The organism is Myceligenerans halotolerans, from assembly GCF_054782975.1.
In genome coordinates, this window is record NZ_BAAGRL010000008.1 from 30,477 (window position 1) to 88,147 (window position 57,671).

The following is a 57,671-nucleotide window of genomic DNA, read 5'->3' on the forward strand; positions in this document are numbered from 1 at the left end:
CCGTGGCACCTAGCCGCAGTCGACCGCGTCGTAGCTCGCCGTCGCGTCCGCGCCGGCACCGCCCGACACCGTCACGTCGCCGGCGGCCGCCGACGGCTGACGCGTCGCGAACGCCGCCGACGACGTCCCGCCCGGCTCGATCGCGCCGAGCCCCTTCTCGCCGAACCCGGTCGTCACGACCGCGTCGGCGGCCGAGTCGCCCGTGTTCGTGGCCGAGACCGTCACGACCGCGCGGCCCGCGACGCATCGCGTGGAGGCGGACACGTCCCACACGGACGCGTCCGGGTCCTCGCCGACGCCCGCGAAGTGGTACCTCACACGGTCGTACTCGCGCTGCGTGATCGGCAGGATCGTGCCGTGGCGCTTCCTGAGCTCACCGAAGTCGACGTCCGTGGCCTTGCTCCAGTCGGCCGCGTCCGTCGATCCGAGGTTCGTGGTACGGAACGGCAGGTAGCCCTGGCCCGCCGCGTACTGGTCCGCGATGAGCCCGTAGAGCTCCGCCGCCGCGCCCCGGTCGTCGTCGTTGTAGCGGAAGAACTCGGGACCCTCGAGACAGCCGCCCGAGTAGTTCCTCCCCGTGCCGCACGACTCGGTCGTCCCCCCGAGGATCGACTGGAGCGTGCCGACGAGCACCCACTCGTTCTCGGTGCCCGACGTCGGCGCACTCGCGGAGATCGTCGGGACGTCGATCGACCTCGACTTCTCGATCGTGATCTGGCCGTCGCCCGAAGCCCGGTAGTACCAGTCGCCGATCTTGAACATCGTCGTGTCGATGATGGAGTGGTCGCGGTCGATCCACACGTGCGGCGTCGAGAACGTCACGAAGTCGCGTGTCGTGGCGATGTACATGTTCACGGGGTCGCCGATCGTGTTCTCGGGTTCCGACCTCGTCGCCCAGTACACGTAGTACTGCCGCGTGTCCTCGTCCCAGAATGCCTCCGGGGCCCACATCATGCCCGCCTCAGGGATCGGTCCCGCGATGTCCGGCAGACGCGGCTCGCTCCAGCTGACAAGGTCCGTCGACTCCCAGACAGCGATCTTCGTGGATCCGGTCGTCGTCGCCTGCGCGTTGCCCCACCCGCCGCGGTGGTAGATGCTCAGGTCGGTCGCGATGAGGTAGAAGCGGTCACCCTCCGGCGAGCGCACCAGGAACGGATCGCGCACGCCACCGTCGCCCTGGTCCTCCTCGACCGACAGCACAGGTGAGCCGTGCGGCCGTGTGTCCGTGAAGGTGGCGCCGTCCCGGCTCGTCGCGAAGTAGACCTGCTCGTCGGTGTGGCTGTGCTCGGGCCCTGTGAAGTGGGCGAAGAGGTAGTCGGTCGTCTCGGGCATGTCGTACGCCTCGCGCACGAGCAGCTCGATCGTGCGTGTTGCCGTCGCGGTGCCGTTCGTGGCCGTCGCCGTGAGCGTCACGGTGGTGTCGGCGTCAGCTCGCGTCACGACGCCGGGCGCGACGCCGGCGCCCGGGGCGACGTCGATGATCTCCGGATGGTCGGACGCCCACGTCACCGCGGACGCATGTCGCGCACCCGTCTCGGGCAGCGTGATGTTGCCCCGGATGTCGTCGGCACCGGCGATGGAGATCGCGGCGAGGTCCTGCTGCGCCTTGTCCTCCTCGCTCGGCGCGCGCAGCACCGTGACGTCGACGGTGCGGGTGGCCACGTGCCCCCGCACGTCGACCGTCGCCGTGAGGGTCACGTCGGTGTCCGTGGCCGGCTGTGTGACGGATCCGTCGGGTGCGATGACGCCGGCGGGCTCGGCCGACCAGGTCACGCTGCCGGCCGTCGGCAGCACGATGCCAGTCTCGATGGCCGAGAGGTCCTGCTCGTTGACGGCTGCGAGGTCGATCGCGGCGGCCGTCTCGGCCGCCGCGGCAGGCGCGTCGGCGTCGGCGATGGCCTGGAGGTCGGTCGCGGTCAGCGCATTGTCGTAGACGCGGAAGGACGACACCGCGCCCTGGTAGAGCCGGTCCCCGGAGTAGGCGCTCTTTCCGAGGTAGTTCATCGTGTGCACCGCGAGGTCGTCGAGGTTCGTCGCCGAGTCGGTCTTCTCGGCCCAGAGCTCGCCGTCGACGTAGAGACGCAGTGACGACGTACCGCTCGCGTCGTCGCGCTCGATCGCGGCCGCGACGGACTGCCACTGTCCCTCGACGAGTTGCCGCGACGCTCGTGCGGTCTGCTCGCCGGACCAGTTCGTCGGGGATATCGACAGGCGGGGCACAACGGGCTGGATGAACATCTGCCCCGTCTCGTCGTTGCCGGATCCGCCGATGTTCCACAGGAACTGCGCGCCGCTGAGCGCCTCGGGGCTGGTCTCGACGACGACGGTCGCGGCGTCCTGGCCCGCGAGCAGGCCGTCGGGCAGGTTGACATGGTTGTCGCCCGTGAACCGCATGAACCCGTCGTTCCAGGCCTCACCGCCGGCGACGGATCCGTCGTTGCCCGCGCCCGACGCGTCGTGCACGACCGCGCCTGTCGTCTCGGCGAAGTCGTAGGCGACGAGCAGCCCGTCGACCGGGACGTCGGCCGCGGCGGGTGTGGTCACGAGCAGCGCACCCACCACGGCGGCGCTTGCCACCCCCGCACCCGCGCGGACGGCGCGGCGCCTCGTGCGACGGGGTGCCGCCGTCCCTGTTGATCCATGATCTCGCATTGTCACTTTCCTCTCGTCCCTCCGCGGCATCTCATGAGCCGCGGCCCTCGGGCGTCCGCCCGGCGCGGCCGGGGAGAGCGCCTCGCCGACCGATGCCGGCGGGCGCCCTCCCTCGTTCACCCGCAGGTGGCCGCCGGGTAGCCGGCGGCCACGGAGCCCTCCGCGGAGGTCGCGACGACCTCGCCCGCGGGAACCGTGGCCTCGCGGGTGTTCAGCACCGCCGACGCGGTCGCGCCGGCCGCGACCTCGCCCAGGTCCTTCGTGCCGTAGTCCGTCCCGACGACGACGTCGGCCGCCTCGTCGCCCGCGTTCCGCACGGAGACGACGACGCCGACCCGCCCGCCGACGCAGCGCGTCGCGACCGCCGGCTCGAGTCCGGACGCCGCCGTCCCGACCCCGAGCGCCGGGATCTTGAGGTAGGAGCCCGGCGTCCGGAACGTGATCCGCACCGCGGAGGCGACGACGGGATCGAACGCGATCGTCGTCGGGACACCGGTGGCGCTCGGCGCGACGTCCTGCGCCGTCGTCGGGTGCCAGCCGCCCTCGTCGTCGCGGTACTCGACCGTGAGCGCGGTGATCGTGCCCTCGATGCTCGTGAAGCCGACCTGGTCGACGACGTGGTTCCCGGCCGGTTCGACCGTGAACGAGACCTCGTCCTGCGGGTTCTCTCCCGACCAGGTGGACCACGACGTCGACGCGTCGCCGTCGCACGCGTTGCCGGCCGGCATGGTGTCCCACTCGGTCTGGTGGAACGTGGCCGAGACCGTCGTGCCCTCCGCGTGGCAGAGGTCGGCGACGCCGTCGGCGCCCCAGATCTGCACCTCGGAAACCGACTGCCAGGTGTCCGTGTCCGTCGTCAGCTGCAGGCGCAGCCCGTTCGTCGCGGGCAGGTGCGACACGTCGAGGATGGCGACGGGGGCGGGGGCGCCCGCGTCCTGCGCCAGGTCGACGCTCACGTCCGCCGGCACCCACGCGCCCGACCCGTCGAGGTACTCGGCGGCGATCGTGGACGGCCACGTCGCACCGGATCCGTCCTTGTAGGTGTGCACGACGACCTGCTCGGGCTCCTGCGCCAGGGGCCACGTGAACGACAGGGAGCTGCTCAGCGGATACCCGGACGACGACCAGTCGTCCCAGCCCTTGCCCGTGGTGTTCCCGTCGACGAGCCGGGACGCCAGGTCCTGGCGGCTCGACGCGACGACGGCCGACCGCGGCGCGAGGTTCGCGACGCCCTCCTGGTGCACCTCGATCGTGCGCGTCATGGTGCGGCCGGCGGTGAAGTTCGCGTCGGCCGCGAGCGTGCCCGTGATCGTCTGCGGGCCGAGGGCGTCGTAGCTCGTCGCATCCCAGGTCACGGCGACGTCGGTCGTCGCGCCGTCGACCTCGACGGGCACCGTCCCGGGGAGCCGGTCGCCGAAGTCCTCCCCCGGCGCCACCTGGTCCGGCAGCCCGTCGTCGACGACGCTCCAGATCCGCGTACCGAGCCCCTGGTCGTCCCAGTAGGTCTCGTCCCAGCCGTCGCCCCAGCGCTCGGGATCCTCCGCGGCCGGGTTGCGCATCATGGCGCGCCCGCCCTCCCCGATCGTGATCGGCAGCCACACGTAGGTGGAGTCGGCGGCGCCGGAGTTCCAGCGGTCGCCCATGTAGACGTGGCGGCCGCCGCCGAGATCGAGCACGTTGGTCGACTGCGACCCGAAGCTCGTGCGCCGCGCGTCGCCGACGGACAGCAGCCCGTCGCCGCCCTCGGGGATCGTGTCGTACCGCACGGTCTCGTGGACGTCGTCCGGCTCGACACCGCGGATCCAGGTGCCGAGGATGCTGTCGGCCGTGTAGTACGTCTGCGGGTTCGGGGCCCACCCCGTCGCGCCGGACGCGACGGCGTAGTACTTCCCGCCGTGCCGGAAGAGCGCGGGCGCCTCGAGATGGCCGCACTCCTTGACGATCTGGAAGTCCTCGCCCCGCACGGGCGCCTCCGCCGTGCCGTCCGCGAACAGGTAGGGGAACTCCCCGTCCTCCGAGTACTGTCCCGCGTCCGCCATGTCGGTGCCGGTCGTGTGCAGGACGTTCGTGTACTCGTCGTCGAGTCTCGCGATGTAGAGCGAGTAGTTCTCCTCGGACGAGTAGACGATGTAGGCGGAGCCGTCGTCGTCCTGGTGCACGGTCATGTCCCGCGCCTGCCCGGGGACCGCCGAGGACGTGCACGCCTGGTAGTCGTCGCGGTTCGGCATGCGGTACACGCCCGTCATGCGGAACGGACCGGCGGGGTTGTCCGACACCGCGACGCCGGCCATCGACCGTGCATACATGCTGCCGCCCGGCGTGGTCCGCCCGTCCGAGTGCCACCACAGCACCCACTGGCCGGTCTGCTCGTTGTAGAGCGCCTTCGGCCGCTCGAAGATCGTCGAGTAGTCGGCCGTCTCGCTCGTGTTGAGGTGGTAGTTCAGCTCGTCGATACGGTCCTGGCGCGGCTCGCCGGCGTCGTCCACCGTGTCGTAGAGGTCGTCGAAGTACGGGGACTCGAGCTCGGACGCCGCCGACACCGAGCGCAGGACGATCCCCTGGTCGATCCAGTTCCTCGTGTCGTACGACTTGTAGGCGTGGACGCCGGGGCTGCCGTAGTACCCGTTGCTGCGGTCCTCGCCGTACCAGTAGTAGACGGTCTCGCCGGCCTCCTCGCCCTCGACGACGGCGCCCGCGTCGACGCCCAGGTCCTCCGCGGACACCGGCACGATCTGCCCGCCGTGCGCCTGGATGTGGTGCCCGGTGTCGTCGAACCAGTAGGGCTGGAAGTAGTCGTCCGCCCCGGAACCGGGATCCAGGACGGGCCGGTACGAGTCGTAGGTCGTCGGGTCGCCCTGCGGGACGTCGGCGGCGGCCGGAACCGCCAGGGGCATGACCAGCGCGGCCGCCAGCATGCCGCCGGCCGCGATCTTCGTGCGTCTCACCATCTCACTCCTTCGTGACGGGGAGCCTGCTTCGGCGCCCCACGATGTTTGCGTGAACATGACCGGCGGCGACATGACCGGCGGCGGACCGCCGGCGAATCGCCGCGCGGTGTCAGGAACCGGACGCCTCCCGGCGGCCCTCGGCACGGGCCTCGTCCAGCAGCCGCGCGAGGCGGCGTCTCGACCGGACCCGTCCCCACACGGCCGAGCCGATGATCAGGGCCACGCCGGCCAGCGCGATCAGCTGCGGCCACGGGATCGCCCAGACCCCGGCGTCGACGCGTACCGCGTCCACGGGCGTCCCCTCCCCCGCGCCGACGGCGTCCGGGGTGACCTCGAGCGTGGCGGGCACGAAGAACCACGGCCACACGTCGCCCACCCGCACGGTGAACGTGCGGCGGTCGCCCGGCAGCAGCTCCTGGTCGATCTCGCCCTCGCCGGGGAACGCCACCTGCCGGCCGGCGGCATCGGCCGCCCCCGTGACCACGAGGCGCGTGTTGCCGGAGTTCTCGACCTCGAACGTCACCTCGGCGGCGCCGGGGGACACCGGGTTCCACGACACGTCGTACGACGACGCGACGTCCGTGACCGCGACGCCCGGCGACAGCTCGCCCGTCACGCGCGTCATCACGCGGAACCCGACACGGCTCTCGACGCCCACGGTCGCGCCGTCGTCACCGGTGCTGCGGGACAGGATCGACGCCGCGACCCCCGCGGCGTGATCACCCGGGGTCGCGTTCGCCGGCACCGTCGTCGTGAACGGCACGATCGCCGTCTCGCCCGCGCCGACCGCCACCTCGTCGTCCAGGTCGATCCACGTGCCCGCGCCGACGGACTCCTCGCCCGACTCGAGCATCGCGAACCGGCCGTTGTCGCGGAAGAGCCCGTCCGCGGCCGAGAGGCGGAACGTGACATCCACGTCGCTGAGGTTCGTCACGGCCATGTGCTCGCCTCTGCTGTCGCCCGGGTCGAGCGTCTGCTCCACCCACGACCTCCCGTCCGCCTCCGACTCGCCGGCCGGGCGCACCGACCAGGTGATCGCGTCGTCCGTGGACTCGCCCTCGTCCGCCGCGGCATCGACGGGAGTACCCGCCCACAGGATGCCGAGGGAGACGATCAGCGTCAGGACACCGCGATCCCAGCCCCACGCCCGGCCGGCGGCCATCACTCGAACAGCGACAGCGTCAGCGTCGAGGAGTACGAGCCGGCCTCGGTCTCCGACGGCACCTTCAGCGTCAGACCCGCCGTCGCCTCCCACGAGCCGATCGCCTCCTCGGAGGTCATCGCCATCTCCAGCAGCTCGCGTCCCTCGAGGCCGACGTTGTTCGGTCCCTCGTCCATCACGGTGTCCACGTCGCCGCCCACGGCCACGGCACCCGATCCGTCGTCCGCCACGCTCGGCTGCCACCCCAGGTGGCCCGCGGGGATGTCGGCCTGGCCCGCGTCGCCCGTGAACGCCGACGCCGTGCCCTCGACCCACCAGAACGCGCCGTCCGGGATCTCGTCCGCCGTCCGGGTGTCCGTCACGGTCACCGTCGGCAGCTGGCCCGTGAACTCACGCACCATCGGATCGCCCGACTCGGCCTCGGTCAGCGGTGCCGACGTGCCCGCGACGCTCATCGCCAGCACGCCCTGCGACGTGTCCTCGATCGTCACGTTCACGTCGACGTCGCTGCCCGCGCCGACCTGCTCCTCCGCGAACGCCGCTCCCGCGACGCCCGACACCAGGGCGCCACCAGCCACGCCCACTCCCACGCGTGTCCACATGCTCGTCTTCCGCACAGTCGTCACTCCTCCCGCCCGGCAACGTCGCCGGGCAACGCACCGGCAGACGACGATCGTCTGCCGGAGCCGGACGACACACGCCGTCCGGCAAACCCGAGGGACCACCCCCTCGTTCCAGACCTGCGCAGATAGGCGTGGTCGGTCGTTCTGCGTGTGGTCGGTCAATCACTTGACCGACCACACGCCAGTCCCCCGACCACACGTATGAGGCCATGCCTCCCGCGCGATCTCTCAGCCGCAGGTCACCTCCCCGTACTCCACGGTCGACGCCGCCGACGTGCCGGCGGAGTCCGTCGTGGTGACCTCCACGACGCCCGCCGCGATCTCGGCCTGACGCGTCCGGAACGCCACCGAGCGCGACTCGCCGGCGCCCAGCGCGTCGAAGGACCTCTCGCCGAAGGCCGTCGACACCGTCGCCGACACGTCCTCCTCGCCCTCGTTCGTCACGGACACCGTGAGGACGACGCCGCCCGCGATGCAGCGCGACCCGATCTCGGTGGCGACGTCGGCCCCCGCCGCGGGAACGGTCTGCGGGTCCACGCCCGTGAGCGTCGGGGTGACCGCCTGGAACAGGCCGTCCTCGCCGATCTCGAGGCGGTCGATCGTCGTCTCGCGGTGCGTGCCGTCGCCGCCGTCCAGCGCGTGCCGGTGGTAGACGATGTACCAGTCGTCGGTGCCGGGGACGTTGAGGATCGAGCTGTGTCCCGTGCCGCGGATCCCCAGTGAGGTGTCCTTCTGCAGGATCACGCCGTGGTAGGTCCACGGGCCGTCCATGCTCGTGGACGTCGCGTACCCGACCCGGTAGTTCTCGGACCGCGTGTCGTCGATCGAGTACGTCAGGTGATACAGCCCGTCGCGGTGGTTCAGGAACACGCCCTCGCGGAAGTCGGTCAGCCCCTCGATCCTCTGGAACGAGCCTGCCTTGATCGACACCATGTCGTCGCCCAGCTCCGCGAGCACGGGCCCGTTCAACGGCGTGCCGTTCCCCCACGCCAGGTAGTACTTCCCGGTGACGGGGTCATGGAAGGCGGCGGGGTCGATCGCCTGGACCGACGTGACCGCCTCGTTGTTGAGGATCATCGCCTCGGGCTGCGCGGTGAACGGCCCCTCGGGGCTGTCCGCGACCGCGACGCCGATCGTCTTGCGGTTGTAGGTGGGGTTGTGGCCGGAGAAGTAGAAGTAGTACTTCCCGTCCCGCTCGATGATCGTCGGCGCCCACGCGTTCCCGGTCGCCCACGGCACGTTGCCGTTCTCGCCGTCGAGGGTCAGGAACGGCTCGTCCGCACGCGTCCAGTCGACGAGGTTCGTCGACTTCCAGACGTAGAACTCCTTGCCGCCCCAGCCCGCGTAGCCGTCCGACGTCGCGTAGATGTAGTACGTGTCGCCGAACACCGCGATGTTCGGGTCGGCGTACAAGCCGTCGAGCACCGGCGTCGTGACCTCCTGTGCCGTGAACGTCCAGGTCGTCGTCGACCCGTCCGCGGTGATGTCGTACTCCACCGGCCCGGTCAGGTCGACGGTCGTCCCCGAGGCGGGCGTCGCCGTCGCGCCGGAGGCGATCGTGAACGTCGGCGCGAGCGCCGTGAGGTCGGTTCCCTCGACGACCGGGAACGTCACGGTGCGCGCCTCGGTGTCCACGATCGGGTCGACGGCGAGCTGGGCCGGGTCGGTGAGCGAGATGTCCGTCATGCTGTCCGTCGCGCCCGCGGCATCGAGCACCTCGGCCGCCGTGAGCGCGCGGTCGTAGATCGCGAACTCGCGGTACCTGCCGTCGAGGCGGTTGTCGGCGTCGTAGACCGAGCGGCCCAGGTAGTTCGCCGTCGTCGTGCCGAGCCCGATGTCGCCGGGGTCGTGGGTCACGCCGTCCTGCGTCGCGACCAGGGTTCCGTCGAGGTAGATCCGGGCGGTCTCGCCGGAGAGCGTGTAGACGAGGTGCGCCCACTGGCCGCGCGGCAGCGCGGACCCTGCCCGCGCCGTCTGCTCCGTCGTCCAGTTGCCCGTGGCGATGCTCGTGCGGTACTGGCTGTTGCCCGTCGTGAAGAGGTAGCCGTTCCCGACGCCGTCGCCGTCGGTGTTGCCGAGGCCCCAGATGAAGTAGTTCCCGGACTGGCTCTCGTCCACCCAGACGTCCGCCTCCACCGAGATGTCCTCCAGGCCGGGCATCAGGTTGTCGGGCAGGTCGACGTAGTCGTCGGCGCCGTCGAACACGAGGGAGTCCTCCGCCCACGTCGCACCCGCGATGGTCGCGTCGCGCCCGTTGCCGGACACGTCGGTGAGCGTCTCGCCGGCGCCGTCCGTGAAGTCGTACCGGACGACCTCGCCGTCCTCGTTCGACGAGATCGGGTCGGGCCCGGCGGAGAGTTCGTTCAGTCCTGCCAGCTCGTCCGCCGTCACCGGGATCACGGTCCCGTGGCGCGGGCTCGCGGGCAGGTCGTAGTCGGAGGCGACGGACCAGCCGCCGTTCGCGATGTTCTCCGTCTCCAGCGGGATGTAGCCGCGGCCGCCGTACTCGTCGACGAACAGGTAGTGCGTTCCGCCGCCGTTCACATCGCCCGGGTTGGACTCGAAGATCGTCGGCCCCTCGACGGCACTCGTGCCGGCGTCGCGGCCGATGCAGGAGTCGATCGCCGTCCACTCCTCGAGCGGGGCGCGGAGGGTGGTGGAGGTCTCCTGGATGATGTCCGAGCACCCCGTGGTGCCCGCGCCCTCGTCCTTCGTGAAGCGGTGGAAGACGCCGTCGTCCTCGATCACCGTCGAGTCGATGCGGGAGATGCCGTCCTGCCAGATCTGCGGCTCGCTGAACGTCACGAAGTCGCGCGTCGTCGCGTACAGCATCCGGTTGTAGGTGCTGCCCGTGTGGTCGGGGTCGTCCTCGGCGTACAGCTTGGACGCCCAGAACACGATGTACGCGCCGAGCGTGTCGTCGTAGTAGGCCTCGGGCGCCCAGGTGTTGCCCGCGGTGTCGGGCGCGACGCGCACGTGCCGCTGCTCCGACCAGTTCACCAGGTCGTGCGACTCCCACACCTCGATGTGCTTGCTCCCCTGGCGCTGGGCCTCGTCCCACGACGTGCCCGAGCCGATCGACAGGTCGGTCGCGATGAGGTAAAAGGTGTCGCCCTCGGGCGAGCGGATGAGGAACGGGTCGCGCAGGCCCTCCTCGCCGTACTCGGAGGTGAGCACCGGCTGGCCGCCGTTCAGCTCGTTCCAGTCGAGGGCGTTGTTGCCCTCGCTGGCCGCGAAGTAGATGTTCTCGCCCGCGAGGGAGTTGCCGGTGAAGTAGGAGAACGCGTAGCCCTCGAACTCGGCGAGCTCGTGGTCCGCCCGCACGGTCACGGTGATGTCGCGGGTCTCGCCGTCGGCCGACGCGGTGAGCACCACCTGCTGGTCGGTCGCACCGCGCGTCACGACGCCCGCGGCGATCTCGCCGTCGGCCGCCGTCGAGATCACGCCCTCGGGCGACGCCGACCACGTGATGGCGCTGCCGTTCACGCTGCCGGTCGCCGGGAGTGTGATGTTGCCGCGGATGTCGTCGGCGTCGGGGATGACGACCGCGTCGAGGTCGGCCTGGGCGGACGTCGCGGTCCCGTCGAGCGCGGCCGCGCGGACCTCGGTCCGGGCGGGGTCCGCGGTCGCGGGGGTGACTCCCGCGGCGAGGATGCCGAGCGTCGCCGCCGCGGCGACGAGTGCTCGCCTCGTGATCTGGGTCGCGGGTGTTCTGACGACCATGTGCTCTCCTTCGAGTCGGTCGTGCGGGGTGTTACGGGTGCCGGAGGCCGGGGACCTCGTGTGGCGCGGGCAAGGGCGGAGGCCGCCACGGCGGCGCGCCCCGGCGATGTTAACGTGAACACACCTCTCCATCAAGCCTGCGGCCAAGCTGGCGACCTGAGGTCGGCCCGATGTCGTGAGGTCGGCTGTTCGAGACGCCGATCACACGACAAGCAACCGACAACGCCGTGACCGACCGCGCCGCGGCCGACCGGCGTCAGCTCCACGAGGGCACGTCCCCTGGTGGGGACGGCCTGCCGAACCTAGGCTGAGAGCGATGACACGCCGGATCGAAGATTACGGAATTGTCGGAGATCGCCACACGGCGGCGCTGATCGGCCGCGACGGCGCGATCGACTGGTTGTGCCTGCCGCGGTTCGACTCACCGGCCTGCTTCGCCGCGCTGCTCGGGGACGACGAGCACGGCTCGTGGCGCCTCGCGCCGGAGGGAGGAGGCGAGTGCAGCCGCCGCCGGTACCGGGACGGCACGCTGGTCCTGGAGACGGAGTGGGACCTGCCCGAGGGCACGGTCCGGGTGATCGACATGATGCCGCCACGGGACTCCGTGCCGGACGTCGTCCGCATCGTCGAAGGCGTCAGCGGGACCGTCCCGATGACCACCGAGCTGCGGCTCCGGTTCGACTACGGGAGCGTCGTGCCCCGGACCTTCGAGAGCGCCGGCGCCCTGTTCGCCGTGGCGGGCCCGGACGCCGTACGGCTCGACACACCGGTCGACGTGACCCGTGAGGGCGTGGCCGACGGCGCCGTCCTGCGCGCCGCGTTCACCGTGAGCGCGGGCGACCGGGTGCCCTTCGTCCTCGCCCATCACGCTTCGCATCTGCAGGCTCCCGAGCCCGTCGACCCGGAGACGGCGCTGCGGGAGACGGAGGAGTTCTGGCGGTCCTGGATCGCGCAGTCGACCTACGACGGCCCGTGGGCCGACGCCGTGCACCGGTCCCTGATCACGCTCAAGGCGCTGACCTACGCGCCGACCGGATCCATCGTGGCGGCCGCCACGACCTCCCTCCCCGAGGAGATCGGCGGCACGCGCAACTGGGACTACCGGTACTGCTGGCTCCGGGACGCCGCGTTCACGCTCGAGGCGCTGATCGGTACGGGATACATCGACGAGGCGCGCGACTGGCGGGCGTGGCTCCTGCGGGCCGTGGCCGGCGACCCGGCGGACCTGCAGATCATGTACGGGCTGGGCGGCCGCCGTCGGCTGCCGGAGTTCACGATCGACTGGCTGCCCGGCTACGAGGACTCGGCGCCGGTGCGCGTCGGCAACGCGGCGGCCGGGCAGCTGCAGATCGACGTGTGGGGCGAGACGCTCGAGGCCCTGCACCTGGCACGCAGCGCGGGGCTGGAGACCGACCCGGACGCGTGGCAGGTGCAGAAGGCGCTCCTGGACCACCTCGAGGACCACTGGGACGATCTGGACAACGGGCTCTGGGAGGTCCGCGGCCCGCGGCGCGCGTTCGTGCACTCGCGGGTCATGGCGTGGGCCGGGTTCGACCGGGCGGTGCGCGCCGTCGAGAAGCACGGGCTGGACGGGCCGGTCGAGCGGTGGCGGGAGGTGCGCGACCGCATCCACGCCGAGGTGTGCACGCAGGGGTTCGACACGAAGCGGAACACGTTCACGCAGTTCTACGGGTCGGAGGGGCTCGACGCCGCGCTGCTGCTGATCGGGCAGGTCGGGTTCCTGCCCGCGGACGACCCGCGCGTGGTCGGCACGGTGGAGGCCGTGCAGCGCGAGCTGAGCCAGGACGGGCTCCTCCTGCGCTATCACACGCACGCCGACGACCGCGTGGACGGCCTGCCCGGCGCGGAGGCGACGTTCCTGGTCTGCAACTTCTGGCTGGTCGACGCGCTGCACGGGATCGGACGGCGCGACGAGGCCGTCGCGCTGTTCGAGCGGCTGCTCTCCCTGCGCACCGACCTGGGGCTGCTGAGCGAGGAGTACGACGTCGCCACGGGGCGTCAGCTGGGCAACACCCCGCAGGCGTTCAGCCACCTGGGGCTGGTCAACAGCGCCCTGCGGCTGAGCCGCGGATACACCGAACGTGACGTGGGGGCGGGTGCGGTCGAGCGCGACGGCGTCCCGTCCGCCGCGGCGGAGCCCGCCTGATGCGCGCGCTCACGGTGGTCCCGCGCAGCCCGGGCACGCTCGCCGTCACCGACGTCGACGAGCCCGTCCCCGGCGACGGCGAGCTCCTGGTGGACGGCCTGGCCGTGGGCGTGTGCGGCACGGACCGGGAGATCATCGCGGGCGAGTACGGCTGGGCCCCGCCGGGCCGGGACCGGCTGGTCCTGGGGCACGAGTCGCTCGGGCGGGTGCGGGCGGCGCCGGACGGCTCCGGTTTCGCACCCGGTGACCTGGTCGTGGGCGTCGTCCGCCGGCCCGATCCTGAGCCGTGCGGCGCGTGCGCGCGCGGGCAGTTCGACATGTGCCGCAACGGCGAGTACACGGAGCGCGGGATCAAGGCGATCGACGGGTTCGCCTCCGAGCGGTGGACCGTCGAGGCCGACTACGCCGTCCGGCTCGACGCGTCGCTCGCCGACGTCGGCATGCTGCTCGAGCCGACGTCGGTGGTCGCCAAGGCGTGGGAGCAGATCGAGCTGGTCGGCGGGCGGGCCTGGTTCGAGCCGAAGGTGGTCCTCGTGACCGGCGCCGGCCCGATCGGGCTGCTGGCCGCGCTGATCGGCGCCCAGCGGGGCCTGGAGGTCCACGTGCTCGATCGAGCGACCGACGGCCCGAAGCCGGCCCTCGTCAGGGACCTCGGCGCCGAGTACCACACGGGATCGGTCACGGACGTCGCCGACGCCGTGCAGCCGGGCGTGGTGATCGAGGCGACCGGCGCGAGCCGGGTGGTCCTCGACGCCCTCACCGCGACCAAGAGCTACGGCGTCACCTGCCTCACCGGCGTCACACCGGAGGGGCGGCGCTTCACCATCGACGCCGGCGCCCTGAACCGGGAGATCGTGCTGGAGAACGACGTGGTGATCGGCTCGGTGAACGCCAACCTGGACCACTACCGCACCGCCGCGGGGGTGCTGGCGCGCGCCGACACCACCTGGCTGGGCCGCATCGTGACCCGCCGGGTGCCGCTCGAGGACGCCGTCGGGTTCCTGGCGAACGACCCCGGCAGCATCAAGACGGTACTGGAGCTGCAGGACCGCTGAGACACCCGACGTTTCGGCGAGGTCTCCCGCGCGCTGTCCGGCGCTCTGGCGAGCATCCCGGGCACGGTGGACAGGGCCTACCGCCCAGAGGTCAGACCTGTCCGCGCCGCAGTGATCGGATGTGTCTCGCCGCGCAGCGGATACGATGCGGCCATGGCCGTCACCGACGTAGCGATCCTGCGCATCAGGGAGATGATCATCGCGGGCGATCTCGCCCCCGGAGACCGGCTCCCGCCCGAGAAGGAGCTGAGCGAGCGGCTCGGGCTGTCACGCTCCTCGTTGCGCGAGGCGGTCAAGGCGCTCGAGCTGATCCGCGTGCTGGACGTCCGCCGCGGCGACGGCACGTACGTCACGAGCCTCGAGCCCCGGCTGCTGCTCGAGGCGATGTCGTTCGTCGTCGACCTGCACGACGACCAGTCGGTGCTGGAGATCTTCGCGGTCCGCCGGATCCTCGAGCCCGCGGCGTCCGCGCTCGCCGCGCGGCATGCCGCGGAGACGGACCTGACGCGACTGCGCGAGCTCGTCACGAGCGTCGACGAGAGCGCCGACGTGGAGAGCCTGGTCGAGCACGACCTCGAGTTCCATCGCGGCATCGCCGAGGCGACGGGCAACACCTACCTCGCGAGCCTCATCGACTCGCTCTCCAGCCACACGGTTCGCGCGCGGATCTGGCGCGGCATCACGCAGGAGAACGCCGTGGACCGCACGCTGCGGGAGCACCACGCCATCCTCGACGCGATCGCGGCGGGCGACGCCGAACTCGCGTCCGCCCTCACGATCGTGCACGTGTCAGGTGTGGAGCAGTGGCTCCGCGGAGCCCTCTGACGGGAAGCCGCGCCGTGGTCGGGGGTTTGGCGTGTGGTCGGTCAAGTGATTGACCGACCACACGCCAAACCCCCGACCACATGGCGAGCCGCGCGATCTCCTACTCGTAGAGCACGGCCTGGATCTCGTCGTCGTCGATGTTCGACGTGTCGTACCAGTAGAAGCCGGTGTCGATCGTCGTGGGCAGTTCCTTGCCGTCGATCGCCTCGACCGCGGCCTTGACCGTCTCGTAGCCGATGCCGACGGGGTTCTGCGTGATCGCGCCGATCATGAGGCCGTCGCGGATGGCGTCCATCTGCGCCTGACCGGAGTCGAAGCCCACCACCGCGAGGGACTCGGGATCGACGTCGAGCTCCTTGACCGCCTGCACGACGCCGATCGCCGAGCCCTCGTTGGATCCGTAGAAACCCTTGAGGTCGGGGTTGGCGGACAGGATCGCCTTCGCGAGGTCGGCCGACTTCGCCTGGTCGCCACCGCCGTACTGGATGTCGACGATCTCGATGTCGGGCTCGTTCGCCTCCATGTACTCGACGAAGCCGTCACGGCGCTGCTGGCCGGTGACCGAGGTCTGGTCGTGCACGACCATCGCGACCTTGCCCTCGTGATCGACCGCGTCGGCGAGATGCTCGGCGGCCTCGGCCGCCGCGGCGAGGTTGTCGGTGGCCGCGGTGGTCAGCGGGATGTCGCTGTCCACGCCCGAGTCGAAGGCGATGACCGGCACACCCTGGTTGTCCGCCTGCTGCAGGAGCGGGCCTGCCGCCTGGCTGTCGAGCGCGGCGAAGCCGATCGCGGCGGGGTTCTTGTCGAGGGCGGTCTGCAGCAGCTGGATCTGCTGTTCGACGTCGGCCTCGGTGTCGGGCCCCTCGAACGTGACCTCGACGTCGAACTCCTCGGCGGCCTCGTCCGCGCCGGTCTTCACGGCCTGCCAGAACTGGTGCTGGAAGCCCTTCGAGACGAGCGCGACGTACGGCTTGTCGCCGCCCGAGCCGCCCGTCGGTTCGCCCTCGTCGCTCGCGCAGCCGGCGAGCGCGAGAGCGGCGGCCGTCAGGCCGACGACGGCGCCTGCAGCGCGCCTGGGGAACATCCTGTGCTTGTGGAACATGGTCACACCCTTGTGAGTCGCACTGTGGTTGTGGATTGCTGTGGTTGTGGATTGTGGATTGCTATGGTTATGGACGGTTGTGGGTTGTTGTGGTTGTGGATTGTCGTGTCTCCGGACTCCGGGGAGCCCGGGCGTCTCATGCCCGCCGGCGGCGCAGCATGTCGAGGTAGACGGCGATGAGGATCACGACGCCGACGGCGACGGACTGCCATTCCTGCGGGACCGAGATGATGCGGAGGCCGTTGGTCAGGGCGGCCATGATGAGCGCGCCGATGACGGTGCCGACGATGGACCCCTTGCCGCCCTGCAGGGAGGTGCCGCCGATGACGACCGCGGCGATCGCCTCCAGCTCGAGACCCATTCCGCCCGTCGGCTGCGCCGACGAGAGACGGGACGCGGAGAGCACGCCGGCGAGCCCGACGAACAGCCCCGACAGCGTGTAGACGAGGATCTTCCAGCGCCGCACGTTCACGCCCGAGAGCGCCGTCGCGGCCTCGTTCGAGCCGATCGAGAACGCGTAGCGCCCCACGATCGTCCTCGACAGGATCACCGCTGCCACCACGATCATGACGATGAAGATCGCCACGCCCATCGGGAAGCGCACCCCCGGGATGATCGACAGGTTCATGATGTTCTGGAACTCGGGGGTCTCGTTGAAGTAGATCGGCTTCGTGCCCGAGATCACGAGCGACAGGCCCGCGGCGATGAGCATCATGCCGAGCGTGGCGATGAACGGCGGGATGCCGAGCACCGAGACGTTGATGCCGTTGACGAGGCCGATCAGCCCACCGAACAGGATGGTCGCGGCCACGCCGGCCCACAGCGGCCACCCCCAGTAGGTGAGGAACACCCCGGCCATCACGCCGCAGAACACCATCCCGGTGCCGATGGACAGGTCGATGCCGCCGGTGATGATCACGAACGTCGTACCGAGGGCGAGGATCCCGGTCACCGTCGCGGCGGTGAGGATCGAGACGAGATTGTTCGCGGTGAAGAAGTGCGAACTCGCGAACGAGAAGAACACGACGATGACGATGAGGCTGGCCGCGGCGAGCAGCTGCTGCAGCGACCCGCGCAGGCGAGCGAACCGCAGGGCACCGGCGTCGGCCGCGGAGGCGGACGAGGCCGATGAGGTCTGGTTGGTCGTCGGGATGGTGGGGCTCATGCGAGAGTTCCTTCGGCGCTGAAGCGGGTGGCGTGGTCCATGACGATCTCCGGGGTGGCGTCGGCGTTGTCGAGCACGGCGGTGAGCCGTCCCTCGGCCATCACGGCGATCCGGTTCGCGAGGCGGAGCACCTCGGGCAGTTCGGAGGAGATCATGACGACCGCCTTGCCCTGGTCGGCGAGTTCGCGCAGCAGCACATAGATCTCCTCCTTCGCACCGACGTCGATCCCCCGGGTCGGCTCGTCGAAGATCAGCACGTCGCAGTCCTTCGCGAGCCACTTGGCGATGACGACCTTCTGCTGGTTCCCGCCGGAAAGGTTGCGCACGAGCTGCCCGGTCGACGGGGTCTTGATCCGCAGCTTGCGCACGTACTCCTGTCCGGCCTCCTCGATGCGCCGGCCATGCACGAAGCCGAGCGCGCCGACGTAGTCCTTGAGCGAGGCGAGCACGACGTTCTCGCGGACGTTGCGTTCCAGGAGGACGCCGAGATGCTTGCGGTCCTCGGAGAGATAGCCGATGCCCAGGCGTGCGGCGTCCGCGGGGTTGCGGATGTCCGCCTCGCGCCCGTGCACCGTGATCGCGCCCGACTCGGGCCGGTCCGCGCCGACGATCGCGCGCGCGACCTCGGTGCGCCCCGCGCCCATCAGGCCGGCGAAACCGAGGATCTCGCCGGCGTGCACGTCGAAGCTGACGTCGCGCAGCAGGTGCTTCGTCGTCAGCCCCCGCACGGACAGGACCGGCTCGACGTCGGCGCGGACCGGCGCCGGCCGCTGCTCGCCGCGCAGTTCACGACCGACCATCAGCGAGATCACCTCGCGCTGATCGGCCGCTGCCGTCTCGAGCGTGTCGATGTAGCGGCCGTCCCGCAGCACGGTGATGCGGTCGGAGATCCGGGAGAGCTCCTCCATGCGGTGCGAGATGTAGATCACGCCGGTGTCGGGCGAGCGGAACCGGCCGATGAGCTGGAACAGCACCTCCACCTCGGCGTCGTTGAGCGCCGCGGTCGGCTCGTCCATGATCAGGACCTTCGCGTCGAACGAAAGCGCCTTGGCGATCTCCACCATCTGCTGGCGGGCGACGGTCAGGCCGGAGACGGGTTCGGCCGGGTCGAGTGCGAGGCCGAGGCTGTCGAACAGCTCGCGGGCCCGCCGGTTGAGGGCGCGGTCGTCGAGGAACACTCCCCCCGATCGCTGCTCGCGGCCGATGAAGATGTTCTGCGCGACCGTGAGGTCGGGCATCAGGTTGAACTCCTGGTGGATGATGCTGATGCCCAGCTCCTGCGCGTGGCGCGGCCCGTCGATCACCAGTTCGCGGCCGTTCATGCGGAAGGTGCCGGCGTCGGGCGTGTGGATCCCGGCGAGGAGCTTCATGAGGGTGGACTTGCCGGCACCGTTCTCGCCGACGAGCGCGAGCACCTCGCCGTGGCGCAGGTCGAGCCGCACGTCGTCGAGCGCCTGCACGCCCGGGAATCCCTTGCTCACGCCCTCGAGTTCGAGCAGCGGGGCGGATGCGGCGGCCCTCATCGTGCGGCCTCCCTCGGCGTGTACTCGTTCACTGGTGTCTCTTCCTCGAGATCTCTCGTTCCTGGCCGATTCATCCGGTCTCTCCTCGGCGAGTGGCGTAGATGCGTTCGGCGTTGCCGCCGAGGATGGCGTCCCGCTCGCCGGGGGTGAGCCGGTCGAGGCAGGCGCGCATCACCTCCCAGGTGGGCCGGTACCCGCCGTGGGGAACCGACATCGGCCAGTCGCCGCCGTACATGATGCGGTCGGCACCGAACGCTTCGAGCGCGATATCGAGCAGGTGGCCGACGACGGCCGTCGTGAACGGCGCGCCCGGGAGGTGCAGGCCGGAGAACTTGACGACGGAGTTCGGCGCCGCGGCGAGGCGATCGAACTCGACCCGCCACGCACCGAGGTCGCCGCCCAGCGGCGGCTTGCCGAGATGGTCCAGCACGACGGTGAGCTGGGGAAGGTCCCGCGCCAGGCGCGCCGTCGCCTGCAGGTGGCGGGGCCAGGCGTCCGGCACGTCGAGGACGAGGCCATGATCGGCGACCCGGCCGAGCGAGGCCCGCACCTGCGGCAGGTCGAAGAAGTCGTCGCGCGGGTCGTCGTGCACGAGATGACGGATGCCGCGCAGCAGCGGCTCGGCGGCGAGTTCCTCGAGCGCGGCGGCGGTCCCGGGCTCGTGGTCGAGGGGCACCCAGCCGACGACACCCGCGACCCAGTCGTGCGCCCGGGCGACGTCGAGCATGAAGCGGGTGTCGTCCGCGGTGTCGTCGGCCTGCACGAGCACCGCGGCGTCCACGCCGGCGGCGCGCAGCTCGGCCTCGGCCTCGTGCGGTGCGAAGTCGCGGTGGAGCGGCCCGAGCTCGGGCGTGAGCCAGGCGTAGGAGCTCCGCCCGAGGTCCCAAAGGTGCAGGTGTGTGTCGATCACTCGGCTGGTCATGGGATCAGCCCTTCGTCGTGGAGCTCCGACCAGAGTTCGTCGGGGATCGTGGCGCGGACGCGCTCGGCGTTCTGGCGGACCGACTCGGCGCGGGCGGATCCGACCACGACCGACCGGACCGCGGAGTGCCGCAACGGGTACCGGAGCGCGGCGGCCGGCAGCGCGACGCCGTGACGCCGGCAGGCCGCCGCGAGCTCGCGAACCCGGCGCAGCACATCGTCGGGCACCTCGCCGTAGTCGTAGTGGGCGTCCCGCGCCGGTTCGTCGGTGGCGAGCACTCCCGAGTTGTACGGCGCCGCCACGACGACTCCGACGCCGCGCTCCACGCAGAGCGGGAGGAGTTCGTCGAGAGCGGGCTGTTCGAGCAGGGTGTAGCGGCCTGCGATCATGACGAGGTCGAGGTCGCCCTCGCGCACCGCCCGCGCCGCGGCACCCGCGTCGTTCACGCCGATGCCGATCGCGCCGACGACGCCCTCCTCGCGCAGCCGCACCAGTGCGGGCAGGCCCTCGGCGAGCCCGCGGTCGAGGTCGTACACGTCGGGGTCGTGCAGGTAGGCGATGTCGATGCGCTCCAGTCCGAGCCGCCTCTGCGAGTCGGAGACGCTGCGGCGGATCCCGGCCTCGCTCGGGTCGAACCGGCGCACGTGGTCGTCCGGTACCGCGAACCCGTGGGCAAGGTCGTCGCCCCCGGTGAACCCGGGGTTCGGTTCCAGCACACGACCGACCTTCGTCGAGACGACGACCTCGTCGCGCGGCATCTCCCGCAGGAACGCGCCGAGCCGGCGCTCGGACAGCCCCAGGCCGTAGTGCGGTGCGGTGTCGTAGTAGCGGATGCCGCTCTCCCAGGCGGCGTCGAGCGCGGCGGACGCCTCGGCGTCGGTCACCGCCCGGTACAGGTTGCCGATCGAGGCCGCGCCGAAGCCGAGCGGCCCGAGCCGCCCGGGTCCGGTCACGGTGGTTGTGGTGTCGGTCATGCCGGCTCCTCGACGTGCGTGCCGATCCAGGTGTGCGCCTCGACCGACGCGGGCAGCATCTCCGTTCCTGCTCCCGCCGCCGTGGGCGGGAGGTACCGGCCGGCCACGACCTCGGTCGGCGTCACGAAGTGCTCGTGCAGGTGGTCGACGTACTCGATCATGCGCCCCTCCATCGTGCCCGACACCGCCACGTAGTCGAACATCGACAGGTGCTGGACGGCCTCGCACAGGCCGACGCCGCCCGCGTGCGGGCAGACCGGCACGCCGAACTTCGCGGCCAGGAGCAGGTGCGCGATGTTCTCGTTCACGCCGCCCACGCGCGTGGCGTCGATCTGCATGACCTGCATGCCGCCCGCCTGCAGGAGCTGCTTGAACACGATGCGGTTCTGCACGTGCTCGCCGGTGGCGACGGGCACCGGGGCGACACCCCGGGCGATCGCGGCGTGGCCGAGTATGTCGTCGGGGCTCGTCGGTTCCTCGATCCACGCCGGCCGGAACTCGGCGAGCGCGTTCACCCAGGCGATCGCGTCGGCCACGTCCCACCGCTGGTTCGCGTCGACGGCGACGGGGAAGCCGGGGCCGACGGCGCGGCGGGCGATGCCGAGCCGGCGCACGTCGTCGTCGAGGCTCGCACCGACCTTGAGCTTGATCTGCCCGAAGCCGTCGGCGACGGCCTCGCGACAGAGCCGCTCGAGCTTCTCGTCGGAGTACCCGAGCCAGCCGGGGGTGGTCGTGTAGGCGGGGTACCCCGCCTCGATCAGGTGCGCGACGCGGTCCGCGCGACCGGGCTCCGCCTCGCGGAGGATCGTCAGCGCCTCGTCGGGCGTGAGAGCGTCGGTCAGGTACCGGAAGTCCACGAGCGACACGAGCTCCTCCGGGCCGAGGCTCGCGAGGTGCAACCAGAGCGGCTGTCCCGCGCGCTTCGCCCGCAGGTCCCACAGAGCGTTGACGACGGCGCCGATGGCCATGTGCATGACGCCCTTCTCGGGGCCGAGCCAGCGCAGCTGCGAGTCGTGGGTCAGGAGTCGCGACGCCGCCCCCATGTCGGCCAGGAGCGCCTCGGCGTCGAGTCCCACCAGGTGCCCGCGCAGGGCGTCGATGGCCGCGACCTGCACGTCGTTGCCGCGGCCGATCGTGAACACGAACGCGTGTCCCTCGTGGCCGTCGCCGGCATCGGTGCGGACCGAGACGTAGGCCGCCGAGTAGTCGGGGTCCGGGTTCATCGCGTCCGAACCGTCGAGCTCGAGGGAGGTCGGGAAGCGGATGTCCCGGGTGTCAACGCTGACGATCGTACTCATGGCGTCCTTTCGTGGGCGACTCGAGCGTAAACATCGGATGTCTTGGATGTCAACACCCGATCATGTGCAAGAATCAGCGAGAAACGGCGCACCGGTCCAGCAAGAGTTCAGACGTTCGCCGCCCACTCGATGGAGAGGACAAGAATGAGATTCGCCCGCCTCGGCACCCCTGGGAACGAGACCCCCGTCATGCTCGACGGCGACCAGGCATACGACCTGCGCGGCCTGACGGCCGACATCGACGGCGCCTTCCTCGCGTCGGACGGCCTCGAACGCAGCCGGTCGGCGCTCGCGGCAGGCGAGCTGCCGGTGTTCCCCGACGCCGCCGACACGCGGGTCGGCCCGCCGATCGCACGGCCCTCCGCGGTCTACTGCATCGGCATGAACTACGCGGCGCACGCCGCCGAGTCCGGCTCCGAGCCGCCGACGCGGCTCGTCATGTTCATGAAGGCGCCGAACACCGTGACCGGCCCGTTCGACGACGTCGCCGTCCCCCGCGGCAGCACGAAGACCGACTGGGAGGTCGAGCTCGGCATCGTCATCGGCCGCCGCGCGAGCTACCTCGCCTCCCCCGACGACGCCCGCGCCCACATCGCCGGGTACGTCCTCGCGAACGACCTCTCCGAGCGCGACTGGCAGCTCGCCGAGTCCGGCGGCCAGTGGTCGAAGGGCAAGAGCGCCCCCGGATTCTGCCCGACCGGGCCGTGGCTCGTCACCGCGGACGAGGCCGACGCCGACGACGTGCGCCTCCGCAGCACCGTGAACGGCGAGCCGCGACAGGACTCGCGCACCAGCGACCTGATCTTCGGCATCGACCGCATCGTGTACGAGCTCAGCCAGGTGCTCGCCCTCGAACCCGGCGACCTGGTCCTCACCGGGACCCCCGAGGGCGTCGCCCTGTCCGGCCGGTTCCCCTACCTCGCGCCCGGCGACGTCGTCGAACTGGAGATCGACGGGCTCGGACGCCAGCAGCAGCACGTCGTCGCCGGGTAGGGAAACGAGCTCGGCGTCCCGACGACGAGGTTGGCGCGCATCGCCCGAGAGCTGCTGTCGCGAACCTCATGCCCGGGCAGCCGACCTCGTTCCCGACGTCCCGCCCACGCTCCACACGGAAGGAACAGCCCCATGAACCACGACTTCACCGGACTCGTCGCGATCGTCACCGGCGGCGCGTCGGGCATCGGCGCCGCCGTCGCCGCACGCCTGCGAGCGGCCGGCGCGACCGTCGCCGTCTTCGACCTGCACCCGGATGCCGCCGTCGACGCCGACCTCGCGCTCGCCGTCGACGTCGCCGACGACGCGAGCGTGCGCGCCGGGATCGAGCGCGTGGCCGCCGAGCTCGGCCGCATCGACATCCTCGTGAACAACGCCGGAATCGGCGCGCAGGGGACCGTCGAGACAAACCCCGACGACGAATGGCACCGCGTGCTCGACGTGAACGTCGTCGGCATCGCCCGCGTCAGCCGCGCCGCACTCCCCCACCTGCGCCGCTCCCCGGCGGCCGCGATCGTGAACACCTCGTCCATCGCCGCGACCGCCGGCCTCCCCCAGCGCGCCCTCTACAGCGCGAGCAAGGGCGCCGTCGCCGCACTCACCCGCGCGATGGCCGCCGACCACGTGCGCGAGGGCATCCGCGTCAACGCCGTCAACCCCGGCACCGCCGACACCCCCTGGGTGAACCGCCTGCTGGACTCCGCACCCGATCCCGCCGCCGAACGCGCCGCCCTGGAGGCCCGCCAGCCGCACGGCCGGCTCGTGTCCGCCGCGGAGGTGGCCGACGCCGTCGCCCTCCTCGCCAGCCCCGCCTCCGGCTCGACGACCGGCATCGCGCTCGCCGTCGACGGCGGGATGCAGGAACTGCGGGTCAGGCCGCCGACGGACTGACGTCAGTACATGCACGCCCGGGACGCCCGGCCCCGGCTGATCCCCCACCCCGACCTCGAAAGGAACGCTCGTGACCGAGTCACTGCCGGCACTGGATCTTTCCGCACTGCCCGATCCGGTCGACGTCTCCGACAACACCCAGGCCCTCGCCGACGTCCGCGCCGTCATCGACGCGGGCCCGTACACGGACACCTGGGAGTCGCTCCGCGGCTACACCCCGCCACGGTGGTACGAGGACGCGAAGCTGGGCCTCTTCATCCACTGGGGCGTGTACTCGGTCCCCGCCTTCAACAACGAGTGGTACTCGCGCAACATGTACCGCGAGGGCAGCGCGGAGTTCGAGCACCACGTCGCGACCTACGGCGACCATCGCCAGTTCGGGTACAAGGACTTCATCCCCTCCTTCACGATGGACCGGTTCGACCCCGACGAGTGGGCGGAGCTGTTCCGGAAGGCGGGCGCGCAGTTCGTCGTACCCGTCGCCGAGCACCACGACGGCTTCGCGATGTACGACACCCGGCGTTCCCGCTGGAGCGCGGCCCGGATGGGGCCGGAGCGCGACGTGTTCGGCGACCTGTCCGCCGCCACCGACCGCGCCTGGATGGTGCGCGGCGCCTCCACGCATCGCGCCGAGCACTGGTTCTTCATGAACACCGGAACGCAGTTCGACTCCGACGTGCTCGCCGCGCAGACCCAGGACTTCTACGGTCCGGCACAGCGCGAGGAGACCGCGCCGCACGAGCGCTTCCTGGAGGACTGGCTGCTGCGCACCGTCGAGATCATCGACCGCTACCGCCCGCAGGTGCTGTGGTTCGACTGGTGGATCGAGCACCCCGCCTTCAAGCCGTACCTGGCACAGGTCGCCGCCTACTACTACAACCGCGCGGCCGCCTGGGGCCGCGAGGTCGTCATCAACTACAAGTGGGACGCGTTCGCCGAAGGCTCCGCCGTCTACGACATCGAACGCGGCACGATGGGAGCCATCCGCCCCACGGTGTGGCAGAACGACACCTCCGTGTCGAAGACCGCGTGGTCATGGGTGCGGAACCACGACCACAAGACCGCCCACGACCTGATCACCGAGCTCGCAGACGTCGTGTCCAAGAACGGCATCCTGCTCCTGAACATCGGCCCGAAACCGGACGGCACCATCCCCGCCGCGGAGCAGGAGATCCTCCTGACCATCGGTGCCTGGCTCGCCACCAACGGCGAGGCGATCTACGGCACCCGGCCCTGGGTCGTCTCCGGCGAGGGACCGACACAGGTCGCCGCCGGATCCTTCGTCGACGGGGAGTCGCGGACGTTCACCGGATCCGACTTCCGGTTCACCGCCCGCACGCACGTGACCGGCGACTACGTCTATGCGATCCCCCTCGCCGAGCCCGACGACGGCGAACTGCGCATCCGCGCCTTCGGCCGTGGCGCGGGGCTCCTCACCCGCCCGGTCAAGGAGGTCACCCTCCTCGGCGAGACCGGTCCCGTCCCGTGGGAACAGACGGCCGGCGAGCTCGTCGTCCGCACCCCGCGCGCCGCCGTCGTCCGGCTGTTCCTGGAGGCGGAGACCACTCCGCCGCGCAAGGACTACCTGCACCAGTGACCGCCCGCGACCACCGGGTCCGCAGGTGTGGTCCCGCTCACGAGGCCGGGGCGGGTACGGCCGGCCCCGCCGCCTCGGCGAGCCGGCCGTCCTCCAGGCGCAGCACGCGGTCCGCCAATGCCATGAGCGTGGGGTCGTGGGTCGCCACCAGCGCCGTCGTCCGCTCCTGTTCGACGACGCCGCGCAGCAGCGCCATGACGACCGCACCCGTCTCGGAGTCGAGCTGTCCGGTGGGCCCGGGACGGCGGGTGAGGCGCGGGGCGGTGGGGTCTGGCTCCGGAGGATCCCGCTGACGCCGGCCTGGCCGGCCGGGAGAGGGTCATTCGGCGTCCTCGTCACTACGCTTGACGGACGTGGGGCTGCGTTCCGATGGACAGTGCCTTGAAAACCAAGTCTTCGGGGGAAACCGTGATGAGCCAGAGCCTGCGACTGGGCGCGATCGGGCAGATCTCGCGCGGAGTCAGCGACATCGATCGCGCCGTCGAGTGGTACGGGGAGGCCCTCGGCCTGCCACACCTGTATACCTTCGGTGACCTGGCCTTCTTCGACTGCGGCGGGATTCGGCTGTTCCTCACCGCTTCCGATGAGGGCCGACAAGCCCCAGGCGAGTCGGTGATCTACTTCCAGGTCGAGGACATCCACGCCGCCTACGCCGAACTGCGCGAACGCGGTATCGAGTTCAGCGGCGCCCCGCACATGGTCCACCGGCATGAGAACGGCGTCGAGGAGTGGATGGCGTTCTTTCCCGACCCCGAAGGCAACCTGCTGGCCCTGATCGCACACACCGATTGAGCTTGGCGTTCAACCTCTGAAGGTGTTGCTGCTGGTCCCCGTGCACGTCGAGCGCCAGGACCCCAAGCTCCGTGGCGGGGACGTCAGTGCCGAGCGAACTGGACCGTGGTCGGCTGTACGACGTCGGCCCGCACGGCGAGCCCGCTGACGGTGAGCCGTTCGCCGTAGATGTCGGTGATCCTGATATCGCTACCGCACCCGCTGCCGTCCTCGGCGAGGAAGTAGTTGTACTCGGTACGGGGCAACGACCGCCAGCCGCCCCCGACGGCGACCTCCAGCTTCGCGACGGGGTTGCGGTGGCCGATCACCTGGATGCCGCACCACCACTGGCTCGATCCGTCCTTGTACCGGATGGAGATCGTGTCGCTCGTACCGGGGCTCAGTAGGCTCCAGGTGATCGGGATCTCGCCGACCTGCAGCTCGGCGAGCTTCGCGAATGCCTGCTTGCTGAGGTCGATCTGCCCGGGCGCGCAGGGCAGGGGGCACTCGTTGGTGATGCGTACCGTGACCGAAGCGCCGTTCTCGGCGCGCACGAGCACATAGGCGCCACACGCCTGGGAGGTCTCGTAGTCGGTCGTGTTCATCGCCGCGATCATCATGTCGTCGCTCGGGCCGAAGAGGCAGGCGCCGTTGCCGTCCGCGGCCTCGTAGTGGGTGGCGACTCCCTCGTACGTGGTCGCGGGGCGAATGCGCCCAGCCGACGCGGCCGCGGCCGTCGTCGACCGCGGGGTCGTGGTGGGCGACGGCTCCGGCGCCGGGGCGGATGGGCTGGCTGCCGGGGTCGGAGTCGGGGTTGGGGTGACCGTGGGGGTCGGGGTGGGGGTGGGGGTCGGAGTGCTCGCCTCCGGGGCACCGTCGGCGGGAACGGCCGCTGTTCGCGCGGTGTCGTCCGCGCCGTCGGAGAGCGACGCCATGACCGGGTACGCGAGAGCGCCCACGACGGCCAACGCGACCGCGGCGCCCCACAAGATCCGGTTCCTGCGCCCGCTGAGCCGTGCGACGTGCCTCGCTGTCGTCATGCTTGTCCGTTCGGAGGGTCCAGTCGCCGTGCGCGGTCCAATGACAGCGGGCCGCGCAAAGGTTACCAATGCCTCATCAAGGGGTCGTTACGGGATGCCTTCGTCGACGAGTTGCCGGCCCATCAGCACCACATCGCGGTTCAGAATGCAGATCCGGCGGCGTCGACCGCTTCGAGGACTCCCGCGACGACGGCGCCGACCGCCAAGATCGCCCCGATCAGCATCGCGGGTCACCCGGCCGGCGGTGGATGCATCTGTCCAACTACGTTCTCGGAGATTTCACCTGCCCTGAGCATGCTCGAGCTTTCTGATGACCTTCTTGGCGAGGTGCGATCCGCGGCTTCCGATCATCCCGAACCCGTTCTGTGACCAGCCTGTCATCTGGGCGAGAACGTGCGTTCGACCGTCTTCCAGTTCGGTGATGTCGATCGAGATGACGACTGGACTGCTACGGCTGTTGAACGAAAGCCTCTGCTTGTTGATGTTGCCGGGCCCGTCGATGTCGTCCCAGAGAAATCTGCCGAACGTCTTGTCGACGATCTGGTGAGCATGCTCGGGATCGAAGTTCACGATCGTCTCGTGCGGTCGCTTCGCTAGAATGGTCTGCCATCTCCCGGCCACGATCACGAGCACGAGGAGAAGTGGCAAGCCGAGCAAGACTGCGGTTGCGGCCGATCCGTCGTCCATGGGTTTCTACGTCCCTTCTGCCAGGGCTGGGCGGGTGGTGGTCTATGAGCAGCTGCCCCACTGGCAGCTGTGGCGAGACGTCGGGCGGCCGAGACGCTCTGCCTCGAGGCACCACTGGCACTTGGGCACGTCCGCATCCACACAGGCGCAGGCCATCGTCTTCTCCCTTCATATGAGGGCGCTCTTCCTGAGCACCACACAGCATTCGGTCAGGTCTGGGCACCAGCGACCTGAACTGCCACGGCGCGCGGTGGTGCGACCACCTGCCCGCGCGGCCGAGGTCGTGCAGTTCTCGCCGTGCCGCTACAGCAGCTCCAGCAGTTGCAGCACCTTGTTCACGGCGTCGAGGAGCGCTACGCCCACGACGCCCAGGGCCACCGCGATTTCCTTGCTCCTGTTGAGCGCTTGGCTGACCTTCGGGGTGGCGGTCGGACCGGCGTTCTCGATGATCGGCAGGGCTTCGTCCAGTACGGCGCCGGCGTGAGCATCGTCCTGAACGAGCGGTCGGAGCTCGCGGATCTGACTGACCACCTCGGCAAGGGCCGCCACGAGCTCGGAGTCCGAACCGTCACGGATGTTCACGGTCCCGCTCTCCCTGACGACGCCGACGACGTTCTTGCCCGAGATGTGGAAGGTATCGCCCGTCATGAGTCACCCCCGCGGATGTTCACGGCGCCGTGGCCGCCGACCTTGCCGACGGCATTCTCACCAGAGACGTTGACGGTGTCAGAGCTGTTGAATGTGTAGGAGTTGATGACACTGCCGTACTCACGCTTCGGATCGTGGATCGCGTCGGTGATCGCCTCGGAAAGCTTCCGGAGTTCCGACGCGTCGTCGGCGACGAGAGTACTTTCCGGACTTCCCGTCGTGGTGACGTCGAAGGCGTGGTACTTCGTTGCCTTCGGTTGGGGCTGGGGCTTCTTGGATTGGTTGTAGCCGTGGTAGCAGAGCGCGCCCCAGACGAGGATCCAGAGAAAGCTCCAGACGGCGAATCCCCCGTTGTCGCTGCTGACCGCGCCAATGGTGATGAGGAGCGAGATCACGCCGGCAAATGCGGAGACGCGCAGGAGCATGCCGGGCCAGCTGGGCGGGGCCGGGGCCGGCGGGCGCACGTACACGGTGCGCAGCCGGGTCCGCGCGACGTTCCGCAGCGGGTACGTGGTGTCGCCGACGAACAGGGTGCTGCGCTCTACGCGGACGTTCTGAGGTGTGGAAGTCGCCACTCCGATCCTCCTTCGGGTACGTGGTGCCTGTGACTGGAAGTCGTCCCGATCGCTCGGGGCTTCCTGTGGACAGTCGTCACGTTATCCAAGGTCAGGGCGCTGATCGGCAGGTTTGGCAGGTTCCGAACGATCCCGAACGGGCGGGGCCTGGCACAGGGTGGCGTCGTCGGGGATGGCCGGTGCGAGGGCTTGGGCCTCGGCGAGCGTGACCGGGGTGCCGACGCTCGAGCAGATCGTGGTGATGGCGCGTTCCGGATTCAGGTCCCACCACCACAGGTGGCCGCTGTAGGTCGAGGCGACCATCCGGGTGTCGTTGTCGAGGAAGGCGGCGTCGGCGATCTGAGTTCGCAGCGGGCCGACGAGGCGGAGTTCCGGCTCGGAGATCTCGTGCCCGTCGCGGCTGACGTCGCGGACCTCGACGCTGCTGGCCGTGGCGATCACGATCTGGGTTCCGGAGGAGTCGAACGCGATGTCGCGCGGCGCATCGGGGATCTCGGAGATCCGCGACAGCTCCCGAGGGTCTGACGGGTCGGAGATATCGAGGATGCCGGCCTCGCGGCTCTCGGTCGCGAATGCCATCTGCCCTGGATGGTCAGGCCGAGCGGCGAGCGCGACGGTGCGCTGGTCCCCCATCTGGACGGACCCGATCTCGCGGCCGGCGGACAGGTCCCACAGCAGCAGCCTCCAGGCGACTTCGTCGTCGACGACGGCGTTTGCCTCGTCCGTGACGACGAGGGTGTCGGCGTCCGCGAAGGCGACGTAGCCGGTGTTCACCGGGATCTTCGAGTTCATGGTGAGGCGAACGCCTGCGCCGTCGTCCGCGGGATCCGCCTCGACGTCGTACAGGATGAGCGCAGGTTCCACCGCGTTGTACACCGCGATACGGGCACCGTCGGGTGAGTACGTCGCGCTCACGATGTTCGAGTCGGTCGGGGCCACCTCGATGCTGGTCGGTTCGCTGAGCGAGGCGTCGCCGACCCGCCAGATCTGCAGGTGGCCGCTTCCCGCGCTGGCGACGAACTCACCGTCGGGCGAGACATCCACTCCGTAGGGTGTGTGGACGCTCGTCCCGGGGACGTCGAGCGAGGTTCGCGACCCGTCGGGTTCGATCCGTACTACTTGGAGCAGTCCGTCCTTGGCGCCGACGGTGGCGATGACTCTGCTGTCGAGAGCGTCCGTCTCGGCGGCGAAGACACGGCCGCGTTCGTCCGGTTCGGGGAAGGATTCCCGTGGCCAGAGCATGGTGGCGCCGCCCACTTCATAGGTTACGACGGTCGTGTCCGTGACCACGACGGCGGTCGGGATGGACGCCAGCATGCGGGCGTGGGTGGGTGCACCGCCGTCGGAGGTGAAGAAACGCAAGGTCTGGTCCGAGCTGACCGCGGCGATCCCCTCGTCCGGGAGGAACGCCACGCGGTTGACCCAGGACTCGAATCCGGTAGCCGTCCCTGTCACGGCCAGGCGCCCGCTGTCTCCGACGGTCCCCAAGGTGACGCCCGCTTCCGTCGTCGGAACGGCGAATCGCTCGCCGTCGGCGGACAACGTGACCGACAGGGCAGGCGGCACGGCCAAGGGGCGTGACCATCGTGCCCGTCCGAGAGGATCTGTGAGTGTGGCGAGCGCACCGTCGTTGCCGGCGGCGATGACCGTGCTGCCTGCGGTGTCCAGGCCCACGACCGCGGAGGGTGGCTGCTCGTCGTCGAGCTGCGGTCCCGGGATCTCGCCCAGGTCGGATGTCCGTTCGCCGTTGATCCGCAGGCGCTGAATCGCGCCGTCCGCGCCACCGAACAGCGCCCCGCTGCCGTCGGGAAGGACCGTCGCGGAGTCCGACTTCGAGGGCGTCTCGGCGCAACCGAGCAGCCGTGGGTCCGCGGAGATGTCCCAGACACAACCCTGCCCGGAGTCTCCCGAGACGTCTTCGCCGCTGGCGGCGAGCAGGCGTCGTCCGCCGGCGTCGACGACGTCAAGAGCGTAGGTGTGCGACGACGGCGCGCTGATGGTCTGCAGCGTCTCCCCCGTCTGCGGGGCGAGGAGCTTGATCGTGTAGTTCGTGCCCCCGGCGACGATCACGTCCTCGGCCGCCGCCAGGGTGCCAGGCCCGGCCGGGCCGAGGAGACGACGCGGCTGTGCCGCGGCGGTCAGCGAGAGCAGGGCCGACCGCGTCTCCGGCGTGTCGTGCATCGAGAACGCGGCAATCGCGAGTTGTGCCGCCTCGGACGGCAACGTTGCTTCGATGTCACGCGCCTGATCGGCGGTCTGGGCGACGCTCGCGGCGGTCCGCGACGCGTTCAGGCTGGCCACGACCGCGCCCACTGTCATCGTCGAGACCAGGGCGATCACCACGAGAACTGACGTCGTGACGGTCGCGATGCTCAGCCGGCGAGTCAGGCGCCGCAGTCGCGTGTTCTCCAGCCTGGACTCATGGAGCTGCCGGTCTCGCACTTCCCTGACCGCCGCGAGGAACTCGCGCTCACTGTGCGTGAGATCGTCCTCGACCTGACCGTCGCCGCCGTCCGCGGCGTTCCGCTCAGCGGCAACGACGTCCAGGGCGATTCCTGTGGCGAGCATGTCCGCGGGGCGCCCGGTCTCCTCCCAGAGAGAGGAGTATCGAACGAGTTGACGGCGTGCGTCGCTCCAGTTCCGTACGAATTCAAGCTGTTTGGCAAGTCGCGGCCAGGCGGTCAGGAGACGTTCGTGACCGATCGTGACGCCGTCGCCGTCGCTCATGAGCAGATGCGCGTCGCGCAGCGTGCTGATCACCTCGATCGAGGCGGGATCGGCGAACCGTTCGTAGGGAACGGTACGACGTCCGAAGGCTTCGGACTCCACACGGATCATCTCTCGCAGGACAGGCCACCAGACCTCTTTCGCCGCGTCGGAGAGACTCTCGTAGGCCGCATCCCCGGCGGCCTCGATCGACGTCGTCACACCCCCGGCCCGCGTGTAGTCGGCGAGCGTGATCCGATCCGCGACGGCTCTCTGCTCCCAGAGATTGCGCATGGTCTGCGACAACAGCGGAAGCGCCCCGACGAGAGCATTGACCGCGGCCCGATCCGACAATGCCGGATCTGCCCCGGCATCCTTCAGGATCACGTCCACGAGTCCCGGATCGACCGTGATCCCGCCTTCACTCGTGGGGCCGACGATGATCTCGCGTGCGTCGTCGCGAGAGATCGGCCCGACGACGAAGTGCGCGTGCTCCAGGGCACCGCGCAGCGTCGCGTTGTCCGACGCCAGTTCGATCGCGTCCGACCTCAGGATCATCACGACCGCGACATGTTCGCGGTGTTCCTGGATCTCGGCGATCGCCCGAAGAATCTCGGCGCGTCGGTCCTCGTCGTCCCCTGACCACAACGACTCCGCCTGGTCCAGGACCAGCACCGTAGGCGTTGTGGGTTGCGCGGCGCTGACCGACGCCAATGCCGCGACGGCCGACGGCGACGGCGTGACGATGACCGGCGCCTGTTCCTCGGCACCCAGCTCCCGCACCGCGGCGGCGACAAGGGACGACTTCCCGATTCCGGAACGCCCGGTGACCAGGAGCAGCGGCCGCTCCTGCCCGGCCAGCCGACGTCGGATCCGATCCCGTAGCCCGTCGACCGTCTCCGCCCGGCCAGGGAAGAACCGCGCGGTCTCCAGATCGAACGGACGCATGCCGGGATACGGAGACTCGGTGTCCAGCCCGCGGGCCCTGCGGTTTCCCTGCCGACGCAGAGCATTCCACCAGTCGTCGTGACCGACGCCCGCGGGAGTACCGGGCGGATCGACCACGTCGAGAACGTCCAGGAGCTTGTCGAACGACCCGCGGTTACCCGCCTGGGGGACGGAGACGGCCGTCAGCCAGTTCTGGATCGTCGTCTTCCCTGCAGGAGCCGCCATCTTGCTCAGCTGGCCAAGGCTCAGCCCCTTGCGGTCACGAACAGAGTTCAGCGCCCGCGCCACGGCATCGGGGTCACCATCGGCAGCCTCTTCGAAGGCTCTGCGTCGCTCGGTCCATGCTTCATTGCTCGGAACGGCATCAGGCATCAGGGGGTTCCATCATCTGGGGAGACGGGGGCGCTCGGCAGTGCACGTGGAACATGGGTGAAACATGACGACCGAGCCTCCTGCATTCGGCAAACCTGCTGGTCAACAGGCTCCCCGGCTCGGATGGGCCATACAGTACCCATCCACGCAAGTCGCGCAACCGGACGGACGGTCGGATCGGCTGCCGTCGCCAGGGCTGGGGGCTGCACTCTCGGTCATGTCTCGCGGGAGATCGGCGTACAGTGGCGGCAGGAACTGACCTTGGTTCCCCAATGATGGGAAGCCCGATTTCCGACGCCGCTCACCTGTCCCCTGCCGTCCCGGCTCTGCTCACCCTCGGGCTGCTGGCAGACTCCTCGATGGAGAACGAGCGGCGACTGCCGCTACATCCCGATCACCTGGACCGGATCGACCCGGACGTGCGCGCACGGATGATCGTCGAGCGTGGCTACGGCGCCGACTTCCAGCTGGAACCCGGTTACCTCGAGGCACGCGTGGGTCGGGTCGCGGAACGCTCCGAGGTGCTCGGATCCGCTGACGTGCTGCTTCTGCCCAAGCCGCAAGCGGCGGACGTGGCGGCGATTCCCGAGGGCCGCGTGCTGTGGGGGTGGCCGCACTGCGTCCAGGATGCCGGAATGACGCAGACGGCGATCGACAGCCGGCTCACGCTGATCGCCTTCGAGGCGATGAACCACTGGACCCGCCGGGGCGATGTGAGCCTGCACGTGTTCCACAAGAACAACGAGCTCGCCGGGTACTGCTCCGTCCTGCACGCGTTGAGTCTGGTCGGCTCGACCGGTGACTACGGGCCACGACTCAGCGCGGTCGTCATCGGGTTCGGCGCCACGGCACGAGGTGCCGTGACCGCGCTCAAGGCGCACGGGATCCATGACATCCAGGTCCTCACGCAGCGCGGTGTCGCGGCGGTCGCCTCGCCGATCCACACCGCACACATCACCCAGCTCAACACCGACGAGGGCCCGACCCACCTCAGCGAGGTCCTCACAGAGACCGGCGACGTCCTGCTCCCCGAGTTCCTGGCATCGCACGACATCGTCGTCAACTGCACGCTCCAGGACGTCGCCGCACCGTTGACCTACCTGAGGACCGAGGACCTGGAGCATTTCGCCTCGGGAAGCCTGATCGTCGACGTCTCGTGCGACGAGGGGATGGGTTTCGACTGGGCGAGGCCCACCACGTTCGACGAGCCGATGTTCACGGTCGGCCGAGGTGTGGCCTACTACGCCGTCGACCACAGCCCGTCGTACCTGTGGAACTCGGCGACGTGGGAGATCAGCGAGGCGATCCTGCCGTTCCTGCGCACCGTCATGGAAGGTCCGACGGCGTGGGAAGAGAGCCTCACGCTCTCCCGCGCGATCGAGATCCGCGACGGCGTCATCCAGAACCAGAGCATCCTGAGTTTTCAGGACCGCGAGCCGGCGTATCCGCACGCTCGGACTGCCTAGGGATTCCGTGCCGGCACGTCGGTGACGCCGGCGCGAGGCCGAACGAACGGCACAGGATCATGCTCGGATCCGGTCGGTCATCGGGCGCTCCGGCAACGCCGGCTCACGCCCCGTCGTCGAGCCGCGCCGCCCGACTCCGGGCCGGCACCGCTACGTGCAGGGCGTTGCGGTCGACCCGGAACGCCGCCGGGGTCGTCGCCGCGAGCTCACCGTCCAGGTTGACCGGCATCGGCTCGGTCGTGACGACGTCGACGGCCCTGGTCACGACGTGCCGCACCCGGTCGTGCTCGATGAGGCTGCCGTCCCGGAGCAGCCGCGCGATGGACACGTGGTCACGCAGCCGGCCCTTGACGATGGCGTACACGTCCAGCAGTCCGTCGTCGAGCGACGCCGTCGGCGACACGCTGTTGCCGCCGCCGTAGTGCCTCCCGCTCCCGACGGCGACCTGCAGCAGCTCGTCGAGTTCCAGCGGCTCATGGTCGCCGTCGGGAAACTCCAGCCGGGCCGCGAACGGCCGGTGGTGCCGGAACGCGCACACCGTCGCCACCGCGTAGGCCGCCGGGCCGAGGAAACGCTTCAGGCGCGGCGCCAGCCGGCGGGTGACCTCCACCGACAGGCCGAACGAGGCGACGTTCAGGTAGGTGCTCCCGTTCACCCGCCCCACGTCGAGGTCCACCACCTTCCCGCCGAGCATCTCGCGGGCGGCCACGGCAGGGTCCGGCGACAGCTCCAGCGTCCGCGCGAAGTCGTTGGCGGTGCCCAGCGGGAGCACACCCAGCACCGTCCTCGTTCCCGCGACACGGGCCGCGGCCGCGCCGGCGGTACCGTCACCGCCACCCACGACCAGCAACCGCGGCGGGTCCACCATGATCCGGTCCAGGGTCGCGACGAGCGCGTCACCCGACGTCACCTCGTGCGTCCGCAGGTCCCGGACGCCATCGGCGACGAGCACCTCCCGGACCGTCGCCAGCGCGGCCGCGCCGCTGCGCGCGCCGGTGTTGACCACGAGGTCGACGCGCGCGCCGGGCTCGGACAGCAGATTGATCGTCTTCACAAGCGTTGACCGTAGGTCGGAATCCTGGCTGCCCACTGGGTGTGCACTGCTCCCTGCCTATGAGCCGACCCGTTCCGGTCAGCCCACCGGGGCGGGGATGTCAGGTCGGGTCGGGTGCGCAGATCCGGGTGGTGACCTCGACTGCGGCGGCGTTGCCAAAAACCGCCAAAGCTCCAACCCCCTCTTGACCCATCACATCCTGCACCTTAAGGTCGGAGCGATCCAGATTTGCCAAATCCTTTTGGCATCGTGTGGCAAAGGAGCACATGACGATGGCTGAATCGAGTTCGTTCCCGCCTGCTGAAATGCCGCGCAGAGCATTCCTCTTGGTCGGCTCCGCCGCACTGGCGGCAGGGTGCGTCACCCTGTTCCCCACCCGCGCAGACGCGGCGCCGGCGCCGCCTGCGGCCGCAGTCAGCGAGACTCCGCCCACGCGCCCCCACCCGACTCTGCTCGGGGTGCTCTGAGCCTTCGCTCGAAAGTCAGTTCAGACAACGAGATGGGATGACAATGCCGTCAACAATCTACGACGTGACGACCTGGACCATTCCGGGCAGCCCCGCGACGACCGCGGAGGACGACATCGGTGCGATCATCAACAGCATCATCGCCGACATCAAGGCGAATCAGCCTTCGCAGGACTCCAAGCCCGGCGCCGTGATCTACATCCCACCGGGCGACTACTCCCTGAAGACGCGCATCCTGATCGATATCAGCTATCTGCAGATCAAGGGCTCGGGACACGGGTTCACCTCCTCCAGCATCCGGTACAACTCCGGTGACACGTCCTCCTGGCACGAGATCTGGCCGGGCGGAAGCCGCATCCGGGTCGAGAACACCGACGGGAACGCGGAAGCGATCCTCATCGACAGGGGCGGTCTCCCCCGGCTGAGCTCCATCGAGCTGGTGGATTTCTGCCTGGACGGCGTGTCGTTCACTCCGGACCAGAACAGCTACCAGAACGGGAAGACCGGAATCCGCTCGACCACGCCCACCGACTCGCTCCGGATCACCGGGATGGGGATGGTCTACCTCGAACGAGCGATCGTGATCGTCGAGGCCGACGCTCTTCACATCACGGACAACTTCCTCTGCGAATGCGGCAGCTGCGTCGAGCTCGTCGGCTCCGGGCAGGCGAGCATGGTCAACGACAACCTGATCGGGGCCGGTCCCGCAGGATTCTCGATCTTCGCCGAGGGCCACTTCGGCCTGATCATCTCCGGCAACAACATCTTCCCGCGCGGAAAGAGTTCCGTGCACCTGAAGAACGCCGTGAACAACATGGTCTCCGCGAATCGTCTGCACGCCTTCTACTCGGGCATGATCACGATGGAAGGGGGATGCCACAACAACCTCGTCTCGGCAAACCACTTCCTGCGCAACGCGGAGACGTTCCCCGTGTTCCAGAACACTCCGCACCCGGAGGACGACCTGTTCGGCCTGGTCCATGTACGGGGCTCGGGGAACACGGTCACCTCGAACCACTTCTCGTTCGACGCCCCGGGCGGCGACATCACGCCGTCCGGCGCGAAGCCGACCATGGTGCTCGTGAAGTCCGGCGACAACAACTACATCGCCACGAACCACCATGCCGCGAACGTCGCGGTGAATGCGGTCGTCCTCGACGGCAGCACCACCGACACCAAGGTCCTCGACTGCGGAAGTTCGTCAGAGTTCGAGGCCCTGGGCGGCGCGACGTTCGGATTCCGCGCGACGCCGTAGTCCGCGCACCCGCATCCGCATCCACGTCCGCATCCGACCGACAACGACGTCAGTACGGAGTCACATGTCTCTTCAACGCGCCCACCGAGGCCACGCAATCGTCACGATGGCCCTTGCACTCGTCCTTGCCGTATCGGGGCTGGTGGTCTACCCGCCGAAAGCCCCGACGGCGGCTGCCGGCACCGCGGCCGACTATCCGGAGTACCCTTACGCGGCCACCGACTACACGGAAGCTTTTCGCGGGCAGTTCCATTTCAGCCCGCAGAGCGGCTTCATGAATGACATCAATGCGCCGCTCCACTACCGGGGCGTCTACCACATCTTCTTCCAGCACAACCCGCACGGCCTCGAATGGGACACGGTCCACTGGGGCCACGCGACGAGCACCGACCTGGTGCACTGGGAGCAGCAGCCGATCGCGCTCGAACCAGGAGTCCACCCTGGCAATCTCTGGTCCGGCGCCGGCTGGGTCGACGAGGACAACGTCACGGGGCTGAAATCCGGGAGCCACGATCCGATCCTTCTGTTCACGAACACCGAGGGCGTCAGCATCGCGTACTCGACCGATGGTGCGAAGACCTTCCAGATGTACGACGACGGCGACAAGGTCATCGACAACCCGGTCGAGAGCCGTGACCCGAAAGTTCAGTGGGACGCGGCGCACGAGCGCTGGGAGATGGTGACCTATCAGGCCGGTGCCGGAGCCGTGTTCTACACATCCACCAATTTGCTCGACTGGACCCATCGCGGAGTCTACGAGGCGGACTGGTTCTCCGAGTGCCCCGATCTCTACAAACTCCCTGTCGACGGCGACCCGTCCCACGAGAAGTGGGTTCTGCAGGATGCCAGCGGCGAGTATGTGATCGGTTCCCTCGACGAGTCCGGCATGTTCGTCTCGGACTGGACGAGCCCGCAGCGCATGGAGTGGGGCATCTCCGGGGCCGCGTTCGCTCCTTCCACCTGGTACGCCCCGCTGACGTTCAACCAGCTGCCCGGCGGGAGGGTGGTGCAGATGGGCTGGCAGCCCAGCAATGCCGGCGTCACCTGGACGGGCAACGCGTCGTTCCCTGTCGATCTCGCGCTCAGGACATATCCAGAGGGCATCCGGATCACCCGCACCCCGGTACCTGAGATCGCGGCGATTCGCGAGACGACCCGGACGTGGGGACCGCGCACCATCACCACCGACGCCGCAAGCGACCCGTTCATCGGCGAGTTCGCGGACACCTACGAGATCGACGCGGTGTTCGACGTCGGCAGTGCGACGGCGTCCGAGTTCGGCTTCCGGCTGCACGCGCGCACGGACGGTTCAAGCGATCGGACCGTCTCCTACTCGGTCACCGAGCAGACGCTCTACGGGCAGTCGATGCCCCCGATCTCGGACGTGGTGAAGGTTCGGCTCCTCGTCGATCGAGGGCAGCTCGAGGTGTTCGGGAACGACGGCAAGATGGTCGTGAGTGACAACGTCTCGTTCGACTCGTCGGCAGGAAGCCAAGGAATCCAGCTCTACGCATCGGGTGGCTCGGTATCGCTGGTCTCGCTGAGCTTCTCCCGCATCGCGTCGACCTGGGAACCTGCCCCCGCGGGCACAGCACCCGACAGTGCCGTCGTGTCGACGGGGCGACAGGACAAGTGCATCGACCGGGATGTCGCCTCGGGCCGAGTACAGGTCTGGGACTGCCTCGGAAACTCCCAGCAATCCTGGGAACTGGACAATCGAGGCAGGCTCTCCACGGGCGGGGTATGCGCCGAGGTTCCGCCAGGCCAGACCTCGAATTTCACCCTGGTGAACGTCGCGCCGTGCACCGGGGCCGCCAACCAGCAGTGGCGGCAGGGCAACTTCGGATCACTCATCAATCTCGAGTCAGGGCGCTGTCTCGACATCCCCGACGCCGACTTCAGCAACGGCCGGCAACTGCAGATCTACGACTGCGTAGGCACGCGGAACCAGAGCTGGGTCGGCCCGACCTATGTCGCCGGAACCAGCGAGATCAGCTGGGGAACGACCTCGTCCTGCGTGGATCTCGATGCAGCGTCCCGAAAGGTCCAGATCTGGACGTGCAACGGACTCGGCAACCAGATGTGGCGCCTGAACTCTGACGGCACGCTGACCTCGGACGGCCTGTGCATGCAGCTTGCCTCCGGCTACGCCAACGGGAGCGAGATCACGGCGGGATCCTGCGTCTTCGGTGCCAAGTATCAGCAGTGGAGTCGCACCGCGGACAGCGGTATCAGGAACGTCGCCTCCGGACGCTGCGTCGACCTGGACTCCGGTGACACGACGAACGGACGGCAGCTGATCACCTGGGACTGCATCGGCGGCCCGAATCAGATCTGGACAGGACCGGCCTGATCGGTAGGTGGCGCATGACCAGAGCCCGTCGTACCCCGCTTGATCTGGGTACGACGGGCTTCACCCACGACGAGCTACGAGCCGATCGCCGGCGTCGCCCGCACAGCGTTGGCGCTCCGGTCGACGACAACCTGGGCCTCGGTTCCGGAGTCGAGGACCGTGTTCCGAACCGATGCGGGGTCGACCGTCACCGTCGTCACGGTGAGACCGTCCGCGGCATCGGTCGCCAGCAAGGCATCCACCTGGGCCTCGAAGCAGGACTCGCTCGTGGCGGCATGAACATCCAGGGCGACGACGTGATTGCTGGAGACGTAGTTGCCGGACCCTGCCGCCACTCGGATGATGACCGGCGTCGAGCCCGAGGGCCGGATGCTCTGCGTATCGACGATCTCCGAGAAGTGGTTGCCGATGATCGAGTTGTTGCTGCCGCTCACGTGAAGAAGCCCGTAGGTGTCCTCCACACCGTTGTCGATCCCCAGGAAGGGCGCCCAGGGTTCTCGGTCCCGCAGGAAATGGTTGGAGGAGATGAGGTTCTCCGAGCTCATCGACTCGAGAACAACCATGCCGGGGTAGAACGAGTGCAGGCGGTTGTTGCTGACACTCGAGCGTGTCACTCCACGGAGATGAACGCTGCTCGCTCCCCGAGGGAAGACGTTGTTGGCAGTGATCAGGAGACCACCGTGATTCTCGGCATAGATCGAGTGCCCCTTGAAGCCGGCGCCGATCAGGTTGTCGGTGATCTTCGAGGCCTGCCCCCACCCGCGCAGCTCGATGCAGCTCCCGCATTCGGCGATGAAGTTGTCGTGGATGGACAACGCGTCCGCGTTGTGAATGGTGAGCGCGTGCTCGAGGTAGACGAATCCCATGCCGTTGACGCGTAACGAGTCGTTGGCACTCGCGACGTAGATGCCTGTCTTGAGGTTGCTGTAGGTGTTCTCCGGCCGCAGCTCCGAGCCGTCGGCGTCGAAGTGCAGTCCGTCGATGCAGAAGTTCGAGAACTCGAGCGAGCTGATCCGCGGGCTCCCACTGCGCTCGACATGGAAGGCCGCGCCCTTGGACTCGTCCGCGCCTGCGCCGACGGGAGTGTCGACGAGGATCCGGCTGCCTCCGGGCCACAGCTCGTGCAGGTCGGGCCACTCGTCCTCGGGAACGTTGAAGCGGATGCTCGAGGACGTGAAGCCGTGTCCCGAACCCTCGATCCTGAGGAAGCTGATGTCGATCACGACCTGCGTCCGAAGGCGGTAGTCCCCCGGCGGGATGTAGATCACCGCGCCGGGCTTTCCTCCGTCATCGACATCGGTCTCCGCCTGACGTCGCTTGACGTCCGCGATGATGCTGTTGATGACCTCGCCGATGTCCTCGACCGGGTTCCCGACGGGCCACGTCGTCACGTCGTAGTGGTTGGCGCTCGACATGGGTTCTCTCCTTGATGTCATGGCGTCTGCCGTGCCGGCGTCGAGAACGAGCTGGTCCGGCGGCGCTCGAACGCGCCCGTTTTCACGAGAGGACTCCGCTTTCAGCCGGAAGCGCGCTGCTCTCAAGGATCGTGAGCCGTCCATCGACCCAGCCGACTGGCTGCGGGTCCGTGATCTCCCCTACCCAGCCGCCGTGTCCGTCGTCGTTCCGGAACGCCAGCAGCCGCCACTGCCCGGCGCGGTCCTCGACAAGCCGCCCGACGTAGAGGCGCTCGTCGGTGATCCGGTACGACTCCTCCGTCGGGAACGGCCCGGCGAGAGAGTCGGTCGGGAAAGCCCACACGCCGCCGATCGGATCACCCGCGCGACGCCCGTTCGACAGCTCGGATCCGAGGCAGGAGAAGATCCCGACCGGCTGCCCGGCGACGGTCGCGGTCTGCACGACCTCGATGTGGCCGAACCCCGCACCCGGGCGCGACAGCGGCGGCTGAACGGTCCACTCGACCAGATCGGGCGACGTCGCGTGGCCGATCACTCCCCTGTCATCGGCGTCGCCATCGTTCGCGCGCGCCGTGATCAGCATGTGCCACGTGCCGCCGTCGCGGAAGACCCACGGATCACGCCACGCCTGATCCGGCCACTTCCTGGTGTCGGCCGTTTCATACCAGTGGGGGTCGGGTACGAGGACCTGTCGTCCGGGCTCTCGGTGCCAGGTGAAGAGATCTGCCGAGACCACGGAGCTGATGCGCTGCTGCAGCCCGCCTTCGGCGCGGCTGACCGCGGTGTAGAACATCCGCCACATCCCGTCGTCGTCGCGCACAACGGACCCTGTCCAGGTTGCGAGGTCGTCGAAGGCCGGCGATTCATCGGGGATGACGGCGTCTGCGTGTTCGGTCCAATTCGTGAGATCCGTCGATGTCGCATGCCCGATGGTCGCCCGCCAGTGTCGCCGATCGGGATCCAGAAGAGCGCGTGATGCCTTGAGGAAGAAGAGGTGATAGCGATCGCCGTCATCGGCGATCCAGAAGTCCCATACCCACGACGAGGCAAGGCGAAGCATCTGTGTGTGTACCTTTCAGTTGGCGTGTGGCGTGGCGACCGAGCCTCGAACGACAAGTGGGCAGTCGAGAATCCTGGGTTCCTCGGCGAGGAGCTTGTGGTCGGCCTCGCCGTGGAGCAGGCGGACAAGAGTGTCGACCGCCCAGGCGCCCATCTCGTAGTGCGGAAGGGCGACCGTGGTCAGGCCGGGGAAGAGGTTCGCCGCAATGAGTTCCTGATTGTCGAACCCGACGATCGAGAGATCATCCGGAATGCCGAGACCGAGCTCCGTGGCCGCCCGGTAGGCGCCCATCGCCATCCGGTCGTTGTAACAGAACAGGGCCGTCGGACGATCGGTTCTGCTCAGCATCTCTCGGGCCAGCTCGTATCCGGGGAGCGTCTCCGACGGCGCCGAGGAGACGAGCGATGCGTCGTAGGGGATCTCGTGCTCTTCCAGAACCCGTCGATACCCCTCGAGCCGGCCATGGGTGGCCGGAACATCGTCATCGTTGTTGAGGAAGCCGATCCGAGTGTGCCCTGCTTCGACGAGATGCGTGACCGCGGCGATCGCGCCGCCCACCTCATCCGGAACGACCGCGGGGACGATCCCCGCCCTGTCGGTCGAGTCGATGAGGACCGTGGGGAGGTCCTGCAGATTCGGCGGGAGGAAGACTCTTCGGTGATACATCGTGGCGTACAGCACCGCGTCGACCTGCCGGTCGATCAGCGCCTGCACATCGTCCTTGTGCGCATTGGCTCCGGACTCCCGATCGGTGTTGATGATGACCAGCGTCAGGTCATGCTCACGAGCAGCATTCTGAGCGCCCAGAATGATCCGCCCGGCGTGCGGGGTGGTAGCGATTTCCTCGCTGAGAAGCCCGACGAGCCCGGAACGGTTCGTGCGCAGTGCTTGGGCTGCACGGTTCGGTCCGTATCCGAGAGTCTTCGCCGCATCACGCACGCGCGCTTTCGTCTCTTCGGCGACCCTCGTATGCGGTGTGTTGTTGAGTACGTGCGAGACGGTTGTCACCGACACGCCGGCAAGCTCGGCGACATCCCGGATTCCTGCACTTTTCACGGCCACAGTTCTTCCTCCTCCATCAGACCGGCACGCTCTTTCGCCACGGTGATCGTGACCCGCCGGACACGCGGGTGTGACGCGAGCGCAAATTCTCCGCGTGCGGACTGGTGACGTTCATATGTCATGAATTATCCCTTGACCGCACCGAGGGTGAGTCCCGCGACGATGTGTCGCTGCAGGAAGAGGGTGAGCAGGATGACGGGGATCGAGTAGACCGCGGCGAGGGCCGTCATCCCGCCCCAGTCGAGCCCGAACTGGCTCTGGAAGTTCGCGATCACGACAGGAGTCGTCTGGGCACGCACCGAGGTCAGGAGCAGGGCGAACAGGAACTCGTTCCAGGAAGCCAGGAAGGCGAAGATCGCGGTCACGGCCAAGCCGCCGGACACCATCGGCAGGACGACGCGCATCATCGCCTGCAGGCGGTTGCACCCGTCGATGCCCGCCGCCTCGCTGAGTTCGTCCGGCACGGCCTCGAAGAAGCTCGCCATCAGCCAGATCGAGAGGGGAAGCGAGATCGTTGTGTGAGCCAACGCGAGACCGAAGGAGGTGTCCGTCACCCCGAGGCCGCGCATGGTCGCGACGAGCGGCGCGCCGACGGCAATGGTCGGCACCATGCGCGTCACCAGTGCGGCGACGATGAACACCCGACCACTGGGGGTGCGGAACCGTGTGATCGCGTAGGCGGCCGGTACCGCGAGGACGAGCGAGAGCGCAGTCGAGATGATCGCCGTCACCACGCTGTTGATCAGCGCGGCCGGCACCCCTTCTCGAGTGAGCGCAGAGACGTAGTTCTCGAGGGTCCACACCTCGGGAAGCACGCCGGGCGGCACGGCGATGGCGTCGAGCGGCGTCTTGAAGGAGGTGAAGAGGAGGTAGATGAACGGGAAGCCGTAGAGGATGATCGTGGAGGCGAGGAGAACCCAGAGGATGATCCGGCTGCGGCCGCGGGTTTCGAGTGGATTCATCGTGCACTGCTTCCTGGACGCCAGATGAGGGTGATTGCGGCGATGGCGACTGCCAGCATCACGATGAGGTAGATGGTGCCCATCGCGCTGGCGAGCCCGGGATCACCGAATCGGGTCATGGTTCTGTAGATCAGGAGGCTCAGTGTGGTCGTGCTCCCCTGCGGTCCCCCATCGGTCTGGATGAGGATGATGTCGAATGCTCGAGCAGCATCGATACCGCGGACGATCAGCGCGACCGCGATGACGGGTCGCAGCAGCGGGATGATGATGCTGAACAGGATGCGCGGATACTTTGCGCCATCGATTCGTGCGGCCTCGATCACTTCTCCCGGGATGTTCTGCAGGCCGGCGAACAGCACCAGAGTGATGAACGAGGTCGTGAGCCAGATGTCGGGGATCGCGACGGAGAACAGCGCGATGTCGGGGTCGCTCAGCCACTGGATCTGATCCGGGCTGGCGAGGATGTTCGACTCGAAGAGCAGCTGGTTGATGATCCCCAGGTTGTCGATCAGCAGGAAGCGCCACAGGAGGCCTGCCACGACGGGAGCGATCATGAGCGGGTACATGAACACCGTGCGGAACACCGCCGATCGCTGACCGAGCGCCGTGAACAGCAGAGCCACGGCAAGTCCGAGGACGAACTCCATGGCAACGACGATGAGCGTGTACGCGACGGTACGAACCGACGCCGAGAGGAACGCCTCTGAGGCGAAGACGGTCGCGTAGTTCGCGAATCCGACGAATGTCCTCGGTGCGCCCGCGAACGGAGAGATCTCGAAGAAGCTGTCATAGACGAACCGCGCGAGTGGCCACAGCACGAACATCGCGAGGAAGATCGCCGCCGGCGCCATGAGCAGCAGGGCGAACCGGCGATCGCCCCGGTCCTTGCCGCTCGATCGAGTCCGGCCCGGGGCCGGGACAGCGCGCGCCGTCCCGGCCTCGGCGTATCGAGAAGTGGTGGAGGTGTCCACAGGTAAGTACTCCTGAACCTGGATCGTCTACTCGACGATCGCTTCGATCTGAGACTTCGCGTCCTCGAGCAGCTCGCTGGTGTCAGCGCCCGGCTCGACGGCCTTCTGCAGCATCGGCACCAGCACCGAATCGACGATCTCCTGCCAGTTCTCGGTCGCCGGACGAGGCAGCGACTGTGAAGACTCGAGCGTGGCGACCAGCGCGGGATAGTTCTCGTACCCGGCCACGCCGTCCTTGCTCTCGAAGGCGCTCTTGCGAGCCACGAGACCCAGTGACGTGTCGGCCGAGAGATCGTTGTGCTCGTAAGCGAACTGGATGAAGTCCTTCGCTGCCTCTTGGTTCTTGCCGGTGGACGGGGCCGACAGGTACCAGGCTCCCGGGACGCCGGCGACACCGCCCGATCCGCCGATCATCGGCGCGACACCGATGTCATCCTTGATGGGCGAGTCATCCGGGGTCTGACGATAGGCGTGGCCCCAGAACCGCACCATCGCGAGCTGCCCCTGGTAGAAGAGGTTCTGCGATCCCGCCCAATCGAGCTGGGCAGCCCCTGAGGGGGCGTACGGGAGAAGGCTGATGTAGTAGTCGAGCGCCGCCTTGTGCGCTTCGTCGTCGATGGTCACCTCGTTGGTCTCGGCGTCGAGGACCATGTGCTCCTCACCGGCCTGAGACACGGTGGCCAGCCATTCGGTCTCCACCGCACCCTTGACGTCGGTGCCGTAGAGATCGGTCTTGCCGTCTCCGTCGGTGTCGCGCGTGAAGAACTCAGCGACGTCCTTGTACTCCTCCCAGGTGGTAGGAGGAGCGAGGGGGTAGCCGTACTTCTCCTCGAAGTCGGTCATGTTCGTCGGGTCCTCGAAGAGATCAGTGCGATAGAAGAGGATCTCCGAGTTCGTCCAGACCGGCATCCCGACGAAGTGGCCGTCGACCTGAGCCTCCGAGACGAGGCCACCGAACAGATCAGCTGTCACGTCGTCGGTGAAGAGATCGTCGATCGGGGCGAGCCCGGGGGCGAAGGCAGTCAGCCAGATGGCGTCGAGCGCGGCGACGTCGAATGACGGTTCTCCAGCCTTCAGCTCCGAGGACACCCGGTCGTAGAGGCCGGCGTACGGCAACTCGACGAGCTCGACCTCCGTGCCCGTCTCCTCCTTGTAGAGGTCGGCGACAGGCTGAAGCTCGGCCTTGCCACCTCCTTCGACCACGACGGTCAGCGTCTGGCTGCCCGAGCCCGTCTCGGCCGCACCCCCGCCTCCGGCGCCGCAGCCACTCAGCACGAGGGCTGCAGCGGCAACTGTTGAGGTGGCAGCAAGGACGCGACGGGCGCGGCCCTCTGCGCGCATGCGAAGCTTCATCACTTCGAACTCCATTCGTCATCGAGATAGAGAGGCGACTCGACGTCGCCGCCAAAACGTCTTGGCAAAACGTCTTGGCACGACAGTAGCGGCGCCGTCCGCCTGACGCAACCAACCTCCACCAATTCCAGCGCGAAGAGGAGTCGTCGGGGCGGGTCCCGGACCCGCGCGAGCCTCGCACCGGGCACGGCCCGCGCCCATGCCCATGCCCATGCCCATGCCTACTTGCGGCACCCGCTTCGGTGATCGGTGATCGGTGAGCACGCTCACAGAATGCGCCGGCCGCGAGAGGCAAGACTGCGTTCATGCCGCGACGTGCCACTACGCTTGATGCCCGGCGCGCCGCCGTACGCCCGACTCGCCCGGCCGGCGCTGATCGGTTCGCAGGTCTGGCACGAGGCCGCGGCTCTCACCGCCGGTCCAGACGCGCTCTGATCCCCCTTCGACCGGAAGGCCTGTCATGTCTAGTCCCAGGTTCAACACGACCGAAGCGCTCGCCCGCTACGACGGGGTGCGCCGCTACACGGAAGAGCTCGCGGCGCCCCTCTCACCGGAGGACCAGACCGTCCAGTCGATGCCGGACGTCTCCCCCACCAAATGGCACCGGGCCCACGTGACCTGGTTCTTCGAGACGTTCGTCCTCGCCGGGCACGAGCCCGGGTTCGCGCCGTTCCAGGACAAGTACTGGTTCCTGTTCAACAGCTACTACGAGGCCGTCGGACCCCGGTACTCGCGCCCGATGCGCGGCGTGATCAGCCGGCCCGGGGCGCACGACGTCGGCGAGTACCGCCGCAACGTGGACGACCGCATGCGCGACCTGATCGACCGGATCGACGACGGCACCTGGGAGAAGCTCGCCTACATCGTCGAACTCGGGTTCCATCACGAGCAGCAGCACCAGGAGCTGCTGCTGATGGACATCAAGCACGTGCTCTCCCTCAACCCGCTGGAGCCGGTGTACGCGGGAGTCCCCGAGCAGAGCGCCGATCCCGGGCCTCTGGGCTGGGCCGAGTGCGACGGCGGGCTGGTCGAGATCGGAAGCGAGGGCGGCGGCTTCTGCTTCGACAACGAGCTGCCGCGCCACCAGCAGTTCCTGCGGCCCTACCGGCTCGCGGACCGCCTGGTCACCAACGGCGAATGGCTGGAGTTCATGGCCGACGGCGGCTACGGGCGCCACGAACTGTGGCTGTCCGACGGCTGGGGCCGTGTCCAGTAGGAAGGCTGGGCCGCACCGTTCTACTGGTCGCACGTGGACGGCCAGTGGTTCGAGCACACGCTGCACGGCACCTGGCCCGTGGACCCGGCGCTGCCGGTGTGCCATGTCAGCCACTACGAGGCGGACGCGTTCGCGACGTGGGCGGGCAAGCGGCTACCCACCGAGGCGGAATGGGAGCACGCGGCACTGGAGGCCGACGGCGGCGCGGGCCCCGTGCACGACGGCGCCGGGCTCGCCGACCGCATCACCTACCACCCCCGCTCGGCAGGCCCGCCCACCGGAGGACCGCGGCAGATGTTCGGCGACTGCTGGGAGTGGACGTCCTCGTCCTACCTGCCCTACCCCGGCTTCCACCCGGCCGAGGGCGCGATCGGCGAGTACAACGGCAAGTTCATGTCCAGCCAGATGGTCCTCCGGGGCGGCTGCGCGCTCACCCCGCCAGGCCACGCACGGGCGTCGTACCGGAACTTCTTCCCGCCCGGCGCCCGCTGGCCGGTCACCGGCGTCCGGCTCGCGGACGACGGGGCGGCCGGGTGAACGGGCCGGCGGACCACGTGCATGGCGGCGGCACGGGCGATCGGGGCGCGCACGCGCGCCGCACGGTCGTACCGATGGACGACGACGGCCGGGTGGACGACAGCCACGGGGCACCTCGCATCGAGGTGCTGCTCACGCCCCAGGATCGCCGTCGGACCCTGGAGGCCGACGTCCTCGACGGGCTCACCCGCACCCGCAAGCAGCTCCCGCCGAAGTACTTCTACGACGCGGCCGGCAGCGAGCTGTTCGAGGAGATCACGCGATTGCAGGAGTACTACCTCACGCGCGCGGAGAGCGCGCTGCTGCACCGGTACGCCGCCGAGATCGGCCACGCGGCAGGGGCGCAGGTGCTGCTCGAGCTCGGTTCCGGATCGAGCGAGAAGACCAGGCTGCTGCTGGACGCGCTCGCGGGCGACGGCCACCTGGCCGGCTACGTCCCGGTGGACGTGAGCCAGGCCGCGCTCGGCGCGGCGGTCGCGGAGCTGCGGGGAGAGTACCCGGGGCTCGATGTCGTGGGTGTCGTCGCGGATTTCGAGCGGCACCTGGCCGACCTGCCCGCCCCCGGACGCCGCACCATCGCGTTCCTCGGCAGCACACTCGGGAACTACTCCGCCGACGGGCGGCGCCGCTGGCTCCGCGACCTGGCGTCGGGCATGGCGCCGGGCGAGACGCTGCTGCTCGGACTCGACCTGGTCAAGGCGCCGGAACGGCTGCTCGCGGCGTACGACGACGCCGCCGGAGTCACCGCCGCGTTCAACCGCAACGTGCTCCACGTCCTCAACCGGGAGCTCGACGCGGACTTCGAGCCGGACGCGTTCGACCACGTCGCCTCCTGGAACGAGGAGGAGTCCCGCATCGAGATGCGCCTGCGGGCCCGCGAGGCGATGGAGGTCAAGCTGACCGAGCTCGACCTGGTGGTCCGCTTCAGCGCGGGCGAGACCCTCCTGACGGAGTACTCGTCAAAGTTCACGCGCGAGACCGCGGAGTCGGACCTCCGGGCGGCAGGCTTCACGCCATCCCGCTGGTGGCAGGATCTGGCGGGCGACTACGCCCTCGTCCTGGCCACGCTCTGACCCGGATCCGTGGGTAGCCGGGTCTGACGATCTCGACGGTCCGTCCCTGACACCGGATGCGAAGCGAGATGCCCGCGACGAGAGTGGGATCGGTGACCGCTCAGGCCGGTTTCACAAAGTGACGGGCCTGTCCGGCGTGAAGTCTGGACCCTGTTCGGAGGTGAGTGGTGAGCCGGCAACCGATTGCGGACTACGCGCTGCTGTCCGACCGCCACTGCGCCGCCCTGGTCGGCCGGGACGGCTCGGTCGACTGGCTCGGGTTTCCCCGCTTCGACAGCCCGTCGGTCTTCGGCCGGCTGCTCGACGCCGAGGCGGGCGCCTGGACGATCCGGCCGACCGGTTCGGCCGACGGTGAAGTCCGCCGCCAATATGTGCCTGAAACCCTGGTTCTGCAGACGGTCTTCACCACCGATCGCGCGCAAGGACGCCGTCGCGAGGGACTCGTAGGTGCCGCAGGCACCGGTCACAGGTACTGGCAGACCTGGTCCGCGCGGCACCTGTCCGGGTCGGAGGTGGCCGCTCGATCTCGGAGCTCCGTCACAGTTCCGCGCAGCTCGGTCAGCCGGCGAATCTGCTCGTCGAGATCGGCGAGCTTGGTGTCCAGCGGGTCGCGGACGTGCTCGCACGGGGCCTGGTCGCGGTCCCGGATGTCGAGGATCTGCTTGATCTGCGCGAGGGTGAGCCCCGCAGCCTTCCCGCGGTGCACGAAGTCGACCCGGGCGACGGCCTCCGGTGGGTAGTCCCGGTAGCCGGCCGGGGTACGCCCGACCTCGGGAAGCAGCCCCTGTTCCTCGTAGAAGCGCAACGTCTTGGCGTTGGTACCGGCCGCGTCGGCGACCTCCCCGATCCGCATGATGACCTCCTGGTCCGACCGTACCTCGGCCTTCCTGCTGACTGGAAGGTTCTGGTCTGAGCGCTGAACTCGCCCCGCAGCGAGCGATGACCACCGATGGGCATCATCGTGGCGTCAAGGTGCGCTCATCTCTTCGGGCGTTCCTTCTGGCCTTCCTGGAGCAGGCGAACGACCTCCGCGATTCGCACCGGGCGTTGTTCGGGGCGGCGTTTGGTGGCATCGATCCAGCGCAGGTAGGCGTTGCGGTAGAACTGGGCGAGCGAGTCGAAGAAGGCACCGGCGTCGGGCGCCGCGTCGAGGGCGGCCGCGACGTCGGCAGCGAGGTCGCTGCGCTGGGGCCCCTCAGGGCCAAGGACCACGTCGGCCCGGTCCCCCGTGGTGAGTTGCGCATCCCGGCACCATGCGGGCCCCAGGACGAGTTCGGGGCCGTGCGCTGTCCGGTCGATCACGCCGCGCAGTCCCAGCCCGTTCAGGGTCCCGGTGACGTGATGACGCGGTTTTGTTCCCCAGGTCTCGTCGGGCTCGAACGGAACGGGCACATGGGTGCGGCCCCGGTCATCGATCCGCACGACGGTGGTGAAACGCTCTGCTCGCTCTGTTCCCACCCTGGCCACGGTACCCACCGTTCGGCGCCGCGGGTGCCCGGTTCTCATTCGTGGTCGAACCGGTATGCCGCTGTCGCTGCGGCGAGCATGGCGACCGCCCAGGTCGCGGCGATGAGAACTTCGGCGCCGTACTGGGTGATGGGTGCTCCGTCAAGGACGATCCCACGCATGGCTTCGATCGGTGAGGCGAACGGGACGGCGATCCGGGCGATGTCGGGTAGCGCTCCGGGCAGGACGTCGAGGGGCAGCATGGCGCCGGAGAGGAACATCAGGGGCATGCCGAGTCCGCTGCTGAGCTGGTTTGCGCTCGCCGGGTTGGGCATGAGGCCTGCGATGGTGAAGGCCAGGCCCATGTTGGTGAACATGACCAGGGCCAGGAGCGGGACCAGCCAGAGCAGGTTCGGCGTGATCTCCACATGTGCTCCCGCCAGTGCGCCGGCCAGGAGCATCGCGGCTCCCGTGACCACGCCCAGGATCGTATAGGTGAGCATCTGTACGGTGATGAGCAGGGGTGCGGAGACGGGGGTGACGGCCAGGCGGGTGAGCACGCCCCGGGCCTTGTAGATGGCACCCACCGCGACCGCGGTGTCCAGGAGGATGTGCGCGGCCGCGAACGCGGCCAGCCCTGGCAGGACGAAGTCGAACAGGTCGACGCGCTGCGCCCCGAACCGCCAGTCGACGTCCAGCAGGGCGTACACGATCACGTAGGTCGGGATGGCGACCATCACGAGGACGACGCCGCGGGAGCGCAGCATCATCGTGGTGCTGGTGCCGAAGAGGGTTGCGAACTGGGACCTCACGGTCGACTCCCGTTCAGCTCGTGAATCGATAGGTGCGGGCCGCCGCCACGGCGAGGATCGCCATCCAGGCGACGCCGACCAGCAACTGCGGCCCGAAGCCCGTCAGTCCCTGGCTGTGCACGGTCAGGCCGCGGATGGCCTCGATCAGGCCGGTGGTCGGGAGATACTCCGCGACGCGTTCGAGCCACGACGGGAACGCGTCGAGGGGGAACATCGCCCCGTTCAGCAGGAACAGCCAGAACATCGCGAACGTGTCCAGGGCGTTGGCGTTCATGGGGCTCCTGGTGAAGCCGGCGACGAAGAAGCCCCAGGTCTGGAGGGTCGCCGCGATCATCACCAGGACCAGGCCGACGCCCACGGCCTGCGCTCCGAGCGTGATCTCGACCCCCAGCGCCGCGGCGACGACGAGGTAGCCCAGACTGAGCGCGACGCCGATGGTGAGGCGGGGCACCACCTGCCCGATGATCACGGCGGCCGGGGAGATGGGCGTGACCGCGAGGCGTTTGAGGACGCCTGTGGCCTTGTAGGTGGCGATCTCGGAGACGAAGGCGTGGTTGTTCCCGACGGCCACCATCATGACGCCGGCGCCGGTGACCATCAGCTCGGTGAACCCGATGGAGCGCTCGCCGGTGGCGAAGTCGAGATCGGCGAACAGCGTCAGCACGCCCAGTACCACCAGCGGCACCACCAGCGCCGCGACGATGATGTCGCGGCCGCGCACCAGGTGCTTGGTGGCCGCGACCGTCATCCGCCAGATGCCCGTGGGCCGCAGGGCGCCGGCCATCCGCGGAGTGCTGGTCATCGGCAGGGTGCCGGTCATGATGGTGTCCTGCTGTTCTGACGGTCGTTGTGCAGGTCTCGCCCGGTGAGCGACAGGAAGACGTCCTCCAGGGTGCCCGGGACGACCTGCAGGCCGCGCAACTCCACGGCCTCGCGCTCGGCCCAGGCCAGCAACGCGGTGGCGGCCGCACCCGGGTCGCTGACCTGGAGCCGGTAGCTGGCCGGCCCGATACCCTCCGGACCCGAGCCGTCGGTCCTGGCGGTCAGGTCCCGCACACCGGCCAGGGTGGTGAGGTCACGGGCATCCACCGGGCGGGTGGTGGCGAAGTCGATGTGCCCGTGGCCGTCGAGGCGGGCGATCAGTCCGCGCGGGGTCTCGAGCGCCTGGATCTCGCCGTGGTCGATGATGGCGATCCGGTCCGCCAGCAGCTCCGCCTCCTCCATGTAGTGGGTGGTGAGCACGATCGTCTTGTGCTCGTCGCGGTTGAGCCGTTGCACCAGCTCCCAGAGGTTGCGACGCACCTGGGGGTCGAGGCCGGTGGTCGGCTCGTCCAGGAAGATGACGTCGGGATCGTTGACCAGGGCCGCGGCGACCGAGAAGCGGCGCTTCTGCCCGCCGGAGAGCTGCCGCACGTAGGCCTTGCGCTTGCCCAGCAGGCCCACGGTGTCCAGCAGTTCGGCCGGCGGGCGGCGCTTGGGATAGAACGAGCCGAACAGCCGCAGGATCTCCTCCAGCGTCAGCAGGCTGAAGTAGGAGTCCGCCTGGAGCTGCACGCCGATGACCTGCTTGATCCGGTCCAGGTCCTGGCGGGGATCCACACCGAGCACCCGGACGTCTCCCGACGTCGGCCGGCGGATCCCCTCGATGATCTCCAGCGCGGTGGTCTTGCCGGCCCCGTTGGGGCCGAGGAACCCGAAGATCTCGCCGCGCCGCACCTCGAAGGAGACGCCGTCCACGGCGTTGAACCGGCCTCCGCCGGGCTTCGGGTAGGTCTTGACGAGGTCGCGCACCTCGATCGCCGGGCTCATCGGCTGATCCCTCCTTGGATCGGGCTACCAATGTTAGCTTACGATGGCAACGCAGATCGTTCGCCTAGGATTCCAGAATGAGCTCATCAATTTCGGCAGCCCCCGCCGCGGCACGAGGAGCGCGAGTCCCGCTGACCCGGCGCCGGGTCCTGCGAGCAGCCCTGGACCGTATCGACCGTCACGGTGCCGGGAAGCTGACCATGCGCCTGGTGGGTGCCGATCTCGGCGTGGAGGCGGCCTCGCTCTACAAGCACGTCACCAGCAAGGACGACCTCGCGGCCGGAGTCGCCGAACTGATCTGGGAAGAGATCGCGCAGGCGGCACCACCCGACGACGACTGGGCCGCGTGGCTACGGGCGCTCGCCCATGCCATCCGCGACGTTATCCGCCGGCACCCCGGCACCGTCTCGCTCTGGGTCGGCCAATCGGTCGCACCCGTGCCCGCGCTCGAACTCTTCGACGCCCAGCTCCAGTGCTGCCGGCCCGACGCACGGGAGGAGGGGGCTCAGATCCTGCGCGTGGTCACCTCCTACGCCATCGGTTTCGCGACCAGCGAGCTCTCCTGGTTCCCGGCGCCCGGAGCGGGAGCCCTGGCCCCAGGGGCGACGACATCCGCGGCGCTCGAGTCCGACGCACAGCGCATCAGCCGCGTCGCCCGCGCCCTGCCTGCCGACGCCCCCAACCACCTGATCGACGTCGCGCTCCTCGTGTGCACCGGCGACACCACCGACATGTTCGAGACCGGGCTGGACCTCATGATCAAAGGCCTCGCCCTCCCCGGCACCGGCACGCCCCGGGCATGAGACCGACAAGCCCGTCGGCGAACCGCCACGCCACACAACCGACGCACGCCAAAGCTGATGCGCTTGACCTTCCAGTTCGGGGGAAGGTTTACCGTCGGTGCATGGAGATCGTGCTGCAGTACTTCGACGGCTGCCCGAACTGGAAGATCGCCCAGGAGCATGTCGACGTGATCGCCGCCGAGCGGCCGGACATCACGGTGACTCGTCAGCTGATCGAGACCTTGGACCAGGCCGAGCAGGTCGGGTTCCACGGTTCGCCGAGCATCCTGGTCGACGGCTCGGACCCGTTCGCCGGCCCGGACGCCGGCGTCGGCCTGGCGTGCCGCCTTTACCAGACCCCGGACGGCCCGGCCGGGTCTCCCACACTCGACCAGCTCCGCGCCGCCGTCGCCCGTGCCTGAAGCCCGCCCCTGGCCTCACCTCGATCCGGCGTCGGGGCGACTTTCTCGCGGCGTGTCGGGAGCGTCCCCACCCCGGCACAGGACGACGATCCCGGCGCGGACCCGGCCGCGGTCACCCCGCGAACGGCCCAGCTCGTACAACTTGAGACCGAGGCGAGCCGCGCCCTGTGGGAAGCCGCGGGACTTGCCGAGTGCGAGATCGCAGGAACCGACTCCCCCACCGTGGTCGTCACCGTTCTCGCAGGCGATGGCAGTCAGGACAGTCCGTACTCGGTCAGCACCACCGGGAACGACACCTGCCGTCAACGAACCTTCCCCGTCATCAGCGATGTCGCCCTGCTCGTCGAGGAACCCACGAACGCCATCACGTTCACGCCCACCAAACCCGACGACGAAGAACGCCCATGAACCGCCCACCGGTCTCAGCCAGACCCGACCCACCCGATCGGATCGCCCTCAGGCCCGAATGACCCGGACCTGGGCAGGCCAGCCGCCGGACTCACACTGCCGCGGGAAACCATCCGGTCAAGCCCGGGCCCGCATCCGCCACAGGAGCCAGACGAAGTACGGGGTGCCGATCACCGCGGAGACGAGGCCGGCCGGGATCTGCGCGGGCGCGATGACCACACGACCGACCACGTCGGCGCACACCACGAGCAGCCCGCCCAGCGCCACCGTCAGGGGAAGCATCACCGCGTGCCGCTTGCCGACGAGCATCCGCGCGGCGTGCGGAGCCACCAGCCCGACGAAAGCGATCACCCCCACACAGGCGGTCGCCGCAGCGGTCAGCAGCACGGCCAGCGCGACGACGCCGCGGCGCACCCGCGGCACCCGGACACCGAGGACCCGTGGAGTGACCTCGTCCCACTGCACCAGGTCGAGGTCGCGGCATAGCGGCACAAGCATCACGCCGGAGACGACGAGCACCACGAGCAGCGGGAGCAGCTGGGGAAACATCGCACCGTAGGTGGATCCGCCGAGCCAGGTGATCGCGGCGTTCTGGTTCCACGGATCGGTCCGGACAGCAGCAGGGTCGTCAGCGCGCTCGCGGCCGCGCCGACACCGACACCGACCAGCACCATGCGCCCCTGGTCCGCGCCGCCCCGGGCACCGAGGGTGAAGATGGCCAGCGCCGCCGCCGTCGCTCCGATCAGGGCACCCGTGAGGGTCTGCGCGAAGGAGACGGTCGAGAACACGACGATCGTGGTGACGGCGCCGAGCCCGGCCGACGCCGAGATGCCCAGCACACCGGGGTCGGCCAGCGGGTTGCGGGTGACGGCCTGCACCAGCGCGCCCGCGAGCGCGAGCGCCATGCCGGCCAGCAGCGCCGCGAGGACCCGGGGGATCCGGGTCTCGAGGATGATCTCGATCCGGACCGAGGCGATGCCCCGGAGCCAGTTGGCGACGTCGCCGAGCAGCACCGTGCGGTCGCCGAGCAGGACGCCGGCGATCACGACGCCGACCAGTACCGCCGGCACCCCGAGCAGCAGCGCCCGCGTCGCGATGGCGCTGCGGACGCCGCCGCGCATCGAGGCCAGCGCGTCGCCGGTGAGCCCGGTGCGCATGCGCTGGGCCAGCACGACCAGGAATATCGCGCCCAGGATCGAGGTGATGACCCCGGTCGGGAGAGTAACTCCGGAGACCGCGCCGAACATGGTCCGCACGAACACGTCGGCGGACAGCACGAGCGCGATCCCGGCGACCGCGCTCACCGGCACGAGCACGCGGTGGCGCCGCAGGGGCGGTACGACGCGTGCGATCATCCGCACGAGCACCGGTGCGCACAGGCCGACGAAGCCGATCGGGCCGGCCGCGCTGACCGCCGTCGTGGCCAGCAGCACTGCCACCGCTACCAGGCCGAGCCGTGTTCGCCCGACCGGGACCCCGAGCGAGCGGGCGGCGTCGTCGCCGAGCTGCAGCAGGTCCAGGCGGCGGCCGAGCAGGACGAGCGCGACCAGGCCGACCACGACGACGGGGGCCAGCAGGGTGATGGCGCGCGAGCCGTTCTGCGCGAGGGATCCCGCTCCCCAGGCGAACAGCCCCTGGGTCTCCCAGGGGAAGAGGAGCAGCAGCACCGAGGTGATGGCGGAGATACCCAGCGTGAGGGCGGAGCCGACGAGGACCAGCCGGATCGCCGAGACGCTCGACCCCGAGGAGATGGCGATCACCGTGATCGCGGCCAGCATGCCGCCCGCGAACGCCACGGCGGCACCGGACAGGACGCCCAGCGGGATGCCCGCGACGGCCACCACCGTGAGAGCCAGGTAGGCACCGGCGTTCACGGCCGTCGTGTCCGGGGAGGCCAGCGGGTTGCGGGCCACTCCTTGCATCGTGGCCCCGGCGGCACCCAGGGCGGCGCCGACAACGAGCGCGGCTAGCAGCCGCGGCACGCGCGACTGAGCGACGACCGCGGCTCCCTGGTCGGTCCCGGAGCCGGTGACGATCTGCCAGAGCTCGGCGACCGTGAGGTCGGCCGTGCCCTGGGTGAGGTGCACCACGACGGCGCCGAGCAACCACACCGCGATCGCCCCGACCGCCGCCGGCACCTTCCACCGTGCGACGACCCTCTCGGGCGGGGGTGGGACGCCGGCGGGTCCGGCGACCGGTCTGTCGAGCGTGGCGGCCGCGCCGTCGTGGTTCATCCTCAGGCTCCCAGGACCTGCACGAGGTCGTCGCTCCAGGCCATCATCGACGCGGGGCCGCCGTAGGCCCAGATGCCGACCGCGGCACGGTGCACCTCGCCCGCCTCGACGAATGCCAGGTTCTCCCACAGCGGGTTCCCGGCCATC

General features: G+C 69.3%; 49 protein-coding genes and 1 pseudogene (1 of these 50 only partly in view). 17 read left to right on the forward strand and 33 right to left on the reverse strand.

What is annotated here, in order from left to right; all coding sequences use genetic code 11:
* Positions 1-9 precede the first annotated feature (9 nt).
* The 5 genes from ACYVK5_RS07425 to ACYVK5_RS07445 form a co-directional block, all read right to left on the reverse strand.
* Positions 10-2,577: an immunoglobulin-like domain-containing protein gene (locus tag ACYVK5_RS07425; RefSeq protein WP_460703392.1), complete on the reverse strand. Its 2,568-nt coding sequence runs from the start codon at positions 2,575-2,577 to the stop codon at positions 10-12.
* 191 nt (positions 2,578-2,768) lie between these two features.
* The gene (locus tag ACYVK5_RS07430) at positions 2,769-5,600 is read right to left on the reverse strand and encodes a discoidin domain-containing protein (protein ID WP_460703394.1); all 2,832 of its coding nucleotides are present in this window, start codon (positions 5,598-5,600) and stop codon (positions 2,769-2,771) included.
* A gap of 109 nt (positions 5,601-5,709) precedes the next feature.
* Positions 5,710-6,762 carry a hypothetical protein gene (locus tag ACYVK5_RS07435; protein ID WP_460703396.1) on the reverse strand — a complete coding sequence of 351 codons (1,053 nt, stop codon included), beginning with the start codon at positions 6,760-6,762 and terminating at the stop codon, positions 5,710-5,712.
* Positions 6,762-7,379, reverse strand: coding sequence for a hypothetical protein (locus tag ACYVK5_RS07440; protein WP_460703398.1), 618 nt, complete (start codon positions 7,377-7,379; stop codon positions 6,762-6,764). Before ACYVK5_RS07440 ends, ACYVK5_RS07435 begins: the two co-directional genes overlap by 1 nt.
* 234 nt (positions 7,380-7,613) lie before the next feature.
* A complete protein-coding gene (locus ACYVK5_RS07445) occupies positions 7,614-11,108 on the reverse strand; it encodes a family 43 glycosylhydrolase (protein WP_460703400.1) in 3,495 nt (1,164 codons plus the stop codon).
* A gap of 316 nt (positions 11,109-11,424) precedes the next feature.
* Between ACYVK5_RS07445 and ACYVK5_RS07450 the strand changes: the two genes are divergently transcribed.
* The 3 genes from ACYVK5_RS07450 to ACYVK5_RS07460 all read left to right on the forward strand — a co-directional run bounded on the left by ACYVK5_RS07450 (position 11,425) and on the right by ACYVK5_RS07460 (position 15,155).
* On the forward strand, positions 11,425-13,275 hold the full coding sequence (locus tag ACYVK5_RS07450) for a glycoside hydrolase family 15 protein (RefSeq protein WP_460703402.1): 1,851 nt from the start codon (positions 11,425-11,427) through the stop codon (positions 13,273-13,275).
* Positions 13,275-14,330: a glucose 1-dehydrogenase gene (locus tag ACYVK5_RS07455; RefSeq protein WP_460703404.1), complete on the forward strand. Its 1,056-nt coding sequence runs from the start codon at positions 13,275-13,277 to the stop codon at positions 14,328-14,330. The genes ACYVK5_RS07450 and ACYVK5_RS07455 overlap by 1 nt, the downstream gene beginning before the upstream one ends.
* A gap of 153 nt (positions 14,331-14,483) precedes the next feature.
* Positions 14,484-15,155 carry a FadR/GntR family transcriptional regulator gene (locus tag ACYVK5_RS07460; protein ID WP_460703406.1) on the forward strand — a complete coding sequence of 224 codons (672 nt, stop codon included), beginning with the start codon at positions 14,484-14,486 and terminating at the stop codon, positions 15,153-15,155.
* A 100-nt stretch (positions 15,156-15,255) separates the two neighbouring features.
* Here the strand turns inward: ACYVK5_RS07460 and ACYVK5_RS07465 are convergent, their stop codons facing one another.
* From ACYVK5_RS07465 to ACYVK5_RS07490, 6 genes are all read right to left on the reverse strand, one after another.
* Entirely contained in the window at positions 15,256-16,257 is a 1,002-nt protein-coding gene (locus ACYVK5_RS07465; protein ID WP_460703408.1) for a substrate-binding domain-containing protein, read from the reverse strand.
* 136 nt (positions 16,258-16,393) lie between these two features.
* Positions 16,394-17,422: an ABC transporter permease gene (locus tag ACYVK5_RS07470; protein WP_460703410.1), complete on the reverse strand. Its 1,029-nt coding sequence runs from the start codon at positions 17,420-17,422 to the stop codon at positions 16,394-16,396.
* Positions 17,419-18,945, reverse strand: a complete 1,527-nt coding sequence (locus ACYVK5_RS07475; RefSeq protein WP_460703412.1) for a sugar ABC transporter ATP-binding protein — start codon at positions 18,943-18,945, stop codon at positions 17,419-17,421. The genes ACYVK5_RS07470 and ACYVK5_RS07475 overlap by 4 nt, the downstream gene beginning before the upstream one ends.
* A 70-nt stretch (positions 18,946-19,015) precedes the next feature.
* Complete coding sequence (locus ACYVK5_RS07480; RefSeq protein ID WP_460703414.1) at positions 19,016-19,867, reverse strand: amidohydrolase family protein; 852 nt, start codon at positions 19,865-19,867, stop codon at positions 19,016-19,018.
* Complete coding sequence (locus ACYVK5_RS07485) at positions 19,864-20,841, reverse strand: aldo/keto reductase (RefSeq protein ID WP_460703416.1); 978 nt, start codon at positions 20,839-20,841, stop codon at positions 19,864-19,866. Before ACYVK5_RS07485 ends, ACYVK5_RS07480 begins: the two co-directional genes overlap by 4 nt.
* Complete coding sequence (locus ACYVK5_RS07490; RefSeq protein ID WP_460703418.1) at positions 20,838-22,139, reverse strand: L-fuconate dehydratase; 1,302 nt, start codon at positions 22,137-22,139, stop codon at positions 20,838-20,840. The genes ACYVK5_RS07485 and ACYVK5_RS07490 overlap by 4 nt, the downstream gene beginning before the upstream one ends.
* 144 nt (positions 22,140-22,283) lie before the next feature.
* Between ACYVK5_RS07490 and ACYVK5_RS07495 the strand changes: the two genes are divergently transcribed.
* The 3 genes from ACYVK5_RS07495 to ACYVK5_RS07505 all read left to right on the forward strand — a co-directional run bounded on the left by ACYVK5_RS07495 (position 22,284) and on the right by ACYVK5_RS07505 (position 25,620).
* The gene (locus ACYVK5_RS07495) at positions 22,284-23,132 is read left to right on the forward strand and encodes a fumarylacetoacetate hydrolase family protein (protein WP_460703420.1); all 849 of its coding nucleotides are present in this window, start codon (positions 22,284-22,286) and stop codon (positions 23,130-23,132) included.
* Between the two features lie 132 nt (positions 23,133-23,264).
* On the forward strand, positions 23,265-24,023 hold the full coding sequence (locus tag ACYVK5_RS07500; RefSeq protein ID WP_460703422.1) for an SDR family NAD(P)-dependent oxidoreductase: 759 nt from the start codon (positions 23,265-23,267) through the stop codon (positions 24,021-24,023).
* A 70-nt stretch (positions 24,024-24,093) separates the two neighbouring features.
* Positions 24,094-25,620: an alpha-L-fucosidase gene (locus ACYVK5_RS07505; protein ID WP_460703424.1), complete on the forward strand. Its 1,527-nt coding sequence runs from the start codon at positions 24,094-24,096 to the stop codon at positions 25,618-25,620.
* Between the two features lie 37 nt (positions 25,621-25,657).
* Here the strand turns inward: ACYVK5_RS07505 and ACYVK5_RS07510 are convergent, their stop codons facing one another.
* Positions 25,658-25,816, reverse strand: coding sequence for a hypothetical protein (locus ACYVK5_RS07510; protein WP_460703426.1), 159 nt, complete (start codon positions 25,814-25,816; stop codon positions 25,658-25,660).
* 173 nt (positions 25,817-25,989) lie between these two features.
* Between ACYVK5_RS07510 and ACYVK5_RS07515 the strand changes: the two genes are divergently transcribed.
* Positions 25,990-26,412, forward strand: a complete 423-nt coding sequence (locus ACYVK5_RS07515; protein ID WP_460703428.1) for a VOC family protein — start codon at positions 25,990-25,992, stop codon at positions 26,410-26,412.
* 83 nt (positions 26,413-26,495) lie between these two features.
* Here ACYVK5_RS07515 and ACYVK5_RS07520 read toward each other — a convergent pair whose 3' ends face one another.
* The 5 genes from ACYVK5_RS07520 to ACYVK5_RS07540 all read right to left on the reverse strand — a co-directional run bounded on the left by ACYVK5_RS07520 (position 26,496) and on the right by ACYVK5_RS07540 (position 33,367).
* Positions 26,496-27,431, reverse strand: a complete 936-nt coding sequence (locus tag ACYVK5_RS07520) for an expansin EXLX1 family cellulose-binding protein (protein ID WP_460703430.1) — start codon at positions 27,429-27,431, stop codon at positions 26,496-26,498.
* Between the two features lie 279 nt (positions 27,432-27,710).
* Positions 27,711-28,118, reverse strand: coding sequence for a hypothetical protein (locus ACYVK5_RS07525; RefSeq protein WP_460703432.1), 408 nt, complete (start codon positions 28,116-28,118; stop codon positions 27,711-27,713).
* 303 nt (positions 28,119-28,421) lie between these two features.
* Positions 28,422-28,766: a hypothetical protein gene (locus ACYVK5_RS07530; RefSeq protein WP_460703434.1), complete on the reverse strand. Its 345-nt coding sequence runs from the start codon at positions 28,764-28,766 to the stop codon at positions 28,422-28,424.
* The gene (locus tag ACYVK5_RS07535) at positions 28,763-29,341 is read right to left on the reverse strand and encodes a DUF6232 family protein (protein ID WP_460703436.1); all 579 of its coding nucleotides are present in this window, start codon (positions 29,339-29,341) and stop codon (positions 28,763-28,765) included. The genes ACYVK5_RS07530 and ACYVK5_RS07535 overlap by 4 nt, the downstream gene beginning before the upstream one ends.
* Before the next feature lie 81 nt (positions 29,342-29,422).
* Positions 29,423-33,367: an NACHT and WD repeat domain-containing protein gene (locus tag ACYVK5_RS07540; RefSeq protein WP_460703438.1), complete on the reverse strand. Its 3,945-nt coding sequence runs from the start codon at positions 33,365-33,367 to the stop codon at positions 29,423-29,425.
* A gap of 275 nt (positions 33,368-33,642) precedes the next feature.
* Here ACYVK5_RS07540 and ACYVK5_RS07545 point away from each other — a divergent pair, with 275 nt between their 5' ends.
* Positions 33,643-34,833, forward strand: a complete 1,191-nt coding sequence (locus ACYVK5_RS07545; RefSeq protein ID WP_460703440.1) for a N(5)-(carboxyethyl)ornithine synthase — start codon at positions 33,643-33,645, stop codon at positions 34,831-34,833.
* Positions 34,834-34,936: 103 nt separating this feature from the next.
* Here the strand turns inward: ACYVK5_RS07545 and ACYVK5_RS07550 are convergent, their stop codons facing one another.
* Both ACYVK5_RS07550 and ACYVK5_RS07555 read right to left on the reverse strand, forming a co-directional pair.
* The gene (locus ACYVK5_RS07550; protein ID WP_460703442.1) at positions 34,937-35,887 is read right to left on the reverse strand and encodes a lipid kinase; all 951 of its coding nucleotides are present in this window, start codon (positions 35,885-35,887) and stop codon (positions 34,937-34,939) included.
* A 100-nt stretch (positions 35,888-35,987) separates the two neighbouring features.
* Entirely contained in the window at positions 35,988-36,251 is a 264-nt protein-coding gene (locus ACYVK5_RS07555) for a hypothetical protein (protein WP_460703444.1), read from the reverse strand.
* 167 nt (positions 36,252-36,418) lie between these two features.
* On the opposite strand from ACYVK5_RS07555, the gene ACYVK5_RS07560 reads away from it, so the two are divergent.
* Positions 36,419-37,609 (forward strand): NosD domain-containing protein, encoded by a 1,191-nt coding sequence (locus ACYVK5_RS07560; protein ID WP_460703446.1) that lies wholly within the window; start codon positions 36,419-36,421, stop codon positions 37,607-37,609.
* Positions 37,610-37,715: 106 nt separating this feature from the next.
* A complete protein-coding gene (locus ACYVK5_RS07565; RefSeq protein ID WP_460703448.1) occupies positions 37,716-39,962 on the forward strand; it encodes a ricin-type beta-trefoil lectin domain protein in 2,247 nt (748 codons plus the stop codon).
* A 74-nt stretch (positions 39,963-40,036) separates the two neighbouring features.
* On the opposite strand, the gene ACYVK5_RS07570 is transcribed toward ACYVK5_RS07565, so the two are convergent.
* The 6 genes from ACYVK5_RS07570 to ACYVK5_RS07595 form a co-directional block, all read right to left on the reverse strand.
* Positions 40,037-41,377: a right-handed parallel beta-helix repeat-containing protein gene (locus tag ACYVK5_RS07570; protein ID WP_460703450.1), complete on the reverse strand. Its 1,341-nt coding sequence runs from the start codon at positions 41,375-41,377 to the stop codon at positions 40,037-40,039.
* Positions 41,378-41,459: 82 nt separating this feature from the next.
* Positions 41,460-42,437 carry a glycosyl hydrolase family 32 gene (locus tag ACYVK5_RS07575; protein ID WP_460703452.1) on the reverse strand — a complete coding sequence of 326 codons (978 nt, stop codon included), beginning with the start codon at positions 42,435-42,437 and terminating at the stop codon, positions 41,460-41,462.
* A 15-nt stretch (positions 42,438-42,452) separates the two neighbouring features.
* Positions 42,453-43,499, reverse strand: a complete 1,047-nt coding sequence (locus tag ACYVK5_RS07580) for a LacI family DNA-binding transcriptional regulator (protein WP_460703454.1) — start codon at positions 43,497-43,499, stop codon at positions 42,453-42,455.
* 125 nt (positions 43,500-43,624) lie between these two features.
* Complete coding sequence (locus tag ACYVK5_RS07585) at positions 43,625-44,461, reverse strand: carbohydrate ABC transporter permease (protein ID WP_460703456.1); 837 nt, start codon at positions 44,459-44,461, stop codon at positions 43,625-43,627.
* Entirely contained in the window at positions 44,458-45,312 is an 855-nt protein-coding gene (locus ACYVK5_RS07590; RefSeq protein WP_460703583.1) for a carbohydrate ABC transporter permease, read from the reverse strand. Before ACYVK5_RS07590 ends, ACYVK5_RS07585 begins: the two co-directional genes overlap by 4 nt.
* A 147-nt stretch (positions 45,313-45,459) precedes the next feature.
* A complete protein-coding gene (locus ACYVK5_RS07595; protein WP_460703458.1) occupies positions 45,460-46,785 on the reverse strand; it encodes an ABC transporter substrate-binding protein in 1,326 nt (441 codons plus the stop codon).
* 460 nt (positions 46,786-47,245) lie between these two features.
* On the opposite strand from ACYVK5_RS07595, the gene ACYVK5_RS07600 reads away from it, so the two are divergent.
* From ACYVK5_RS07600 to ACYVK5_RS07615, 4 genes and pseudogenes are all read left to right on the forward strand, one after another.
* Positions 47,246-48,001: a DinB family protein gene (locus ACYVK5_RS07600; protein ID WP_460703460.1), complete on the forward strand. Its 756-nt coding sequence runs from the start codon at positions 47,246-47,248 to the stop codon at positions 47,999-48,001.
* Between the two features lie 33 nt (positions 48,002-48,034).
* On the forward strand, positions 48,035-48,538 hold the full coding sequence (locus tag ACYVK5_RS07605; RefSeq protein WP_460703462.1) for an SUMF1/EgtB/PvdO family nonheme iron enzyme: 504 nt from the start codon (positions 48,035-48,037) through the stop codon (positions 48,536-48,538).
* Positions 48,539-48,612: 74 nt separating this feature from the next.
* Entirely contained in the window at positions 48,613-49,611 is a 999-nt protein-coding gene (gene egtD, locus ACYVK5_RS07610) for an L-histidine N(alpha)-methyltransferase (protein WP_460703464.1), read from the forward strand.
* 167 nt (positions 49,612-49,778) lie between these two features.
* Positions 49,779-50,006: pseudogene (locus ACYVK5_RS07615) on the forward strand (trehalase-like domain-containing protein); the annotation flags it as partial.
* 68 nt (positions 50,007-50,074) lie between these two features.
* On the opposite strand, the gene ACYVK5_RS07620 reads toward ACYVK5_RS07615, so the two are convergent.
* The 5 genes from ACYVK5_RS07620 to ACYVK5_RS07640 all read right to left on the reverse strand — a co-directional run bounded on the left by ACYVK5_RS07620 (position 50,075) and on the right by ACYVK5_RS07640 (position 53,678).
* Positions 50,075-50,464 carry a heavy metal-responsive transcriptional regulator gene (locus tag ACYVK5_RS07620; protein WP_460703466.1) on the reverse strand — a complete coding sequence of 130 codons (390 nt, stop codon included), beginning with the start codon at positions 50,462-50,464 and terminating at the stop codon, positions 50,075-50,077.
* A 125-nt stretch (positions 50,465-50,589) separates the two neighbouring features.
* Entirely contained in the window at positions 50,590-51,069 is a 480-nt protein-coding gene (locus ACYVK5_RS07625; RefSeq protein WP_460703468.1) for a YdeI/OmpD-associated family protein, read from the reverse strand.
* Between the two features lie 44 nt (positions 51,070-51,113).
* Entirely contained in the window at positions 51,114-51,869 is a 756-nt protein-coding gene (locus ACYVK5_RS07630) for an ABC transporter permease (protein WP_460703470.1), read from the reverse strand.
* Positions 51,870-51,882: 13 nt separating this feature from the next.
* Positions 51,883-52,689: an ABC transporter permease gene (locus ACYVK5_RS07635; protein WP_460703472.1), complete on the reverse strand. Its 807-nt coding sequence runs from the start codon at positions 52,687-52,689 to the stop codon at positions 51,883-51,885.
* Positions 52,686-53,678, reverse strand: a complete 993-nt coding sequence (locus ACYVK5_RS07640) for an ABC transporter ATP-binding protein (RefSeq protein WP_460703474.1) — start codon at positions 53,676-53,678, stop codon at positions 52,686-52,688. The genes ACYVK5_RS07635 and ACYVK5_RS07640 overlap by 4 nt, the downstream gene beginning before the upstream one ends.
* Positions 53,679-53,755: 77 nt before the next feature.
* On the opposite strand from ACYVK5_RS07640, the gene ACYVK5_RS07645 reads away from it, so the two are divergent.
* The 3 genes from ACYVK5_RS07645 (at position 53,756) to ACYVK5_RS07655 (ending at position 55,290) form a co-directional block, all read left to right on the forward strand.
* Positions 53,756-54,481, forward strand: coding sequence for a TetR/AcrR family transcriptional regulator (locus tag ACYVK5_RS07645; RefSeq protein WP_460703476.1), 726 nt, complete (start codon positions 53,756-53,758; stop codon positions 54,479-54,481).
* Positions 54,482-54,582: 101 nt separating this feature from the next.
* The gene (locus ACYVK5_RS07650) at positions 54,583-54,882 is read left to right on the forward strand and encodes a thioredoxin family protein (RefSeq protein WP_460703478.1); all 300 of its coding nucleotides are present in this window, start codon (positions 54,583-54,585) and stop codon (positions 54,880-54,882) included.
* Between the two features lie 222 nt (positions 54,883-55,104).
* The gene (locus ACYVK5_RS07655) at positions 55,105-55,290 is read left to right on the forward strand and encodes a hypothetical protein (protein ID WP_460703480.1); all 186 of its coding nucleotides are present in this window, start codon (positions 55,105-55,107) and stop codon (positions 55,288-55,290) included.
* Between the two features lie 117 nt (positions 55,291-55,407).
* Here ACYVK5_RS07655 and ACYVK5_RS07660 read toward each other — a convergent pair whose 3' ends face one another.
* The 3 genes in view from ACYVK5_RS07660 to ACYVK5_RS07670 are tightly spaced (at most 2 nt apart) and all read right to left on the reverse strand, a layout consistent with a single transcriptional unit that may run on beyond the window.
* Positions 55,408-55,839 carry an iron chelate uptake ABC transporter family permease subunit gene (locus ACYVK5_RS07660; protein ID WP_460703482.1) on the reverse strand — a complete coding sequence of 144 codons (432 nt, stop codon included), beginning with the start codon at positions 55,837-55,839 and terminating at the stop codon, positions 55,408-55,410.
* The gene (locus ACYVK5_RS07665) at positions 55,788-57,524 is read right to left on the reverse strand and encodes an iron ABC transporter permease (protein ID WP_460703484.1); all 1,737 of its coding nucleotides are present in this window, start codon (positions 57,522-57,524) and stop codon (positions 55,788-55,790) included. Before ACYVK5_RS07665 ends, ACYVK5_RS07660 begins: the two co-directional genes overlap by 52 nt.
* A gap of 2 nt (positions 57,525-57,526) precedes the next feature.
* On the reverse strand, positions 57,527-57,671 hold the 3' end of the coding sequence (locus ACYVK5_RS07670; protein WP_460703486.1) for an ABC transporter substrate-binding protein. 863 nt of this gene lie beyond the right edge of the window; the window shows 145 of its 1,008 coding nt (coding positions 864-1,008); its start codon lies beyond the right edge, outside the window; it ends in the stop codon at positions 57,527-57,529.

Coding starts and splice junctions, on each gene's coding strand:
- ACYVK5_RS07455 (WP_460703404.1), top strand. CDS start 13,275: ATGCGCGCGCTCACGGTGGTCCCGCGCAGCCCGGGCACGCTCGCCGTC.
- ACYVK5_RS07620 (WP_460703466.1), bottom strand. CDS start 50,464: ATGCGGATCGGGGAGGTCGCCGACGCGGCCGGTACCAACGCCAAGACG.
- ACYVK5_RS07475 (WP_460703412.1), bottom strand. CDS start 18,945: ATGAGGGCCGCCGCATCCGCCCCGCTGCTCGAACTCGAGGGCGTGAGC.
- ACYVK5_RS07515 (WP_460703428.1), top strand. CDS start 25,990: ATGGACAGTGCCTTGAAAACCAAGTCTTCGGGGGAAACCGTGATGAGC.
- ACYVK5_RS07530 (WP_460703434.1), bottom strand. CDS start 28,766: ATGACGGGCGATACCTTCCACATCTCGGGCAAGAACGTCGTCGGCGTC.
- egtD (WP_460703464.1), top strand. CDS start 48,613: ATGGACGACGACGGCCGGGTGGACGACAGCCACGGGGCACCTCGCATC.
- ACYVK5_RS07650 (WP_460703478.1), top strand. CDS start 54,583: ATGGAGATCGTGCTGCAGTACTTCGACGGCTGCCCGAACTGGAAGATC.
- ACYVK5_RS07500 (WP_460703422.1), top strand. CDS start 23,265: ATGAACCACGACTTCACCGGACTCGTCGCGATCGTCACCGGCGGCGCG.
- ACYVK5_RS07660 (WP_460703482.1), bottom strand. CDS start 55,839: ATGTTTCCCCAGCTGCTCCCGCTGCTCGTGGTGCTCGTCGTCTCCGGC.
- ACYVK5_RS07600 (WP_460703460.1), top strand. CDS start 47,246: ATGTCTAGTCCCAGGTTCAACACGACCGAAGCGCTCGCCCGCTACGAC.
- ACYVK5_RS07585 (WP_460703456.1), bottom strand. CDS start 44,461: ATGAATCCACTCGAAACCCGCGGCCGCAGCCGGATCATCCTCTGGGTT.
- ACYVK5_RS07665 (WP_460703484.1), bottom strand. CDS start 57,524: ATGAACCACGACGGCGCGGCCGCCACGCTCGACAGACCGGTCGCCGGA.
- ACYVK5_RS07470 (WP_460703410.1), bottom strand. CDS start 17,422: ATGAGCCCCACCATCCCGACGACCAACCAGACCTCATCGGCCTCGTCC.
- ACYVK5_RS07640 (WP_460703474.1), bottom strand. CDS start 53,678: ATGAGCCCGGCGATCGAGGTGCGCGACCTCGTCAAGACCTACCCGAAG.
- ACYVK5_RS07460 (WP_460703406.1), top strand. CDS start 14,484: ATGGCCGTCACCGACGTAGCGATCCTGCGCATCAGGGAGATGATCATC.
- ACYVK5_RS07565 (WP_460703448.1), top strand. CDS start 37,716: ATGGCCCTTGCACTCGTCCTTGCCGTATCGGGGCTGGTGGTCTACCCG.
- ACYVK5_RS07525 (WP_460703432.1), bottom strand. CDS start 28,118: ATGGACGACGGATCGGCCGCAACCGCAGTCTTGCTCGGCTTGCCACTT.
- ACYVK5_RS07430 (WP_460703394.1), bottom strand. CDS start 5,600: ATGGTGAGACGCACGAAGATCGCGGCCGGCGGCATGCTGGCGGCCGCG.
- ACYVK5_RS07480 (WP_460703414.1), bottom strand. CDS start 19,867: ATGACCAGCCGAGTGATCGACACACACCTGCACCTTTGGGACCTCGGG.
- ACYVK5_RS07520 (WP_460703430.1), bottom strand. CDS start 27,431: ATGACGACAGCGAGGCACGTCGCACGGCTCAGCGGGCGCAGGAACCGG.
- ACYVK5_RS07465 (WP_460703408.1), bottom strand. CDS start 16,257: ATGTTCCACAAGCACAGGATGTTCCCCAGGCGCGCTGCAGGCGCCGTC.
- ACYVK5_RS07635 (WP_460703472.1), bottom strand. CDS start 52,689: ATGACCGGCACCCTGCCGATGACCAGCACTCCGCGGATGGCCGGCGCC.
- ACYVK5_RS07495 (WP_460703420.1), top strand. CDS start 22,284: ATGAGATTCGCCCGCCTCGGCACCCCTGGGAACGAGACCCCCGTCATG.
- ACYVK5_RS07445 (WP_460703400.1), bottom strand. CDS start 11,108: ATGGTCGTCAGAACACCCGCGACCCAGATCACGAGGCGAGCACTCGTC.
- ACYVK5_RS07435 (WP_460703396.1), bottom strand. CDS start 6,762: ATGGCCGCCGGCCGGGCGTGGGGCTGGGATCGCGGTGTCCTGACGCTG.
- ACYVK5_RS07490 (WP_460703418.1), bottom strand. CDS start 22,139: ATGAGTACGATCGTCAGCGTTGACACCCGGGACATCCGCTTCCCGACC.
- ACYVK5_RS07595 (WP_460703458.1), bottom strand. CDS start 46,785: ATGAAGCTTCGCATGCGCGCAGAGGGCCGCGCCCGTCGCGTCCTTGCT.
- ACYVK5_RS07545 (WP_460703440.1), top strand. CDS start 33,643: ATGGGAAGCCCGATTTCCGACGCCGCTCACCTGTCCCCTGCCGTCCCG.
- ACYVK5_RS07510 (WP_460703426.1), bottom strand. CDS start 25,816: ATGGCGCTGCTGCGCGGCGTCGTCGAACAGGAGCGGACGACGGCGCTG.
- ACYVK5_RS07575 (WP_460703452.1), bottom strand. CDS start 42,437: ATGCTTCGCCTTGCCTCGTCGTGGGTATGGGACTTCTGGATCGCCGAT.
- ACYVK5_RS07645 (WP_460703476.1), top strand. CDS start 53,756: ATGAGCTCATCAATTTCGGCAGCCCCCGCCGCGGCACGAGGAGCGCGA.
- ACYVK5_RS07540 (WP_460703438.1), bottom strand. CDS start 33,367: ATGCCTGATGCCGTTCCGAGCAATGAAGCATGGACCGAGCGACGCAGA.
- ACYVK5_RS07570 (WP_460703450.1), bottom strand. CDS start 41,377: ATGTCGAGCGCCAACCACTACGACGTGACGACGTGGCCCGTCGGGAAC.
- ACYVK5_RS07485 (WP_460703416.1), bottom strand. CDS start 20,841: ATGACCGACACCACAACCACCGTGACCGGACCCGGGCGGCTCGGGCCG.
- ACYVK5_RS07590 (WP_460703583.1), bottom strand. CDS start 45,312: ATGGCGCCGGCGGCGATCTTCCTCGCGATGTTCGTGCTGTGGCCACTC.
- ACYVK5_RS07450 (WP_460703402.1), top strand. CDS start 11,425: ATGACACGCCGGATCGAAGATTACGGAATTGTCGGAGATCGCCACACG.